General features: G+C 71.8%; 50 protein-coding genes. 27 read left to right on the plus strand and 23 right to left on the minus strand.

The window, feature by feature from the left end:
• Positions 1 to 84: 84 nt before the first annotated feature.
• Positions 85 to 237, minus strand: coding sequence for a hypothetical protein (locus AB0L34_RS11780; protein ID WP_363704122.1), 153 nt, complete (start codon positions 235 to 237; stop codon positions 85 to 87).
• Positions 238 to 988: 751 nt separating this feature from the next.
• On the opposite strand from AB0L34_RS11780, the gene AB0L34_RS11785 reads away from it, so the two are divergent.
• Positions 989 to 1,510: a hypothetical protein gene (locus tag AB0L34_RS11785; RefSeq protein WP_363704124.1), complete on the plus strand. Its 522-nt coding sequence runs from the start codon at positions 989 to 991 to the stop codon at positions 1,508 to 1,510.
• Between the two features lie 222 nt (positions 1,511 to 1,732).
• Here AB0L34_RS11785 and AB0L34_RS11790 read toward each other — a convergent pair whose 3' ends face one another.
• Positions 1,733 to 2,575 carry a hypothetical protein gene (locus tag AB0L34_RS11790; protein ID WP_363704126.1) on the minus strand — a complete coding sequence of 281 codons (843 nt, stop codon included), beginning with the start codon at positions 2,573 to 2,575 and terminating at the stop codon, positions 1,733 to 1,735.
• A 438-nt stretch (positions 2,576 to 3,013) separates the two neighbouring features.
• Here AB0L34_RS11790 and AB0L34_RS11795 point away from each other — a divergent pair, with 438 nt between their 5' ends.
• A complete protein-coding gene (locus AB0L34_RS11795; protein ID WP_363704128.1) occupies positions 3,014 to 3,382 on the plus strand; it encodes a hypothetical protein in 369 nt (122 codons plus the stop codon).
• Between the two features lie 834 nt (positions 3,383 to 4,216).
• On the opposite strand, the gene AB0L34_RS11800 is transcribed toward AB0L34_RS11795, so the two are convergent.
• Entirely contained in the window at positions 4,217 to 4,798 is a 582-nt protein-coding gene (locus AB0L34_RS11800) for an HD domain-containing protein (RefSeq protein ID WP_363704130.1), read from the minus strand.
• On the minus strand, positions 4,795 to 5,925 hold the full coding sequence (locus AB0L34_RS11805; protein ID WP_363704132.1) for a helix-turn-helix transcriptional regulator: 1,131 nt from the start codon (positions 5,923 to 5,925) through the stop codon (positions 4,795 to 4,797). The genes AB0L34_RS11800 and AB0L34_RS11805 overlap by 4 nt, the downstream gene beginning before the upstream one ends.
• A gap of 497 nt (positions 5,926 to 6,422) precedes the next feature.
• Here AB0L34_RS11805 and AB0L34_RS11810 point away from each other — a divergent pair, with 497 nt between their 5' ends.
• The 3 genes from AB0L34_RS11810 to AB0L34_RS11820 all read left to right on the plus strand — a co-directional run bounded on the left by AB0L34_RS11810 (position 6,423) and on the right by AB0L34_RS11820 (position 8,511).
• Positions 6,423 to 6,758, plus strand: coding sequence for a hypothetical protein (locus AB0L34_RS11810; RefSeq protein ID WP_363704134.1), 336 nt, complete (start codon positions 6,423 to 6,425; stop codon positions 6,756 to 6,758).
• Positions 6,755 to 6,928 (plus strand): hypothetical protein, encoded by a 174-nt coding sequence (locus AB0L34_RS11815; protein WP_363704136.1) that lies wholly within the window; start codon positions 6,755 to 6,757, stop codon positions 6,926 to 6,928. The genes AB0L34_RS11810 and AB0L34_RS11815 overlap by 4 nt, the downstream gene beginning before the upstream one ends.
• A gap of 272 nt (positions 6,929 to 7,200) precedes the next feature.
• The gene (locus tag AB0L34_RS11820) at positions 7,201 to 8,511 is read left to right on the plus strand and encodes a low temperature requirement protein A (RefSeq protein ID WP_363704138.1); all 1,311 of its coding nucleotides are present in this window, start codon (positions 7,201 to 7,203) and stop codon (positions 8,509 to 8,511) included.
• A 79-nt stretch (positions 8,512 to 8,590) separates the two neighbouring features.
• Here the strand turns inward: AB0L34_RS11820 and AB0L34_RS11825 are convergent, their stop codons facing one another.
• Together AB0L34_RS11825 and AB0L34_RS11830 are read right to left on the minus strand one after the other, a co-directional pair.
• A complete protein-coding gene (locus AB0L34_RS11825; protein ID WP_363704140.1) occupies positions 8,591 to 9,049 on the minus strand; it encodes a DUF1801 domain-containing protein in 459 nt (152 codons plus the stop codon).
• Positions 9,050 to 9,173: 124 nt separating this feature from the next.
• Complete coding sequence (locus tag AB0L34_RS11830; RefSeq protein ID WP_363704142.1) at positions 9,174 to 9,629, minus strand: carboxymuconolactone decarboxylase family protein; 456 nt, start codon at positions 9,627 to 9,629, stop codon at positions 9,174 to 9,176.
• Positions 9,630 to 9,792: 163 nt separating this feature from the next.
• Between AB0L34_RS11830 and AB0L34_RS11835 the strand changes: the two genes are divergently transcribed.
• Positions 9,793 to 12,039: a helix-turn-helix domain-containing protein gene (locus AB0L34_RS11835; RefSeq protein WP_363704144.1), complete on the plus strand. Its 2,247-nt coding sequence runs from the start codon at positions 9,793 to 9,795 to the stop codon at positions 12,037 to 12,039.
• Between the two features lie 97 nt (positions 12,040 to 12,136).
• On the opposite strand, the gene AB0L34_RS11840 is transcribed toward AB0L34_RS11835, so the two are convergent.
• Both AB0L34_RS11840 and AB0L34_RS11845 read right to left on the minus strand, forming a co-directional pair.
• The gene (locus tag AB0L34_RS11840) at positions 12,137 to 12,883 is read right to left on the minus strand and encodes an HNH endonuclease family protein (RefSeq protein ID WP_363704146.1); all 747 of its coding nucleotides are present in this window, start codon (positions 12,881 to 12,883) and stop codon (positions 12,137 to 12,139) included.
• Between the two features lie 59 nt (positions 12,884 to 12,942).
• The gene (locus AB0L34_RS11845; protein ID WP_363704148.1) at positions 12,943 to 13,470 is read right to left on the minus strand and encodes a dihydrofolate reductase family protein; all 528 of its coding nucleotides are present in this window, start codon (positions 13,468 to 13,470) and stop codon (positions 12,943 to 12,945) included.
• A 178-nt stretch (positions 13,471 to 13,648) separates the two neighbouring features.
• On the opposite strand from AB0L34_RS11845, the gene AB0L34_RS11850 reads away from it, so the two are divergent.
• The 6 genes from AB0L34_RS11850 (at position 13,649) to AB0L34_RS11875 (ending at position 18,705) form a co-directional block, all read left to right on the plus strand.
• Positions 13,649 to 14,326, plus strand: a complete 678-nt coding sequence (locus AB0L34_RS11850) for a M23 family metallopeptidase (protein ID WP_363704150.1) — start codon at positions 13,649 to 13,651, stop codon at positions 14,324 to 14,326.
• A gap of 62 nt (positions 14,327 to 14,388) precedes the next feature.
• Complete coding sequence (locus AB0L34_RS11855) at positions 14,389 to 14,865, plus strand: macro domain-containing protein (RefSeq protein ID WP_363704152.1); 477 nt, start codon at positions 14,389 to 14,391, stop codon at positions 14,863 to 14,865.
• Between the two features lie 208 nt (positions 14,866 to 15,073).
• Positions 15,074 to 15,547, plus strand: a complete 474-nt coding sequence (locus tag AB0L34_RS11860) for a molybdenum cofactor biosysynthesis protein (protein WP_363704154.1) — start codon at positions 15,074 to 15,076, stop codon at positions 15,545 to 15,547.
• Positions 15,548 to 15,843: 296 nt separating this feature from the next.
• Complete coding sequence (locus AB0L34_RS11865) at positions 15,844 to 16,476, plus strand: hypothetical protein (RefSeq protein WP_363704156.1); 633 nt, start codon at positions 15,844 to 15,846, stop codon at positions 16,474 to 16,476.
• 118 nt (positions 16,477 to 16,594) lie between these two features.
• Positions 16,595 to 17,626, plus strand: coding sequence for an MBL fold metallo-hydrolase (locus AB0L34_RS11870; RefSeq protein WP_363704158.1), 1,032 nt, complete (start codon positions 16,595 to 16,597; stop codon positions 17,624 to 17,626).
• Between the two features lie 113 nt (positions 17,627 to 17,739).
• Positions 17,740 to 18,705 (plus strand): ion transporter, encoded by a 966-nt coding sequence (locus tag AB0L34_RS11875; protein ID WP_363704160.1) that lies wholly within the window; start codon positions 17,740 to 17,742, stop codon positions 18,703 to 18,705.
• Between the two features lie 29 nt (positions 18,706 to 18,734).
• On the opposite strand, the gene AB0L34_RS11880 is transcribed toward AB0L34_RS11875, so the two are convergent.
• Positions 18,735 to 19,934: an endonuclease gene (locus tag AB0L34_RS11880; RefSeq protein ID WP_363704162.1), complete on the minus strand. Its 1,200-nt coding sequence runs from the start codon at positions 19,932 to 19,934 to the stop codon at positions 18,735 to 18,737.
• 117 nt (positions 19,935 to 20,051) lie between these two features.
• Between AB0L34_RS11880 and AB0L34_RS11885 the strand changes: the two genes are divergently transcribed.
• The 5 genes from AB0L34_RS11885 (at position 20,052) to AB0L34_RS11905 (ending at position 25,019) form a co-directional block, all read left to right on the plus strand.
• A complete protein-coding gene (locus AB0L34_RS11885) occupies positions 20,052 to 20,393 on the plus strand; it encodes an MmcQ/YjbR family DNA-binding protein (RefSeq protein WP_363704164.1) in 342 nt (113 codons plus the stop codon).
• Between the two features lie 111 nt (positions 20,394 to 20,504).
• Positions 20,505 to 21,587 (plus strand): PIN domain-containing protein, encoded by a 1,083-nt coding sequence (locus tag AB0L34_RS11890; protein WP_363704166.1) that lies wholly within the window; start codon positions 20,505 to 20,507, stop codon positions 21,585 to 21,587.
• Positions 21,588 to 21,728: 141 nt separating this feature from the next.
• Positions 21,729 to 23,081 (plus strand): extracellular solute-binding protein, encoded by a 1,353-nt coding sequence (locus tag AB0L34_RS11895; RefSeq protein ID WP_363704167.1) that lies wholly within the window; start codon positions 21,729 to 21,731, stop codon positions 23,079 to 23,081.
• An 8-nt stretch (positions 23,082 to 23,089) separates the two neighbouring features.
• Complete coding sequence (locus AB0L34_RS11900; RefSeq protein WP_363704168.1) at positions 23,090 to 24,040, plus strand: sugar ABC transporter permease; 951 nt, start codon at positions 23,090 to 23,092, stop codon at positions 24,038 to 24,040.
• Between the two features lie 58 nt (positions 24,041 to 24,098).
• Entirely contained in the window at positions 24,099 to 25,019 is a 921-nt protein-coding gene (locus AB0L34_RS11905; protein ID WP_363704169.1) for a carbohydrate ABC transporter permease, read from the plus strand.
• Positions 25,020 to 25,124: 105 nt separating this feature from the next.
• On the opposite strand, the gene AB0L34_RS11910 is transcribed toward AB0L34_RS11905, so the two are convergent.
• The 7 genes from AB0L34_RS11910 to AB0L34_RS11940 all read right to left on the minus strand — a co-directional run bounded on the left by AB0L34_RS11910 (position 25,125) and on the right by AB0L34_RS11940 (position 30,907).
• Complete coding sequence (locus AB0L34_RS11910) at positions 25,125 to 25,976, minus strand: S1 family peptidase (RefSeq protein ID WP_363704170.1); 852 nt, start codon at positions 25,974 to 25,976, stop codon at positions 25,125 to 25,127.
• A gap of 116 nt (positions 25,977 to 26,092) precedes the next feature.
• Positions 26,093 to 26,575 (minus strand): hypothetical protein, encoded by a 483-nt coding sequence (locus tag AB0L34_RS11915; RefSeq protein ID WP_363704171.1) that lies wholly within the window; start codon positions 26,573 to 26,575, stop codon positions 26,093 to 26,095.
• Between the two features lie 61 nt (positions 26,576 to 26,636).
• Complete coding sequence (locus tag AB0L34_RS11920) at positions 26,637 to 27,152, minus strand: 2'-5' RNA ligase family protein (RefSeq protein WP_363704172.1); 516 nt, start codon at positions 27,150 to 27,152, stop codon at positions 26,637 to 26,639.
• Between the two features lie 23 nt (positions 27,153 to 27,175).
• Complete coding sequence (locus AB0L34_RS11925) at positions 27,176 to 28,222, minus strand: NAD(P)-dependent alcohol dehydrogenase (RefSeq protein WP_363704173.1); 1,047 nt, start codon at positions 28,220 to 28,222, stop codon at positions 27,176 to 27,178.
• A gap of 301 nt (positions 28,223 to 28,523) precedes the next feature.
• Positions 28,524 to 29,282, minus strand: a complete 759-nt coding sequence (locus tag AB0L34_RS11930; RefSeq protein ID WP_363704175.1) for a Pr6Pr family membrane protein — start codon at positions 29,280 to 29,282, stop codon at positions 28,524 to 28,526.
• Between the two features lie 193 nt (positions 29,283 to 29,475).
• Positions 29,476 to 30,279, minus strand: coding sequence for a hypothetical protein (locus tag AB0L34_RS11935; protein ID WP_363704177.1), 804 nt, complete (start codon positions 30,277 to 30,279; stop codon positions 29,476 to 29,478).
• A 124-nt stretch (positions 30,280 to 30,403) separates the two neighbouring features.
• Positions 30,404 to 30,907, minus strand: coding sequence for a DinB family protein (locus AB0L34_RS11940; RefSeq protein WP_363704179.1), 504 nt, complete (start codon positions 30,905 to 30,907; stop codon positions 30,404 to 30,406).
• Between the two features lie 130 nt (positions 30,908 to 31,037).
• Here AB0L34_RS11940 and AB0L34_RS11945 point away from each other — a divergent pair, with 130 nt between their 5' ends.
• Both AB0L34_RS11945 and AB0L34_RS11950 read left to right on the plus strand, forming a co-directional pair.
• Positions 31,038 to 31,958, plus strand: a complete 921-nt coding sequence (locus tag AB0L34_RS11945) for a DUF72 domain-containing protein (RefSeq protein WP_363704180.1) — start codon at positions 31,038 to 31,040, stop codon at positions 31,956 to 31,958.
• 83 nt (positions 31,959 to 32,041) lie between these two features.
• On the plus strand, positions 32,042 to 32,572 hold the full coding sequence (locus AB0L34_RS11950; protein ID WP_363704182.1) for a DinB family protein: 531 nt from the start codon (positions 32,042 to 32,044) through the stop codon (positions 32,570 to 32,572).
• 59 nt (positions 32,573 to 32,631) lie between these two features.
• Here AB0L34_RS11950 and AB0L34_RS11955 read toward each other — a convergent pair whose 3' ends face one another.
• Together AB0L34_RS11955 and AB0L34_RS11960 are read right to left on the minus strand one after the other, a co-directional pair.
• Positions 32,632 to 32,997: a hypothetical protein gene (locus tag AB0L34_RS11955; protein ID WP_363704184.1), complete on the minus strand. Its 366-nt coding sequence runs from the start codon at positions 32,995 to 32,997 to the stop codon at positions 32,632 to 32,634.
• Positions 32,998 to 33,176: 179 nt separating this feature from the next.
• Complete coding sequence (locus tag AB0L34_RS11960; protein ID WP_363704186.1) at positions 33,177 to 33,803, minus strand: hypothetical protein; 627 nt, start codon at positions 33,801 to 33,803, stop codon at positions 33,177 to 33,179.
• Positions 33,804 to 34,073: 270 nt separating this feature from the next.
• Here AB0L34_RS11960 and AB0L34_RS11965 point away from each other — a divergent pair, with 270 nt between their 5' ends.
• Entirely contained in the window at positions 34,074 to 34,244 is a 171-nt protein-coding gene (locus tag AB0L34_RS11965; protein WP_350706584.1) for a hypothetical protein, read from the plus strand.
• Positions 34,245 to 34,533: 289 nt separating this feature from the next.
• Here AB0L34_RS11965 and AB0L34_RS11970 read toward each other — a convergent pair whose 3' ends face one another.
• Positions 34,534 to 36,648 carry an MMPL family transporter gene (locus AB0L34_RS11970; protein WP_363704188.1) on the minus strand — a complete coding sequence of 705 codons (2,115 nt, stop codon included), beginning with the start codon at positions 36,646 to 36,648 and terminating at the stop codon, positions 34,534 to 34,536.
• A 149-nt stretch (positions 36,649 to 36,797) separates the two neighbouring features.
• On the opposite strand from AB0L34_RS11970, the gene AB0L34_RS11975 reads away from it, so the two are divergent.
• Complete coding sequence (locus AB0L34_RS11975) at positions 36,798 to 37,424, plus strand: TetR family transcriptional regulator (protein ID WP_363704190.1); 627 nt, start codon at positions 36,798 to 36,800, stop codon at positions 37,422 to 37,424.
• 34 nt (positions 37,425 to 37,458) lie between these two features.
• On the opposite strand, the gene AB0L34_RS11980 is transcribed toward AB0L34_RS11975, so the two are convergent.
• Complete coding sequence (locus AB0L34_RS11980) at positions 37,459 to 37,683, minus strand: hypothetical protein (protein ID WP_363704192.1); 225 nt, start codon at positions 37,681 to 37,683, stop codon at positions 37,459 to 37,461.
• A gap of 112 nt (positions 37,684 to 37,795) precedes the next feature.
• Between AB0L34_RS11980 and AB0L34_RS11985 the strand changes: the two genes are divergently transcribed.
• The gene (locus tag AB0L34_RS11985) at positions 37,796 to 38,197 is read left to right on the plus strand and encodes a hypothetical protein (protein WP_363704194.1); all 402 of its coding nucleotides are present in this window, start codon (positions 37,796 to 37,798) and stop codon (positions 38,195 to 38,197) included.
• Positions 38,194 to 39,123, plus strand: coding sequence for an NAD(P)-dependent oxidoreductase (locus AB0L34_RS11990; RefSeq protein ID WP_363704196.1), 930 nt, complete (start codon positions 38,194 to 38,196; stop codon positions 39,121 to 39,123). The genes AB0L34_RS11985 and AB0L34_RS11990 overlap by 4 nt, the downstream gene beginning before the upstream one ends.
• Before the next feature lie 85 nt (positions 39,124 to 39,208).
• Here the strand turns inward: AB0L34_RS11990 and AB0L34_RS11995 are convergent, their stop codons facing one another.
• Positions 39,209 to 40,420, minus strand: coding sequence for a glycosyltransferase (locus tag AB0L34_RS11995; RefSeq protein ID WP_363704198.1), 1,212 nt, complete (start codon positions 40,418 to 40,420; stop codon positions 39,209 to 39,211).
• 221 nt (positions 40,421 to 40,641) lie between these two features.
• Complete coding sequence (locus AB0L34_RS12000; protein ID WP_363704200.1) at positions 40,642 to 41,898, minus strand: globin domain-containing protein; 1,257 nt, start codon at positions 41,896 to 41,898, stop codon at positions 40,642 to 40,644.
• Positions 41,899 to 42,023: 125 nt separating this feature from the next.
• Here AB0L34_RS12000 and AB0L34_RS12005 point away from each other — a divergent pair, with 125 nt between their 5' ends.
• Positions 42,024 to 42,476 carry an Rrf2 family transcriptional regulator gene (locus AB0L34_RS12005; protein ID WP_363704202.1) on the plus strand — a complete coding sequence of 151 codons (453 nt, stop codon included), beginning with the start codon at positions 42,024 to 42,026 and terminating at the stop codon, positions 42,474 to 42,476.
• Positions 42,477 to 42,539: 63 nt separating this feature from the next.
• On the opposite strand, the gene AB0L34_RS12010 is transcribed toward AB0L34_RS12005, so the two are convergent.
• Entirely contained in the window at positions 42,540 to 43,799 is a 1,260-nt protein-coding gene (locus tag AB0L34_RS12010) for a hypothetical protein (RefSeq protein WP_363704204.1), read from the minus strand.
• Positions 43,800 to 44,171: 372 nt separating this feature from the next.
• Between AB0L34_RS12010 and AB0L34_RS12015 the strand changes: the two genes are divergently transcribed.
• The 3 genes from AB0L34_RS12015 to AB0L34_RS12025 all read left to right on the plus strand — a co-directional run bounded on the left by AB0L34_RS12015 (position 44,172) and on the right by AB0L34_RS12025 (position 51,064).
• Complete coding sequence (locus AB0L34_RS12015) at positions 44,172 to 46,268, plus strand: hypothetical protein (protein ID WP_363704206.1); 2,097 nt, start codon at positions 44,172 to 44,174, stop codon at positions 46,266 to 46,268.
• Between the two features lie 210 nt (positions 46,269 to 46,478).
• Positions 46,479 to 48,536 carry a DNA topoisomerase IV subunit B gene (locus AB0L34_RS12020; protein ID WP_350706572.1) on the plus strand — a complete coding sequence of 686 codons (2,058 nt, stop codon included), beginning with the start codon at positions 46,479 to 46,481 and terminating at the stop codon, positions 48,534 to 48,536.
• A 38-nt stretch (positions 48,537 to 48,574) separates the two neighbouring features.
• On the plus strand, positions 48,575 to 51,064 hold the full coding sequence (locus AB0L34_RS12025; protein WP_363704208.1) for a DNA topoisomerase IV subunit A: 2,490 nt from the start codon (positions 48,575 to 48,577) through the stop codon (positions 51,062 to 51,064).
• Positions 51,065 to 51,104 lie beyond the last annotated feature (40 nt).

The following is a 51,104-nucleotide window of genomic DNA, read 5'->3' on the forward strand; positions in this document are numbered from 1 at the left end:
CCCGAAGGTGAGCGGGGCCGCTTCCACGTTGGTCGGTACCGGACCGGGACGTCACCGGCGGCACCGCGCCGCCGATGATACCGGTCAGGACCGACCGAGGTCCGGCCGCGAGGTGTGCTTCGCCCAGAAGCCGGCCGCGAACGCACACCCGGCCGTCACGACCAGGCCGACGAGACCGACCAGCGGCAGCGGCACGTCCGGCGCTGCCGCGCCGTTGAACCACAGCTCGTGAGTCACCTGTGAGTCATGATCTTGATATGGCATGTTGAAAGCGCCTACATCTGCCTACGTTCCGTCGAGCGTCCGCGCAGGTCACAGCGCATTTGCGCAGGTCAGGCCGCAGGCCCGGCATTCATTCACACCGAAGAGGTCACTGGTTCGATCCCAGTATCGCCCACGCAGGTCAAAGGCCACTTCCCGGAAACGGGAGGTGGCCTTCTGCTGTCGTACAGCAGGGGCGCCAGTGGCCGAGGGAGCCTCCGAGGCGCTTGAGGGCCTCCCGCGTCGCTTTGGACGAGACCTGGGTGTAGAGCACCCCTGCCGTCGGGATGACTCCCCCGGCCCGCTGTCGGCGAGGAAGCGCCGACTCGTGTCAAGATCGTCCGGCCCGTTGTCGGCCCAACTAGCGTTGATCGACTGGCGGCGAGCTACGAGGCCCACGCGGTTCAGGGTGGCGGCGGCTGAAGTCATGCGCTGGTAGGCTGACGCGTCTCGCGCAAGAGGTGGAGTCCGCCCGGTGCTCAGGATGGTGCTACGTAGGTCAGTCGCGGTGGTGGCCGTCTGCATGGTGACCGCGTGCGGCTCTTCGACGGCTCATACAGCGGATCGATCAGCGGGCGAGACGATCCCCTCCGCGGCGCAGGCAACGGACTCGGTCACCGCCACGAAGCCAGCTTCCCCAACGGTTCCGGCGACCGGCGGATCCGGCTACTCCGCGACGCTCTCCGCGCGCCTGGTTACCACGGACTCGGTGCCGCCCGGATTCACTGTGGAGATCGCGACAGTCATGCCGCCGGATGCTGGAGATCAACCCTCAGGCGTCGACGTCTCCTGTTCGGATAGCATGATCCCGCTGCTGTCGGCCACGCGGCTAACCGGGACTCCGTCAGCGATGGCCGCAGCCACCCTCAGCTATGACGCGGGTCCCGATGACCTCTGGGTGGGGACCGAAGTCCTCAGGACCTACGCCGATGACGGTGCACAACGAGCAATGACCGACCTGCGAACCCTCATCGGCCGTTGTCCCACCGTCGTCATGTCGTCCGGCCTTGGCGTCGGCGACAGGTACCGCTTCGCAGTGGCACCAGGGCCGCAGTTCGGTGATGACAGTATTCACGTCAGCTGCAGCTCGACGTCCGATTCCGGCACGTTGGAATGCGACAGTGTTCTCGTTCGAATCGGAACCACCCTGGTGGCCGTCAAGGAGCAGGGCAACAAACCGGGCGGCAATAAATACCTCACCCAGCTCGCCGAAGCTGCGCTCCGCAGATTCCAGGCGACCGGATCCTGAATGACCTTACGCGCGTCCCCGAGGCCAGGGCCGTTTGCGACCCGAGCTGCCCGGGGTACACGCGCCGCATCCCTACCACGGCCTCGTCGCGCAGCAAGCCGACTCGCCAGCGTCCGACCGTTGTGTCAAGGTCCGCTTGACGTGGCGGGCCGGGCCGCGCCTGCTCCCCAGGAGGGCGGGTCAGCGGCATCGGGAGGGCGAGACGTCCCTGTCAGTAGTGCGTCAGATCTCCTGAAGCGCGAACTTGCTTACAAGGCCGTTAACTAGTGAGTTTCCGACGCGGTCAAGGTGGCGGATGCTCTCCTTCAATTCCTCATCTTCGAGAAGGATTCGCTCACCCGGGATGCGCATGTTGTCATGCTTTTGGACGTAAGATGTGCTAGCTATCCCGTTGTTGTGGACAAAGAGGTTGCGCTGTTCGGTGACTTTTGCGATATCGCCAAGTCTGACGCCTGCTAACCCAAGCACATCAACATGGTGTGCTGTCGAGAAGTAGACGATCTGCTTCTCGATGCTCTGCCTTGTAACCTCAAGCATCTCTCGTTGCGCCAGCTCGGCAATCAGATCCTGCCTGCCATCGAACGCCAGAGCTTCTTCGTAGGTCAACCTTCGACCGGACTGTAGCTGTGCCGGAACGTGAACAAACATCGTCTGGAGCGTGTCGGCAATGAGTCCATCGAACAGGGCGCATGAGTAAATTAGCGCCATTTCGCGCAGGATTTGTGGCTGCAAATCGAAAATGCCGTGCGATTTTCGCATTACCTTCACTAGTGCCGCCAACTCCTCTGCGGTCAGCTCTAGTTTCTTGGTTTTCGCCGAGTTTCCTGTCGTTGAAGCATCCAGCTTCAGGGTTTGGTTGCCCAGGGTCCCCGCGCTAATAGGCTTTTCAAGCTTGAGGAGTATCTCCCCTGTCGTTTTCTGCTGTTCTTTAATCGCATCAAATGCGAAGTTGAGGAATAGACTCAAAGCCGAATTCGCCTGGTTGAAGCTATCTTGCTTCGCCTTCAGTGCATCAACGAGGCTCCTGCGCCGTGCCGGCGTCAAAGCCTTCCAGTCCTCAGCCACCCTGGCATTGTGTCCCAACTGGAGCGTACAGGCGAGATGGGTGGATGACTGCGCGACGCTGACAACGCGGAGGCCTGGGGTACGGGCAACGTGAAACGTCGGCAGCCAACCACCGGTAACGCGAGCCCAAGGCGGAGCGCGACCGCTACGGCGACCAGGTTGCCGCAGGTCACGGAGCCCATCTAAGTTCCGCTTCAACGTCGGAGCCTCGGGCTGGGTGACCACTTGGGTGACGACCGGGGCGGCCGACATCGGACGCCCACGGACGATGGAGGACTGTTCAGGCAGCTCACACCGGCTACTCGCCTAGCCCATCGACGACTGATCATTCCTTCACACCGAAGAGATCACCGCTCGTGTACCCCGTGGTCGATCGAGGACCCGTCGCACGTGGGTCACACTTGGGGCGTGCGGAGGTCTTTGGGCGATGGTTGGTCGATGGAGCTTTCCGATACCTGGATGCGGGAGGCCGCCAAATACGGTGTTACAACGTGGCGCGCACCCGGCCGTACGATGCGGGTCGGGCCAGGAGGTTCATGGCGGTGTGCCAATGGGCCCGACATCATCGCCTCGCTCGATGCCGAGCTGCCGCCGAACCCAACAGGCAAGGTGGGTGAGGGTGGCCGAGACGGGGTCGGTCATCGTGCCGCCTGGCTCTACCGCCAAGACGGAGACGTCAAGTTCACCCTCTACGGCTTCAACTTTATCGACGGAACGTACCTGGAAACGATCTTCATCAGCGCGGACACGGTCGACCCCAGTTGGGCCTTCGACGCCTGGCGTTCGGTGAGTCGATCGGGCGATTAGTGATCAAACGACGTGTCCGCCGGGTGACTAACTGAGTGACGATCGGTACGGACGCCAGCGGACAGGCGCGGACGACAGCGGACCGTGCTCCCAGATAAAGGGCCGAAAGCAGCAGCTCACGTGGTGGTGTTGGTTGCCTGGGAGTCAAGGGGTCGACACCGCCAGGTCCAAGCCGTCGCCAGCCTTTCAGGCATCGTGAACGGTGCCTATGCGGGCCTCACGGTGTCAACCAAGGTCGTACGGATCCCGAGCAGCTAGTGCCTCAGCCTCCGACAACCCAAGGCGGCTGGCGAGCCGCCGTCGCACCCGGACTTGGGCGCGCGTTCGCGGCCGGAACTTCGGCTCCCGCGAGCACCCGCAGACCTGGAAACCCTCGTAGCGCAGTCCCGCCCCGAGAACTGCCGCAACCGCAGCCCACCCGGAGTCATTCCGCCGACGGGGGCCGCGAAGTCGTGGCCAGCAAAGACCATCGGTTGTCGGCACGAGGTGCACGGGCGCTTCGCGTCGTCCCAGGCGTACTTGTGACTACGGCGACACGATACGCACACGTAGTGGACCTTGTAAGTGGTCTCGGCGTATCGGCACATGTCCGCATGTTAGCGGCTTGCCAAGGCCCGGGAGAGAAGCTGTCGACAGCAACCGGCTGGGACGAGGGCATCCGCCAGCCGCTAAGCGAGGACAGTCGCCCGAGGCCCCGAACGCGGACGGCCCCGCCGGATGAAAGCACGCAAAACCATTCAATTCCTCGTGTTTGCGCAGCTTCGCGCCGAGTTGACCAACTTCGCCGGACAAGCCGATCGCCCGGAGCCAGTTCAACGCCAAGTGAGGCCTGGTCTACGCCGGCTGCGGCGGTGGATTGAGCCAGGCGAGGGGTTGCCCGGCCAGCGCGGCGTCGGCGAGGCGGTGAGCGGATGCAGTCTTGAGGGCCGCGCGTGAGCTGTCGATCCAGCGTTGGACGTTGTCGATGCCTTGGTGGCGATACTCGACGGCTTGGACGAGGCATTCGAGCTTGTCGGCGTCGCGGGCGACGACGGCTTCCAGGGTTTCGCCGGTTTCGTATTCGGTGACGGCGGCGGTGATGACGTCGGCGACGGCCGGTGGGCAGGCGGCGACTTGGTCGGCCGTGACGGTGGTGTTGGGTGCGGCGGCAAGGTAGCGCTTGGCGATGTGGGGGATATCGGTGACCCGGGTCTCCTGGGTGTCGTGCAGGACGCAGAGCATGGAGACCCGGGCGGGGTCGGCGCCCTCCATGGCGGCGAGCATCATGCCGATGAGTGCAGTCCGGAAGGAGTGCTCGGCGATGGACTCGGGGTGCTTGACGCCAGCGAACCACCACCCGGTGCGGGCCGCCCGCTTGAGTACGCCCGCTTCGAAGATGAAGCTCATCGCTCCGGCGGCGTCGTGGTCGTCGCTCATCTGCCCGTCCCTGTGCCGGTGAGTCCGTCTGTTCGAAGGCTGTAGACGATAGACGTTAGTTCCCGTCGGGACTGCGCGGAGATCCGGTCGCTGTCCAGGAGCGCGGTACTGCGTTCGATGAGCGCCCGTCCGGTGTTCGGGTCATCGAGGGCGAGGCTGCGTCGTGCGGTGAGCAGGGCCCAGACGTTGTGGATGTTGAGGTCTACGAACGGGTGGCCGACGTCGAGGCGCAGAACCAGGTGCCGGAGCAGATGAGAGCCTCGCCAGTCGGTGAGGGCAGCGGGCATGAAGAAGTCGTCGCGTTGGCGATAGGGGATTTCGCCGACCCAGTAGGCCGAGTAGTTGAGGGCCGCCCGTTCGCAGGCGTCGTCCGGGTGCGCACGGGCGATGAAGTCCCGCAGCGGCTCCGGGTCGCCCTGGTTTGCCAGCGACGTGACGACGGAGCGGGCGTTGGGCCACAGCGGCGACCAGGTGTGGAAGGTGGTTGCCCAGTGTGCCTTTCTGGCGCTGCTCTGTGCGAGCCATGCGGCGGTGGTCCGGGTGGGGTCCATGCCGGCAAGGAAGCAGGCTTGCCGGTGTAGCAGGACGTTCGGGTGACGTCCGGCGGCGCTGCGCTCGGCGAGCACGTGAAGGTGTGCGAAGAAGGCGCGTTGCTGGTCGGCGGGCAGGAGCGGCCCAGAGGCCACGGGACCGCGCCGACGGTGGGCTGTCGAGACGGCTCTGACGAAGGTGGGTGCCTGCCCCAGGACTGCCCAGAGGACCAGGTCGGTCAGGCGGTGGGTGAGCACTGACCAGCCGAGGGGCTGCTCGGCCAGGTCCGTGCGCTCGACCTGTTCGTCGAGTACCGCGGAGAGGATGAAGTCTGCTTCGGCGGCGTCGTCGAGGGCAGCGAGCAGGGTGGGGTCGGCTCCGATTCTTCCGAGCCTCTGGCGGGTCGCGATTGCTTGTCCGAACGGTACTGCCGTGAAGGGGCGGCGCCCGGACTCCCAGCTCTGCACGGTCGTGCGGTCGACGCCCAGCTCGACAGCTAGTTGCTCCTGCGTCATGGGGATGGATTCGCGGATCAACTTCAGCAGGTACCCGGTCACGCTGCCGCCCTGAACCGCTGGTCGGCCGAGATTTGCCATCTGACATCCCTACGTTGACCGGTGGTCGACGTTTCCCCGCCGGCAGCACCCTCATGGCTCGATATGGCCTGCTTACTCGTACTCCTGGTGAGTCCACCGAGCGTCGTCGTGATCGTAGCGTCGCAGTTACCGAACGTTCCGGATCCGGTCCCGTGGTTCGGGGTCGGCCATGTCGCGCTGCCCAGCGAAGGGAGAAACGATGGAGGACAGCACACCCTTCGGGGCCGGCCGTTCGCCTGGGGCCGGCGCACCACGATGGCGACGAGTCTCGTACGAGGAGTACCTCAGCGCCGCCGCGATGACCCTGGCTCGGCGGCATCGTCCGGCGTGGTCGTGGCGCCGGTGGAGATGGGTCTGCCGATGCGGAGCCGACCTGCCCTGCCGCAACCAGCACCGTATCCCGATCAAGCGTGATCACTGGCCGGAGCGGGAGGGGCAGTGAGCAACGAGCTGGAGCAGCGTGTCCTGGAGGCGCACCTGCGGGACGAGGACGGCACGTGCGTTGGTTGTCGGGCGTGGTGGGGGCGGATGGTGCCGTACCCGTGTTGGCAGGCGGATTGGGCGACCAGCCGGCAGGCACGGACGAGCATGGCGCGCTTTCTGGGAATTCAGGCATGACGACGCACGGGCCGGTGTTGCCGATCTGGAGCTGCGGCGGGTGCGGCGCGCCCTGGCCGTGCCGGACCCGCCGAACGGAGTTGCAAGCGGAGTTCGCGGACGCGCCGATGTCGCTGGCGCTCTATATGGGGTCGCAATTCGTCCGCGCGGCGGAGGATCTGACATGGGCGCCCGCCGGCACCCTGCACCGGCGCTTCCTCGGCTGGCTGCGGTGAGCATCCTTCGTCGCGGCGACGAGAAGTTCCACTACAGCGACGGCTCCCACAGGTGGATCCCGCCGGACCCGGACTACGACCAGGAGGTCTGGGACGAGCAGGGCCGCCAGCACAAGCAGGGCCACCTGAGGAACGAGCAGCCCACGGTGCGCATCCAGCGCCTCGTCTGATGCCAGCAGTGCAGCAGCGAAGTACAGCAACCGTGCCAGCCGAACCGGCACGAGACGAGTTTCAGCAGGCCGGATGAACTCGTATGAAGCCCGCTCCGACCGTCTTGCCGAGAGTTCACACCGGAAGAGGTCACTGGATCGATCCGAGTAACGCCCACACAGGTCGACGGCCACTTCCCGGAAACGGGAGTGGCCTTCTGCTGTCGTACAGCAGCGGTGCCGACCCGGCATAACCGCAGCTCGTCCCCGGCTCGGCTGCAAGACTCGCAAGGATGAGCAGGGACGGGGAGCGTTCAGGAAGGCGGCGACTGGAGCCGGCCGCGCCGGGGAGCAAGGTGACCCCGCTGGAGCTCTTCTACGACCTGGTTTTCGTCTTCGCCTTTCTCAACGTGACGGCGACGAACGCCAAATACCTCACCCCGACCGCGTTGGTGAAGAGCCTTCTGATCCTGGCCCTGCTCTGGTTCGCCTGGACCACCTTCGTCGCGCTGGGCAACGTCGTACGCGTCGACCAGGGTGTCATGCCCCTGGTCGGGTTCGCGACCATGATCGTCGTCTTCGTGCTGGCGGTGACGATCCCGGACGCCTTCTCGGACGCGCCGCACGGGCTGCCGGGAGACCTGGTCTTCGCCACGTGCTATTTCCTGCTACGGGCGCTCCAGGTGCTGGCTCTCTGGCACGCCGTGCGTGGCGACCGGCAGTTGCGCCGCCGGTGGTCGGGGCTCGTCGCGCCGGCGCTGATCAGCACGGCGCTGCTGCTCGTCGCCGCACTCGTGCCGCAGCGGCTCTTCACCGGCACCGCCGAGTTCGGCGCCCGGGCCGGCCTGTGGCTGCTGGCCATCGCCGTCGAGTACACCGTCAGCGCGGTCGTCCGGACCGAGGACCTGACCATCGTCTCGGCCGGGCACTGGGCGGAACGTCATGCCCAGATCGTCCTGATCGCGCTCGGCGAGTCGGTCATCTCCCTCGGGACAGCCTCCAACCTCGCGGTGGGATGGCCGCCCACCTGGCCCATCATTCTCGCCTCCGCGCTCGGCATCGTCCTGATCTCGGCGCTCTGGTGGGTCTACTTCGACGTCCGCGCCATCGCCGCCGAACACATGCTGCACAGCGCCCGGGGCCGTACGCGGGCCGCGCTCGCGCGGGACGCCTACACCTACCTGCACCTGCCGATGATCGCCGGGATCATTCTGTTCGCCCTCGGGCTCAAGCGGGTCCTCACCAACATCGCCGAGCCCACGGTGCCCAGTTTCGAGGATGCGCTCAGCGGAGCCGAGGTCTACGTCCTGTACGGCGGAGTCATCCTCTACCTCCTGGGGGTGCAGGGCTTCGAGCGCCGCGCCGTCCGCCGGTCCGACTGGTTCCAGGTGGCCAGGATCGTGCTCCTGACGGCGCTGATTCCGGTGGCTGACCGGCTGTCCGCCATCGCCGCACTGACCCTCCTGGTGCTGGTCGCCACCGCCCTGATCGTCGCGCAGAGCATCCGCACCAGGCAGCTCCGTCGGCGCGTACGCACATCCAGGCTTGCCGAACAGCGGGAACTGGAGGCCGAGGAGACGACGTGGCGTCGCCGGCACCGATGACCGCGCACGCTGTGACCGGAACAGGCGGCGTGCGGTCGGGTGCCGGCGACGGCCTCGGCGCGTCTGAAGCGCCCGCTTCTCAGCTCACCGCCTGCTTCACGAGTGCACCGATCCTGGCCTCGACGTCGGCGGTCAGCTCGGTCAGCGCGAAATAGGTCGGCCACATGGCGCCCTCGTCGAGGTTCGCCTCGTCACTGAAGCCGAGCACCGCGTACCGCGTCTTGAACTTCGCCGCGCTCTGGAAGAAGCAGACCACCTTGCCGTCGCGGGCGTACGCGGGCATCCCGTACCACAGCTTGGATGTGAGGACGGGCGCGTTGGCCTTGATCAGGGTGTGCAGGCGCTCGGCGATCACGCGGTCGGACTCCGACATCTCGGCGATCTTCGCGAGCACCTCGCTTTCCGTGTCGGCCTTGGCGCCCCGCCGAGCGCCCCTCTTCAGCTCCTTGGCGCGCTCCTTCATCGCGCCGCGCTCCTCGTCGGTGAAACCGTCGTACTTCTCGCCGTTCGCGGTGGTGGTCTTCGTCGTGCTCGACATGACAACGTCCTCTCTGTGCCGTGTGGGCTTCGGGCGGTACTGGTCGGTGGAGCCCTCTCCGGGGCCGACTTCCACCGGTTTGTTCAGCGTTGACCGGTCTCTTCGGCCTTGATCAGCAACAACGTCACCACGTGCCGGCCTGCTGGCGGGTCGGCACGTTGAGCCGGTTGAAGGCGTTGGTGATCGCGATGTTGAGCAGCAGCGCGGCCAACTCCTTCTGGTCGAAGTGCGTGGCGGCCACGTCCCACACCCGGTCCGGCACCGGGTCCGGCTGGTCGGCGAGCCGGGTCACCGCCTCGGTCAGGGCCAGCGCGGCGCGCTCCTCGTCGCTGAACCAGGGCGTCTCCCGCCACGCGGCGACGGCGTGCACCTGGTCTGCGCTCGCGCCGTGCTGGCGGGCCTGGTGGACGCCCCCGGCCACACACGGGCCGCAGCCGTTGATCTGGCTGGCCCGCAGGTGGCTCAGCGCCAGCAGCCTGCCGTCGACCCCGGCGCCCGCGACGGCTCTGTTGACCGCCATCAGGGCCTCCATCGCCTCGGGGATCAGAACCGCCGGGTTCGGCATGCGCTCGGTCGACATCGCTTCTCCTTCGTCGTGGGTGTCTCTGACAGGAGTCATCCGACCATCGGCGCGCCGGGGCCGGCGCGGTCCGTGGGACACCGTGGGACACGGAGAACGTGGTCCAGCAGCGCAAACGCGTCGCCGATCCGGGTCCGTGGTCCGGGACGGTACGGTGTTGCGCGTGTCCAGCCCCCAGGAGCGACTGGTGGCTCAGCTCGCCCGGCTCAAGGAGCTGAGCGGGCTCAGCCTGCGCGCGCTCGCCCGCCAGGCTGGTCTGAGCAGCTCGTCGCTGTCGCGGTACCTGACCGGTCAGCTCGTGCCGCCGTGGGAGGCCGTCGTCGCGCTGTGCCGGGCGGTGGGCCGCGACCCCCGGCCACTGCGCGCGGTGTGGGCCGAGGCGGCCAGGGCCGGCGCGGCGCCCGCCCCGCGCCGCAACGATCTGCCGGCCGACCTGTTCGACTTCACCGGCCGGGAAGCGGAGTCCGCCCTGGTCGAAGAGCTGCTGCACACCACCGGCGCGGTCGCGATCGACGGCATGGCGGGCGTGGGCAAGACCAGCCTGGCCGTGCATGTGGCCCATCGGCTCGCCCCCACGTATCCGGACGGCGGGCTCTACCTCGACCTGCACGGCTTCACCCCCGGCCAGGAGCCGCTGGAGCCGCAGGCCGCGCTGGGCCGGCTCCTGGGCGCGTTGGACGTGACGCACCTCCCGGCCGGCGCCACCGAACGCGCGGCGCTCTGGCGGTCGGAGTTGTCCCGCCGGCGGGCTCTCGTCGTGCTCGACAACGCGGTCGACGCGGAGCAGGTGCGCCCGCTGCTGCCCGGCGCGGGGAAGTCCGCGGTCCTGGTCACCAGCCGCCACCGGCTGGTCAGCCTGGACGGGGTGCCGCCGGTGTCCCTGGAGCCGCTGACCAACGACGACGCGGCGCACCTGTTCGGCCGGGCGGCCGGGCTCGCGCTCGCCGAAGAGGAAGCGGTCAGCCAGGTGCTGCGGCAGTGCGGCGGGCTCCCCCTGGCGCTACGGATGGCGGGCGCCCGGCTTCGCCACCGCCCGGGCTGGACCGTGGCGGTGCTGGCCGAGCGGCTGCGCGACACCGCCAACCGCTTCGACTCCGTGTTCGGCATGTCACTCCGGCAGCTCGACGCCGTCCAGCGCCGCGTGTTCCGGCTGCTGGGCGTCCTGCCGGGCGCCGACTTCGACGCGGCGGTGGTGGGCGCGCTCACCGACATGCCGCCCGCCCGGATCGGCGCGGCGCTGGAGGAGTTGGTCGACGCCCACCTGGTCCAGGAGCCTGCGCCCGGCCGGTACCGGATGCACGACCTGATCCGGCAGTACGCGGCGGACATCGCCGCCGAGGAGGAGCCACAGGCCGACGCCGCCCTGCGCCGGGTCCTCAGGCACTATCTGGCGCAGGCGGTCGCCCACGATCAGACCCTGCCCTCCCCGTACCGCAAGGAACCTTCGCCGGGAGATCCGGCGAAGGCCATGGCCTGGTTCGACCTCGAGTACGTCAACCTGGTGGCCTGCTTCGACGCCGCCGTGCGGCTCGGCGTGGACGAGGTGGTGGCCGAACTGCCGCAGGCCATGCGGGTGTGGTTCTTCCGGCACCGCGGAACCGACGACCAGGCGCGCCTGCTCGAAGCGGCCGCAGCCGCCGCGGCACGTCTCGGCCGCGACCAGCAGCGGGCTTCGCTGCTCGCGGACCTCGGCTACGCCTGCGCCGCCGCCGGCCGCCTCACCGAGGCGCTCTCCGCCTATGAGCTGGCGGAGCGGTCAGGGCCGGACGACGACATCGCGGCTGCCCTGGCGCTGCGTACCGGCCTCGTGCGCCGGGATCTCGGTGAACTCGAAGCGGCACAGGCGCACTTCCGGCGGGCACGCGAGCTGTTCGAGAAGATCGGGCGCCGTGCCGGGCAATCCCAGGCGTTGGCCTTCGACGGATGGGTGACCCTTCACCTCGGGCGGCACCGTGAAGCCGTCGAACTCGCCCGGGCATCCGTCGCCCTGGCGGACGGGCCCGCACAGATCACCGGGCTGGTCACCCTCGGTGTCGCACTGGCACCCGACGACCCGACGGAGTCGCTGCGCACGCTGCACGACGCGTTGCGGCTCTCCGAGCAGAACAATCTTCAGCACAACCAGGCGTGGTGCCACAACTATCTCGGTGTCGCGCTGCGGGTCATGGGTTCACCCGAGAAGGCGCTCGAACACCACCGGCGGGCCTTCGAGCTGCTGGAGCCGCTGGCCGAGGTACAGCTGGAGATCGACTTCCTGCACACCTACGCCGAGACGTGCCGCGCGGCGGGTCGCTACGACGAGGCGCTGGCGCTGCTGGACCGGACCGTCGAGTTCGCGCGTGCCCTGGGCCGGCCGTACGACGAGAAGCGCGCCCGTGCGGCGTGGGAGATCGTGCGCACCGCCTGCTGAGCCATCGCCACCGTCCGTACGCCAACGGCCGGCGACCCGCAGTGGTGTCCGGCCGGCCGGCCCGGAGAATGGCGGACCGGCCGGGTGGGTCGCGCTGTCAGTAGGCGTAGGTGACGGAGATGGTGACGTCGGGGCAGTTGTCGGCCCAGGCGGTCAGGGCGCTCTTCTCGGCGCTGTCGACGGTGAGCCGCCAGCGGATCTTCATTGCGACCCACTCGTTGATGTAGCGGCAGCGGGCGGAGGGGTAGGGCGGCATCCAGGTGGCGGGGTCCTGGTCCCCCTTGGCCTGGTTGACGTTGTCGGTGACGGCGACCAGGGCCCGGCTGTCGCCCAGGTCGTTGGCGAAGGCCTGGCGGCGGCTGCTCGTCCAGTTGCGGGCTCCGGAGTCCCAGGCTTCGGCGAGGGCGACCATGTGGTCGATGTCGAGGTCGCTGGTGAGGGTCCAGTAGGCGTCGTCGTAGTAGGAGTACCAGCGGCCACCGGACAGGGTGCAGGTGCCGCTGATGCTCGGCTTGGTGGTGGCCTCGGCGATGAGGACCTCGTTGCGGGTGTGGCAGCCGTCCCCGTCGGCGTCGACCCAGTGGCGGAACAGGTCGCGGCTGTAGCCGGTGCGTACCTCGGTGGCGACGGGGAGATCGGCGACGGCGGTGGTGAGGGAGGCGGAGTAGCTGGCGGCCCAGGCAGGCTGGGTGAGGCCGAGGGTGGCGGCCAGGATCGCGGCGAGGCTGACGGCCGTTGCGCGCAGGGTGCGTGTCATGGTGCTCCGTCCGGGTGAGAGCAGGTGGTCGTTGCACTCATATAGACAGAGTTGAAAGTGATCGTCCAGATCGATATCCGTGAACATCCGGTGACCGTTGCCCGATCCAGGGACACGGCGCGTGGCTGTAGGGGCCGCACCACCGCTCAGTGGACGACGCTGTACCAGTGCGCGGTCTCGCCGGGAATCGGCGCCAACCGCACCTCGGCGCCGCCGGGGTGGTCGAACATGCGTACCCCGTCGCCGAGCAGCACCGGGGCGAAGAACATCAGGACCTCGTCGAGCAGCCCGGCCTCGATGCACTGCTTGGCGACGTTCGCGCCGAGGATGTTCACGTACTTGTCGCCGGCGGCCTCCTTGGCCTGCGCGACGGCGCTGTGCAGGTCACCGACGAACGTGACACCCGGGTGTGGTGCGGCCGGCGGCCGGTGGGTGAGCACGAACACCGGCCCGTGGTACCGGCCGCCGAACGCGCCCTCGCTGTCGGTGCCGCGGTTCGGGTCGTCGCCGCCGAAGGTGCAGTTGCCGGCCAGGATCGCGCCGACGTCGGCCAGCAGGCGCTCCGCCGTCGGGTTCCCGCCGGCAAGGTGCGCGGTCAGCCAGGACATGTCGCCACCCGGGCCGGCGATGTAGCCGTCGAGCGACGCCGTCGCCGAGTACAGCAGCTTGGCCATGAGGGCTCCTTTCGCAGTGGTCACTGAATAGACGGCCGGCGGCCGGAAAAGTCGTCGCCACGCCGAGGGCGGGGACACCGCCCTCGTCCTCCGCCAGGTCAAGCCCCTCACTACCGGCCCCGCTGATCCGGCCGGACTCGGCGTCGACGCCTTGCCGCCGTCTGCCATGCTCTGGACGGTGACCACCGGCCACCCGACCAGTCCCCGCAGCCGCAGCCGCAAGGGCAGCCGCCGCCGCGTCCGGAGCCGCACCGCCCGCCGGGCCATCCTGCTCGGCGCGGTCGCTGCCGTCGCCGCCGTCGTCGTCCTCGCCGTGGTCGTCGTGCCGTTGCTGCGGCCGCCCGGTCCGCGCCCGCTCTTCCAGCTCCCCGTCGCCTGCGGCGAGACCTGGCAGCTCGGCACCTACCCCGGCCACGACGACTACGACGTCGACCTGTTCCCGATTGAGGGCGAGGCGTGGGGGCGGCCCGTGCTCGCGTCCTACGCCGGCACGGTCACGGTGGCCGGGATCAACGGGTCGCTGGGCGGTCGCACCCCCGACAACCCGAACGGCCCGCGCGGTCGCGGCGGCGGTTACTGGGTGAAGATCGACCACGGCGGCAGGTGGGAGACGCAGTACCTGCACCTGCTCGAACCGCCCCTGGTGCGGGCCGGTCAGCGGGTCGCCCAGGGCGAGCAGATCGGGCGGATCGGCAGCACCGGCAACTCGGGTGCGCCGCACCTGCACTACGAGCAGCGCCGGGGCTGGGAGAAGGTCGAGAGCCACTTCGACGGCGCGCCCTCCGGCATCACCCACGACGACACCGAATACACCGTCAGGCGTACGAGCAACAACTGCGCCCCCGGGCAGCGGTAGCCGCTGCGCCGGTGCGGCAATTCGCTGCCGGAACGTCGTACGCGGCTGGCATGCTGGCCGGCGTGACCCCGTTGAGGATCATCAAGGGTGATGCGACCAGCCCCCAGGCCAAGGGCCCGAAGGTGATCGCGCACATCTGCAACGACCTCGGCGGCTGGGGCAAGGGCTTCGTGGTGGCGATCTCCCGTCGCTGGCCCCAGCCCGAACGCGACTACCGCGACTGGCACCGGCACCGCGCGGGCAACGACTTCGCCCTCGGCGCGACCCGCCTGGTGCGGGTCACGCCGGACGTGTGGGTGGCGAACATGGTCGGCCAGCGCGGCATCAGGACCGGCAGCGGCGGCCCGCCCATCCGCTACGACGCCGTCGAACGCTGCCTGACGTCGCTCGCCGACCAGGCGCAGGCGTTGGGGGCGTCGGTGCACATGCCCCGGATCGGTTGCGGCCTCGCCGGCGGCACCTGGAACCGGATGGAACCCGTCATCGAGCGCACCCTCTGCGCGCGCGACATCGCCGTGACGGTGTACGACCACGGGTGACGGCCCCCCGGACCGGGAGCCGGTCGCGCTGGGACGCCGCGCCCGGCGGCAGGAGCCGGTCCCACCCGCAACGGAGGCGAGCGACGCTCAGGGCCACCGCACCTGATGTTGCCCTGCGGCCAGCAGCGTGGCGCCGGTGCTCGACTGGCCCGTCCGGGCCCTGCGTGCCCGGCCGCCGACGTGGCGTGACCGCTCGTAGACTCCGGTCATGCCGCGGATCGTCCAGTTGCTGGCCTCGCCGGTGCACCGCTACGTGGGCCGGCCCGCGGACGGCCCGGCGCCGGCGCCGCCCGGCGAGCTGGTCGAGGAGGTCCGGATCCGGGCGGGCCTGGGCATCGTCGGCGACCGGTACTTCGGCAAGCCAGCGCACCGGGAGGCGAGCGTCACCGTGATCGCGCAGGAATCGTTGCCGCCCGGTGCCGACCTGGTGCAGGTCCGGCGGAACGTCCTCACCGCCGGCATCGCCGTGGACGAGCTGGTCGGGTCGGTGTTGACCCTGGACTCGGGGGAGGGCCCGGTCAGGCTGCGGGTCAACCGGCCGGCGCACCCCTGCGCCTGGATGGACGTCACCGTCGGGCCCGGCGCGTGGAAGGCGCTGCGCGGCAGGGGCGGCGTCCGCTGCACGCCCCTGAACGACGGTGTCCTGCGCGTCGGCCCGGTCGACGTCACGGTCGAGGGGTAGCCGGGCCGGGCCTCGGTCCGCCCCGTCCCGGCGGGGCGACAGCCACGCCGCCGGCACCGCCCGCTCCGACCACCGTCGACCTGCCCCACCGGGTGGGGCACCGGGCACCGCGAGGCCCAGCGCACCGGTTGTCGACCGCCCGGGACCGGCGGCTTCGACTCCGCACAAGGCCGGGCGGGTGGCGCGGTCCGGCCTCTGTCTCGCCGGTCGGCCCGGGGAGCGGAGACGTCCCGGGGAGCGCAGACGTCCCGGCGGCGGTGAGCGCGGGTCGCGAGGATGCCTCTACGATTCGGCGTATGGCGCTGCTGCACCGGGCGGAACTGCACCCGTCGAAACTGGAACTCCTGGCGGCGTGGCTGCCCGGCCGGCCGTGGTACCAGGGGCCCGACGACGCCGACGTCGTCCGCGTGGCGGCCTACCGGTTCGACGACCCGGCCGGCGAGGTCGGCATCGAGACGATGCTCGTCCGGGCCGGGGACGGGCCGGTCCACCAGGTCCCGCTCACGTACCGGGGCGCTCCCCTGGACGGCGGCGACGAGTGGCTGGTCGGCACCACGGAGCACTCGGTGCTCGGCCGCCGCTGGGTGTACGACGCCTGCGGCGACCCCGTCTACGCCGCGGCGCTGGCGGGCGCCGTGCTCGCCGGCACCGGTCAGGCGGAGGAGTTCATCGAGATCGACGGCCGGCTGGAACGCCGTGAGCCCAGCATGACGATCACCGGTGGCGGCACTCCCGGTGCCGACGCCCCGACGGTGGGCGCGCTGCGTGAGGTGGTGCCGGACGACCCGACGCTCATCGTCACGGATGCCGTCGACCTGGTCGTCGTGCGTCGCCTCGACGGCGGGAGCCGGCCCGAGGGCGCCACGCTGACCGGCGCCTGGGCGGGTCAGCCGACTCCGCTGCCGTTGGCGTACGCCCGGCCGCGCTGACGCCCACCGGCGCACCCGCCGCCCCGGCTCCCGGCGCCGAGCGCGTCGGGCGTCGGCGTGACGGAGGCCACCGGCCGCGCCGCCCGGACCGGCCCGGACGGGAACTATGGTCGGGGCCATGACCTTGGACGACGGCAGCCCCGACGACTGGACCACGCCCGGCGCGTTCGAGGTCGCCCCCGGGGTCTGGCGCGTGCCGCTGCCGCTGCCCGATGACGGCCTGCGGGCGGTGAACGTGTACGTCCTGCGCCACGACGACGGTCTGGTGCTGGTCGACTCGGGGTGGGCGGTCGCCGGGGCGCGGGCCACCCTCGACGCGGCGCTGGAGGAGCTGGACTCGACGGTCAAGGACGTCCGCCGCTTCCTCGTGACGCACATGCACCGCGACCACTACACGCAGGCCGTGCACCTGCGCCGCGAGTTCGGCACGCGCGTGAGCCTCGGCGCCGGCGAGCGCCCGAGCCTCGAGGTCACCATGTCGCCGGAGCGGGACCCGCTCGCCGAGCAGCTCGACCGCCTACGGCTGCTCGGCGCGGGCGAGCTGGCCGACACCCTGGCGAGGATCACCCGGGGGCGCGCCCCCGAAGAGGACTGGGAGTTGCCGGACGACTGGTTCCGCGACGGAGACGAGGTCAGGCACGGCGACCGCACCCTGCACGTCGTCGAGACCCCGGGGCACACCCGCGGCCACGTCGTCTTCCACGACACCGGGTCGCGGCTGCTGTTCGCCGGCGACCACGTGCTGCCCACCATCACGCCGTCGATCGGGTTCGAGCCCGTGCTCTCCGCGAATCCCCTCGGCGACTTCCTCGGCTCGCTCGCGCTGGTGCGGCAGCGGCCCGACGCGCGGCTGCTCCCGGCGCACGGGCCGGTGACCCCGAGCGTGCACGCACGTGTCGACGAGTTGGTCGCGCACCACGGGGCGCGGCTCGACGAGACGGAGGTCGCCGTCGCCCGGGGCGCGCAGTCGGCGTACGAGGTCGCGGCGCGGCTGCGCTGGACCAGGCGGGAACGCGAGCTGGGCGACCTGGACGTCTTCAACCGCATGCTCGCCGTCACCGAGACGGCGGCGCACCTCGAGCTGCTGGTCGCGCAGGGGCGCCTGACCCGGGCCGACGTCGACGGGTTGCGCTGCTACGCGAGCGCCTGAACGCGGCGCGAAACCCCGTCCCCGGCGCGCCTCTAGGCTGTTCGCATGCGTACCCCGCTCCTGCCCGACGACCAGTCCGTGGCCGCACGGAGCGGCACGGGGGTGTGGCGGCGGTGAGCCGCCCGTCCGTGCCCACCCAGCGGGGTGGCGGGTCGACGGCTGCGCCCGGGGGCCTGCCGGGCGTGGCGGAACGGTGCGCCCGGATCGCCCGGTCGCGGCCGTTCGACGTGCTCATCGTCGTGGTCATCATGGCGAACGGGGTGGTGCTCGGCGTCGAGACGTACCCGGACCTCGGTGCCGCGGGACGGGCCCTGCGCTGGTGCGAGTGGCTGTTCCGGCTGGTCTTCGTCGTCGAGATCGCCATCCGGGTGCTGGCGTACGGCCGCCGGCCGCAGGACTTCTTCCGGCACGGCTGGAACGTCTTCGACTTCCTGGTGACGGCGGCGATCTTCATCCCCGGCCTGCACGGCGACTCGGCGCTGCTGCGCTTCGTGCGGGTCGCCCGGGTGCTGCGGCTGGTGCGGTTCTCGCCGGGGCTGCGCACGATCGTGGCGGCGCTGTGGCGCAGCATCCCCGGCGTGGCCGGCTTCCTCGCGCTGGCCGCCGTGACCCTCTACGTCTACGGCATGGCCGGCTGGCTGATCTTCGGGGAGCGCTATCCGGAGCAGTACGGCGACATCGGTCGTTCCCTGCTGACCCTGTTCGTGCTGTTGTCGCTGGAGACCCTGCCGGACCTCATCGCGCAGGGCATGGCGGTGTCGCCGTGGACGCTGCTCTACTACGTCAGCTACGTGATGATCACGGTGAACCTGCTGCTGAACATCCTGATCGCCGTCATCGTGAACTCGATGGAGGAGGCCCGTCGGCTGGAGATGACCGAACGGTTGTCGCCCGACTACGACGAGGACGGCGACGGCGTGCCGGACGAGGTGGACCGGATCGCACTGACCCAGCGGCTGGACGACCTGCGGGCGGTCATCGCCGAGCTGGAACGGGAGCTGCGCATCGACCGGGAGGACGGCCACGGCCCGGCACGCCACCACCACGGCGAACGCACGGGCGGCCGGCCCCCCGGGTAGGGGACCGGCCGCGGTGTCGGTACGGCGGGTCAGCCCCAGATGGCCGTCGCCCACTCCGGATGGTCGACGAACGGGTTCCGGTTGCCCTGCCAGCGCTCGTAGATCCGCTGGTTGCGGCGCTTCTCGAAGGCGTCCGGCGGGTCGAGCTGGTTCCACTGCAGCAGCACCGACATCCGGCCGTGGTACGGGGCGGTGCCGTTGTTGACCGACTGGTTCATCTCCAGGTTGGGCCAGCCGTCGGTGCCCTCGTACCGGATCGCCATGTACATGATCATGCGGGCCACGTCGCCCTTCACCGCGTTGCGCGGCTCCCACGAGTCGGCGTCGGTGTAGCAGCCGGGCGCCTCGGCGACGGGGCTGCCGCCGTTGTCGAAGTCCTTGTTGCCCCGGGTGGAGTTGACCGAGACGTCGGTCGGCCGCAGGTGGTGGACGTCGGTCCCGGGGCCGGTCGCGGTGCCGAAGTCGCCGTGCGACTTGGCCCAGACGTGCTCGCGGTTCCAGTCGTCGACACCGCCGCCGTTGCTGGTCTTGCTCTGCGACCGGCCGGTGTAGAGCAGGATCACGTTGTTGGTGTTCGCCGGGTCCTGGTCGGTGTCCCGCAGGGCCTCCCACACCTGGTCGTAGGAGAGCTTGGTGTGCACCTTGATGATCGAGTGCAGCGAGCTGCGCAGCGCCGGGCCGGTCTTGCCGATCGCGCTGGCGTAGTAGGTGGAGTCGTACCCGCCGCCGGGCGAGGTCGGGGTCGGGCCCGGCGTCGGCGACTGGGTCGGCGACGGCGTGCCGCCACCGCCGTCGAGGGTCATCGCCGTCGGGTTCTTCAGGCCGCCGTGGCTGAAGTAGGCGGTCAGCGTGCCGGTGGCGGTGACGCGCTGGCCCCGCAGGCCCGGGTTGGTGAGCAGCCCGAAGGTGCTCCGGTACGCGGCGGTGACCTGGACGTAGAGCATCCTGCTCGCGCTGGTCTCGGCCGCCGTGTCGGCGATCGCGATCGCGGTGTCGGACGTGAAACCCGACCGCAGCACGGTCGTGTTGCTGGTCGGTTGACCGATCACGTAGCCGGTCACGGTCGCCGTCCGGCCGTCCTGGGTGGCGAGCGCCTGGGACACGGTCAGGGTGGTGGCGGCCGAGGCCACCGCCGTCGTCACCACCACGGGCGCCACCAGCACGGCGGCCAGCGCGAACGCCGTCGCGAGCCTTCTGGGCCGCGAGCGGGTACTGCTCTTCGTATTCATGGACAGCGATGCTATCGGTGCGGGCGTGAACGCCGGGAGAGCGGGAGCGCAACATTTCGGGCGCGAGCCGCCGGCGGCGCGACCCTCCTCGGCCCGGCGGGCCACTACCGTCGGGGCATGGTCACCGTCGCCGACGTCCGCGCACTGGCACTGACCCTGCCACGGACCACCGAGCACCTCGTCCGGGACCGCGTGAAGTTCCGCGTCGGCGCCCTCGTCTACGTCGCGTTCTCCCGGGACGAGACGACGATGGGGTTCGCGTACCCGAAGGAGGAACGCGCCGGGCTCGTCGCCGGCGACCCGGACCTGTTCTTCCTGCCCGACGCGGCCGACCTGCGCTTCAACTGGGTGTGCTGTCGCCTTGACCGGCTCGACCGGGACCACATGGCGGAGCTGGTGACGGATGCCTGGCGGATGGTCGTGCCCACGTTCCTCGCGCGCCAGCGACTGGGCAACTGAGGGAAGCGCCCCGCCGACCAGCGGCCCACCGCCCGGCCGGCAGGAGATTCGCGGCGGCGCGGTCCGCCACGTCGCCGGCCGTCGGAGCGTCGGCGGCGTAGGGTGGTTCGCGTGGATCAAGAGGACCGCATCGCCCTGTTCCTCGACTACGAGAACCTCGCGCTGGGGGCGCGCGACCACCTCGGCGGGGCGGCCTTCGACCTCCGCCCCATCGCCGACGCCCTCGCCGAGCGCGGTCGGGTGGTGGTGCGCCGGGCGTACGCCGACTGGTCGTACTTCGACGAGGACCGCCGGATGCTCACCCGCTCCCACGTCGAACTCATCGAGATACCCCAGCGCATGGGCGCCTCCCGCAAGAACGCCGCCGACATCAAGATGGCCGTCGACGCGGTGGAGCTGGCCTTCGAGCGCGGCTACATCTCGACGTTCGTGATCTGCACCGGCGACAGCGACTTCACCCCCCTCGTACACAAGCTGCGCGAGCTGAACAAGCGCGTCATCGGGGTCGGCGTGGAGAAGTCGACCTCGGCGCTGCTGCCGCCCGCGTGCGACGAGTTCCTCTACTACGACCGCCTGGAGGGCGTCGACGTTCCCCCGGCGCGGGGCCGGCGAGCCCGCCCGGCGCGGCTGCCCGGCCCGGAGGCGCAGCAGGCCGAGCCGGAGCGGGAGCCCGAGCCGCAGCCGGTGGGCGAGGAGGCCGCCCGCGACGTCGACACGCTCGCCGTGCTGGTGGCGCAGACCGTGGCCGGCCTGCAGGGCAGCTCCAGCGGCGAGGTGACCGCCTCGACGCTGAAGCGGACCCTGCTCAGGAAGGACCCGACGTTCAGCGAGTCCGACTACGGGTTCCGCACCTTCGGCGAGCTGCTGCGACACCTCGCCCAGCACAACGTCGTCGAGCTGGGGGAGGGCCCCGCCAAGGGCGACCCCGAGGTGTCCCTGCCCGAGCACGGGGACCGGGAGGTGGCGTTCGGGCTGCTCCGCTCGGTGGTGTCCGACCTGGCCGGCGACGAGGGGGCGGTGGCGCTGTCCGGCCTGAAGAACCAGCTCCGCCGGGCGCGGCCCGACTTCAGCGAGAAGAAGCTCGGCTACCGCAGCTTCCTCCAGTTCTGCAAGGCGGCAGCCACCAGCGGCATCGTCGACCTGCGGTGGAGCCAGGAGGCCGACGACTACCTGCTCACCCCGCAGTCCTCCTGACCAGACCGGCGGCCGTGCCGGCGGGCGGCGCCGGCCCTCCCACGGACGCCAGTTCCTCCGGTGACGTTTGAAGATCCCGAGGATCGGAGAAGGTGCGCTGGCACGGGCACTGCCGCCCGCCGGCTCTCGGGAGGAACTGTCATGACACGGATGGTGCGGGCGGCTGCGCTCGTCGGGATGTTCGCCCTGGCGCTGAGCGGCTGCGGAGGCGTCGGCGGTGGCGACGGGGGCGGTGGCGGTGGCACGGCCACCAAGGGTGCCCTGAGCACGATGGGCTTCGGCCTGTCCGACGAGATCGCCAAGACGCGCGTGGACGCGTTCACGCGCGGCCACCCGAACGTCGACCTGAAGATCACCGAGGGAGCCTTCGACGAGCAGCAGTTCCTCTCCGCGGTCGCCTCCGGCAACCCGCCCGACCTGGTCTACATGGACCGCAAGCTGATCGGCACCTACGCCGAGCGCGGCTCCATCCAACCGCTGACGGACTGCGTCGAGAAGCAGGACATCGACATGGGGCAGTACCGGCCCGCCGCCAGGGAACAGGTCACCCTCGACGGCACCGTCTACGGCATCCCCGAGTTCTCCAGCGTCCGGGTGGTCTACCTCAACGAGGCGCTGCTCAGGCAGGCGGGCCTGACCCCCGACGACGTCGACCTCGCGAACTGGGCGGGGCTGCCGGCGCTCAACGCCAAGCTGGCCACCGTCTCCGGGGGCCGGCTCTCCCGCATCGGCATCGACCCGAAGATCCCCGAGTTCCTGCCCATGTGGGCCAAGGCCAACGGGGCCGACCTGCTCTCCGCCGACGGGACGAAGGCGAACCTCGACGACCCCAGGGTGGTCGAGGCCCTCACCGCCGGCGTCAAGCTGATCCAGGACCAGGGTGGCTGGGGGAAGTTCAAGTCCTTCCGGGACACCTTCGACTTCTTCGGCGCGCAGAACCCCCTGGCCAAGAACCAGATCGTCGCGTGGCCGATGGAGGAGTGGTTCCTCAACCAGGCCGCCAAGAACAGCCCGAAGGCCGAGCTGGTGGTCAGGCCCTTCGTCGATCGGCAGGGCAAGCCGGTCACCCTGTCCTCCGGGCAGGCCTGGGTGGTCCCCAAGGGAGCCAGGAACCCGGACGCGGCGTGCGCCTTCGCCAAGACGGTGACCGCCACCGACACCTGGGTCGCCGCGGCCAAGGCCCGCGCCGACGCGCGCAAGGCCGCGGGCCAGCCGTTCACCGGCGTTTACACGGGCAACGTCGCCGCCGACAAGCGGATCTTCGACGAGCTGTACCAGCCCACCGGCAACAAGCGGTTCGACGACGCGGTGGCCACCATCCGCTCGGTGCAGGACAGCGCGTTCGCCATGCCCGCCTCGCCCGCCGGCGCCGAGTTCGACAAGGCCTGGACGGACGCCGTCAACCGGGTGCTCTCCGGCCAGGCGCAGCCGGCGCAGGCGCTGGCCCGCGCCCAGCAGGAGGCGACCGCCGCGCTGGACAAGGCGTCGAAGTAGGCCCGGGGATGGCCACCACCACCGTCCCCGCCCCCGCCGGCCGGCGGCGTCGTACGCCGCTGGCCCGGCGGGAGGCGCGGTGGGCGTACGTCTTCCTGGCGCCCTGGATCGTCGGGTTCCTGGTCTTCAACGCCGGGCCGATGATCGCCAGCGCCTGGCTCAGCCTCACCGAGTACGACGTGATCAACGCGCCCCGGTACACCGGCCTGGACAACTACCGGGAGCTGATGGCCGACCCGATGGTGGCCCGCAGCCTGGGCAACACCGTCTACTACACGGCCCTGCACGTGCCGCTGGTGATGGCCATCTCGCTGGGGCTGGCGCTGCTGCTCAAGCGGGTGGGACGGTTGCAGGGCTTCTTCCGTACCGTCTTCTACCTGCCGGTGATGACCCCGGCGGTGGCGGTCGGCATCCTGTTCCTGCTCCTGCTCAACACCCAGGACGGCCTGATCAACCGTGGCCTCGCCCTGGTCGGGATCGAGGGTCCGAGCTGGACCACCGACCCCGACTGGGTGATGCCCGGCATCGTCCTGATGAGCCTGTGGAGCCTCGGCTCCACAGTGGTCATCTACCTGGCCGCCCTGCAGAACGTGCCGCGCGACCTGTACGAGGCGGCGAGCATCGACGGCGCCGGCGGCTGGGCCCGGTTCCGGCACGTGACGCTGCCGATGATCTCCGGTGCGCTCTTCTTCACCCTGGTCGTCAACACCATCGCGTCCCTGCAGATGTTCACCGAGGTCTACACCATGTACTTCGGCAACCGGCAGACGCAGGGCTCGTTCAACAGCGACGCCGCGTCGTTCTACGTCATCCACCTGTTCCAGGAGGCGTTCCAGTTCCTGCACATGGGCTTCGCCTCCGCGATGGCCTGGCTGCTCTTCGCGATCATCCTGATCATCACGCTGGTGCAGGTGAAGCTGAGCAACCGCTTCGTGTACTACGAGGGAGACCGGCCGTGACGGGGCACCGGGGGCGGCGCGGCGTGGCCCGTGCGCGCCGGGCCGAGGGAGGCCGGTCGTGACGGCCGCGATCGAGCGGACGGCCGCCGCCCCCGTGGCCGCCGCCGCGCCGTCGGCCGTCGAGCGCCGGCCGGCGGCCGAGGACGCCGGGCGGCCGGTCTGGCGGCGGGTGCTGCTCGTGCTCGCGCTCGTCGTCGCCGCCGTGGTGTTCACGGCGCCTTTCGTCTGGCTGATCAGCGCCTCGCTGCGGCCCCGTGAGTACGTCTTCTCCACCGGGTTCCTGCCCACCCCGTTCGCGCCGGGGAACTACGCCGAGGCGTGGCAGGCCGTGCCGATGGTCACCTGGCTGCTCAACAGCCTGGTGGTCGGCGTCGCGGCGGCGGTCGCGGTGACGCTCTCCAGCGCGTGGGTGGCGTTCGGGTTCGCGTACTTCCGGTTCCCCGGGCGGGACATCCTGTTCGGGCTGGTGCTCGCGACGATGATGCTGCCGTTCGCGGTCACCATGATCCCGACGTACCTGATCTGGTCGGAGCTGCGGCTGACCGGTACCCAGGTGCCGTTGTGGGCGGGCAACCTGTTCGGCTCGGCGTTCTACGTCTTCCTGCTGCGGCAGTTCCTGCTCTCGCTGCCCCGCGAGTACTTCGAGGCGGCCCGGGTCGACGGGGCGAGCTACCCGCAGTTGTTCTGGAAGCTGGCCTTTCCGCTGATCCGTCCCGCCCTGCTGGTGGCTTTCGTCTTCGAGTTCAAGGCGAGCTGGACGGACCTGATGAAGCCGCTGATCTACCTGCGCGACGAGGAGCTGTACACCCTGCCGCGCGGGCTGAAGGTGGTGCTGGACCGCTTCGGCTACGGCGGCGAGCAGCAGTGGGAGATCGTGCTCGCGGGCAGCGTCATCGCGACCGTGCCGATGCTGGTGCTGTTCTTCCTCGCCCAGCGCCACTTCGTCGAGGGCATTGCCACGACCGGCCGCAAGGGCTGACGCACGGACCGGCCCGACCCGCCGTTCGGGTCGGGCCGGTCCGGTGCGCGGAAGTCGACCCGCGCCTCCGCGGCCGAGCGGCCGGCGGCGCGCAAGGCCGGTCGGTCAGGGAATCGTCAGCCCGTACGCGGCCAGGATCTCGGTGATCGGCTGGTAGTAGGTGGTGCCGCCGGTGGTGCAGTTGCCGCTGCCTCCGGAGAGGATGCCGAGGATGGTGCCGGTGGCGGCCACGTAGAGGGGCCCGCCGCTGTCGCCGGGCTCGGCGCAGATGTTGGTCCGGATCAGGCCGGTCACGGTGCCCTGGGCGTAGTTGACGGTCGCGTTGAGCCCGGTGACGCTGCCGCAGCGTACGCCCGTGGTGGCGCCGCTGCGGCAGACCGCCTGGCCGATGTACGCGTTGCCGGCGCCGTAGACGGTGAGCAGCCCGGGGTGGGTGTAGACCGCGCTGGGGTGGGCGATCCCGCCGGTGTAGCGGACCAGACCGTAGTCGTTGCCGGGGAAGCTGGTGCCGGTCCGGGTGCCGAGGACGGTGGTCTGCGCGCTGTCGGCGTACCAGGTCGAGGCGGCGACGGTGCAGTGGCCGGCGGTGACGAAGTAGGCGGTGGTGCCGCTGCGCACGTTGGCGCCCAGCGAGCACCGTCCGCCGCCGCCGTAGACGGACTGCCCGCCGGCGATGAGGACGCGCAGGTGGCCCGGCTCCCGGCGCAGCAGCGCCCCGGCACGGGCGGCGGTCGCCCGGAGCGCCGCCACGTCCCGGGCCGAGACGGTGTCGTCGACGGTCAGCGTCATCCGCCCGGTGGCCGGGTCGAGCCCCCAGGCGGTGCCGGGGGTGCGGACCGCCGCGAGCGTGGCCGTGGCGCGGGCGGCGTCGGCGTGGTCGGGGGCGGCGTGGGCGGGCGCCGGCAGGCCGAGCAGCAGCGCGGCGAGCAGGAGTAGGGCGAGCGGGAGACGACGCATCCGAACCTCCGATAGATCCGTCTCTGTCGATTCCCTACAGGATCCACCGTGGCCCTGACGCGGACAAGCGGCGGACGCCGTCCGCCCGCCTGCCGCGCCGGGAACCGGCCCGTCACCTACCGGTCGAGGAGCGCGGACAGCCGTCGTGCCTCGCCGACCAGGCGGCTCGACCCGCCCCGGGCGACCACGTCCGCCAAACCCGGCACCTCGATCCGCAGGCCGGTCGCGCCGGCCGTCTCCGCGGCTAGGCCGAGCACGTCCGGGGTGCCGCGCGGCGCGGGCGACGTGGCGAGCACCGCGGGCAGGGCCGCGGCGAGGAGACGCCAGACGGTCAGCGCGGCGCCGGCCCCCGCCGCGTCCCGCAGTGGCCGCAGCACCCGGGAGAGGCGGAACGCGCCGTCGGCGGCCAGGGTGCCGAGGCGCGCGCCGACGGCGGGTGCGTCGAGGTCACCGGTGGCGGCGAGCATGAGCAGGGCGTCCAGGGCGGCGACCAGGCCCCGGTAGCCCGGCATCGCCGCCACCCAGTCGCCGTGCCACGTGTCGGCCAGCGGCGGCACGGTGAGCAGGCCGACGTCCCACGGATCGCTCATCGTGCTCACGGCCGCCGACCGTACGTGGCACCACCGACATCGTCGGCGTTCGCCCACGGGTGCGGTCCGGCTACGGCAGCGGGACCGAGATGCCCCGGGCGTGGTCGGTGAGGGCCGCGCCGACCACGGTCGCCTCCAGCGGCAGCACCTCCAGGCAGCGGCGCACGGCGGCGGCCATCAGCGCGTTCGGCACCCGCATCGACAGCGTGCAGTGGGGCACCCAGCGCCCCGGCTGGTAGTGCTCGACCAGCCCGATGCCGGCCTCGGCCAGCCGGCCGTGCACCTCGGCGTGGTGCGCGAGCAGCTCGGTGGTGGGGGTCGGGCCCAGCCAGAGCACCCGCCCGACGAACTGACCGGCGTGCTGGAAGCTCAGCCGCAGCGGCGCGGCCACCACCGTGCCGCGCAGCGCCGCCGCGACCCGCTCCGGGTCGAAGCGCGGCGCGACGGCGAGCGAGACGTGCGGCCGGTGGCGCTGCTCCAGCAGCGACCGCATGCTCTGCACGCCCTCGGTCTCCAGCGCGTCCCAGAGCACCCGGATCCGCCGGGTGGCGTCGGTGTCCAGGTAGAGCTCCAGCGCCGCGACCACATGATCACTTTAGGACGCGGTGGTCACGGAACGACGACGGCCCGGCCCTCCAGCGTGCCGTCGGTCATCTTCCGGTACGCGACGACCGCCTCGTCGAGCCGGAAGGTGGTGGCCTTCGGCTTCACCATTCCCCGGGCGCCCAGTTCGAGCACCTCGATGAGCTCCGGCCGGCTGCCCCAGTACGTGGTCTGGATGCTCACCTCGTACGGCACGCCGAAGTAGCTCACCGGCAGCGTGCCGCCGCCGATGCCGACGATGGTGAGGTCGCCGACAGTGCGGGCGGCGGCGGCGCCGAGCGCGAGGGTGGGGCTGGCCCCGACGAAGTCCAGCACCACGTCGGCGCCCCGGCCGCCGGTGGCCCGGCGGATCTCCTGGGCGGTGCCCTCGCCGGAGAGCATGGTGAGGTCCGCGCCGCACTCCTCGCCGAGCTTCAGCGCCTCTTCGCGGGTGTCCACCGCGATCACCCGGGCCGCGGTGGTGGCCTTGAGGATCTGCACGCCGACGTGGCCGAGCCCACCGACGCCGATCACCACGGCGGTGCTGGTCGGTCCGAGCTTCTGCCAGGAGCGGCGGATCGCGTGGTACGGGGTGAGGCCCGCGTCGGTCAGCGGCGCCGCCAGCACCGGATCGAGCCCCTCGGGCAGTGGCACCACGTGCCGGGCGTGCGGCACCAGCATGTACTCGGCCATGCCGCCGTCCAGGCCGAGACCGCCGCCACCGCCGGGCACCGGCGCCTCGGCGATGTTCTCGCAGTACGGGTCGATGCCCACCCGGCAGCGCGCACAGGTGCCGCAGCCCCACGGGCCGTAGACGGCCACCGGCTGGCCCACCGTCAGCCCGGTGACCCCGTCGCCGAGGGCGTGCACCCAGCCGGCGTTCTCGTGGCCGAGGGTGAACGGCGGGTTCCACGGCACGGCGCCGGCCTCGAAGTCGTGCATGAGGTGGAGGTCGGAGTGGCACGCGCCGGCGGCCCCGATCTTCACCACCACCTGCCCGGGGCCCGGGGTCGGCTCGTCGACCTCGACCAACTCGGGTTCCGACTTCCAGTTCGGCAACCGCAGCGCGCGCATCAACGTCTCCTGTCGTCCGGTTTCCGGCTCCGCCCGCCGCCTGCCCGCTCAGCGCCCGGTCAAACGACCCGCCTTCCGGCGGCCGCAGCGCCTGCGCCACGTCGAGCGGCGGGGGTGCCGGCCGCCTCCGCGTCTCACCCCGTCCGGGTGAGTCGGGCTCACCCCCGCCGGTGGGAGCCCGCTCCGAACCGTCGGTCGCCCACACCGGCAGGTACGGCCCGATGTCGAGCCCGCACCGCTGGCCGTGGGTGCCGGCCGGAGACCGCGTACCGCTCTGCGACAGCCGCCGGGAGCGCGGTCGTCACGGCACGGCCGGCGCGTCGGGCCGGCCGCCCGGGGTGGCGCCCGACGCCGGAGCGGAATCGACGGCCGCCGGCCGCTGCGCCGGGGCGGCCGTCCCGGACGGGGCCGTGGCGGGGGCGGCCGGTGGTCCGGCACGGCGGGCCAGGCCCCGGTTGACGCCCACGAAGAGCAGGCCGAGCAGCCAGAACGCGACGGCGAAGAAGACCGCGCTGACGCCCACCCCGTCGTAGCCCAGCTCCCCTGCGTCGAGGAACGGGTACGGGTACCGCTCGACCAGCAGCCCACGGACCAACGCGAAACCGAGGTAGCCCAGTGGGAACGCCAGCCACCACGCCGCGTACCGCGGGCGGAGCCGGCCCCGCCGGTCGAACAGCGCCCAGTCCGCCACCGCGAGCAGCGGCACGACGGTGTGCAGGAACTGGTTGCCCAGCGCCTCGCCGAGCGCGCGGTCGGGCTGCGGCATCGCGAACGGACTGGCGGGGTTGGCGAGCACCAGGTGGTAGACCACGCCGGTGATGGTGATGTAGAGGGTGACCGCGCCCTTGAGCGGCGACGGCGGTTCGGGACGGTCCCGCCAGGCCACCCAGGCGGCGTATCCGGCGAGGAGGCCGACGGCGACGTTGCTCTGGATGGTGAAGTACGGCAGCAGGCCGGTGACGGTGGCGGGACCCCTCGCGGTGAGCACGATCCCGGCCAGCACGCTGATCACGATCACCACGCGGAAGACCGTCGCCACGCGTCGACGCCGCAGACTCATCGGGGCAAGCTATCAGCCAGGCCGAGCCGGGTCACCGGGCGAGCGCCGGCCGGTGCGCGTCGGCGTCCCACCGGTTGGCCGAGCCGCCCGCGCGGCGCGTTCGTCACGTGCGCCCCTTCCCGACGATGCCCCCGGGCACGTGGCACCGGCAGACGTTGGTCCGCCGTGTCCCGCGGAGCGATGGCGTGGGGGGTCAGCGGCTGCCGCCGCTGCCCGGTGCGGGGCGACCGTGGTCGGGCGAGATCTGGTCGTTGCCGGGCGAGATCCGGATGTTGCCGGGCGAGACCTGGACGTTGCCGGGTGCCGAGGGCCGGCCGGCCGGGACGGAGGGCGATGTCGTGGGTCGCCCGGGCTGCTCGGGGGTCGGGGTGCCGTCGGGCCGGTCGACCGGTGTGCCCGATGACCCGGGGCTCGCCGACTCGGCGGGCAGCAGGCGGTCGCAGTAGCCGGCCACCTTGCCGCGGCCGCCGGCCGCGCGGACGAGGTCGTCGAAGGCCGGCTTGTCCAGGGCGCGGCCCGGGCCGTCGCCGTCCGTCCGGTAGGCCCGGCACAGCGCTGCCACGGACGCGCTCGGGTCGGGCCGACCCTCGGTCGTGGTGGGCGGCGCGGACGGCCGGCCGGGACCCGCGGTGGGGGAGACGGCCGGGGGCGGCGCGGGTGCGGCGGTGGTGGGGGCGGGGCCACGCAGCGGTCCGGGCAGGGTGCCCCCGGCCGCGGCGAAGGCCACCCCGCCGGTGACGGCGAGGGCGACACCGGCCAGCGCGGCGCGGGCGCCGAAGCCGGCGAGGGCCCGGCCCCGACGACTCCGCTCGGGACTGCCGACGGGGGTGCCGGCCCGCGCCAGCCGGTACGCCCGTACCGCGGCGTCCTCGCCGGCGAGCTCAGCGGCGCGGGGTGCGGCACGGACCGCCGTCAGGAGCGACGCGACAGGTTGCGGAGCGTCCCGCGGGTCGACGACCGGACCGCCGAGCAGTCGCTCGACAGTCTCCTGGTCCATCCGGTGTGCTTTCATCTCGTGTCCCTCAGCGCCGCCGGATGCCGGGACGTCACACGGGGTGGAGTGTGACGTCCGACAATCACCGGGCCGGGAAGCGGGGCGGGGCGGCGCCCGCGCGGGGGCGTCAACCCATGGTCTTGGCGCCGTCGATGGCCTCGCGGAGGATGTCGGCGTGCCCCGCGTGCTGGGCGGTCTCGGCGATCAGGTGCAGCAGGACGCGGCGGACCGTCCAGCTCGCGCCGGGCTCGAACCAGGGAGCCTGCGGCAGCGGGTGGGCGGCGTCGAGGTCGTGCGTGGCGACCAGCTCGTCCGTCGCGGCGGCCACCCGGTCGTAGTCGGCGAGCAGCCCGGCGAGGGTCTCGCCGTCGAGCATGCGGAACTGGCCGGCCCAGTCGACGGGATCACTGTTCATCGCCTCGGCGCCGCCGACGGCGAACCGCATCCACCGGTGCTCGACCTGCGTCACGTGCTTGATCAGGCCGCCCGGGCACAGCTCGCTGACCGTGCTGCGGGTCGCGGCCTGCTCGTCGGTGAGCCCCGCGACGGTCTGCCGGAGGAAGCCGCGGTGCAGGCGCAGCGTCTCCACCAGGTCGGCCCGCTCGCCGGTCAGCTGCTCAGTCGTGGTCATCCCGCCACCTCTCTTCACGGACGTCCGAACGGGCTCACGATAGGGCCGGCCACCGACAGAACCGCGTCCCGCCGTGCCGGTTTTCCGCCAGCGGTTGCCGATTCGTCCGATCCGCGATCCACTGAATCACATGGGTGTCATCAAGGTGGGCACGTCGTCCTGGGCGGACCAGGAGCTGCTGCGCTCGGGGTGGTACCCGCGCGCGGCGAACACCCCGGCCGGCCGGCTCGGCTTCTACGCCGGGCGGTTTCCCCTGGTCGAGGTCGACACCTCCTACTACGCCGTGCCCGTGCCCGAGACGACGCAGGGGTGGGTCGACGCCACACCGGAGGGCTTCACCTTCGACGTCAAGGCGTTCAGCCTCTTCACGGGCCACCCGACCCCGGTGGCGGCGCTGCCCCGCGACCTGCGCCCGGCCGGCGGCCCGAGCCGGATCCGGCGCCGGGACCTGCCGGCGACCGCGTACGACGAGCTGTGGGACCGGTTCCGGGCGGCGCTCGACCCGATCGCGGCGGCCGACCGGCTCGGCGCGGTCCTGCTCCAGTTCCCGCCGTGGCTGGCCCGCGGCGCCGCCCCCGAGCGGCGCATCGCCGAGCTGGCCGAGCGCTGCCGGCCGTGGCGGGTCGCCGTCGAGCTGCGCCACGGGTCCTGGTTCGACGGCACGGCGGCGCTGGACACGCTCGGTTTCCTGCGGGAGCGCGACCTGTCGTTCGTCTGCGTGGACATGCCGCAGGGGCACCCCTCGTCGGTGCCGCCCATCCTGTTCGCCACGGCGGAGCTGGCGGTCGTCCGCTTCCACGGGCACAGCAGCGCCTGGGGGACGGGGGACAAGCAGGAGAAGTTCCGCTACGCGTACGGCGACGAGGAACTGCGCCGCTGGTCGGAGCTGCTGACCGAGCTGGCCGGGCAGGCCGGCGAGCTGCACGTGCTGTTCAACAACTGCTGCGGCGACCAGGCCCAGCGCGACGCGGACCGGCTGGCCGAACTGCTGGGTGTCGAACCGGTGGGGCGGGGCCGTCCGGCGCGGGCGGGAGCGGTGTCGCCCTCCTGACGGCGGGCGTGCGGCCCGTGTGGGCCGGCCCCGCCGGACCAATTCCGTCGACCGGGCCGCGTGGGCTCCGGCATGATCGCCGGGTGGCGGCATCCTCTCGCGCGCTCTTGCGCTGGCAGTTCGACCTGACGTGGTCGCTGTTCGAATACCACCTCGAGCGCCTCGACCCGGCGGACTTCCTCTGGGAGCCGGCCGGGCAGTGCTGGACGGTGCGTCGCGGCCCCGACGGCGGCTGGACGCCCGACTGGGCCGACACCGAACCCGACCCGATTCCGGTCCCGACGATCGGCTGGCTGACCTGGCACATCGGCTGGTGGTGGACGGTCGCCGCGGACCACCTCCGGGGGCAGCCGCCACGACAGCGCGCCGACGTGGAGTGGCCGGGCGCGGGCGAGCCGACCGTCGCGTGGCTGCGCGGCCTGCGTACCGAGTGGCTCGGTGTCCTCGACCGCCTCACCGACGCCGACCTCGACCGTACGGCGCCGTTCCCCTGGCAGGACGACGCCGAGCACACGGTGACGCACATGCTCGGCTGGGTCAACGCCGAGTTGATGAAGAACGCCGCCGAGATCGGTCAGCTCCGGCTGCTGCGCGCGGCGGGACCCGGGGCCTGACCGGGCCGCGCCCCGAGGCCGGGGACGGCCGGGACGTACCGCGCCGCCGCCCACGTCGCTCAGGAGCGCCGGCCCCGGGTCCGTAGCGCGTCCTCCGTCCGCTCCTCGACGTCGGCGGCGTCGGGGAAGGTCCGCCGGGACGGCGCCGGGTCCGGGGGCGCGCCGGGTCCGGCCGGCAGCGTACGGGTCGGCTCGGTCGGCCCGAATCCGTGCCGGCCCCCCTTCCCGGCCGGCCCCGCCGGCTCGCCGGCGCGGCGGTCCCCGCGCCGGCCCTCCGGCACGGCGGTCTCCTCGCTGCCCTCGTCCATCGGGTCGTGCTCGCCGGTGCCCCAGGGCGGTTCCGCGTCGAAGCCGTCCCTGGTCACCCACGGGGTGATCGACTCCGGTGTGCGCCTGCCCCCGCTGCGTCCGTCTCCTGCCGCCATGGTCACCTCGCTGGTCGGGTCCGCCGCTACCGGCCCCGATTGCCCGTCCCGGGGCCGGTCATGCCTGCGCCGGCGCCCCGTCGGGTCGTGCCGGGCGGGCTCGCCCCGCCCGACTCCGGACGCGGAGCGGCGTCCCGCCGCCGAGGAGTCGGCGGGACGCCGGTGGGCACGTCGCCCGGTCAGCGACCGGACATCGCCATCCGCTTCTTCTTGGCCGCCGCGCCCATCGCCATCACCGCGCCCATCCCCTTCGGCAGCCCGCCCGCGCGTCCGAGCATCCCCCGGAACACCTCGCCGGGCTTCTGCTGCTCGCCCATGTACGCGGTCACCACGATGAGCGCCCCCGTCAGCGCGGGCACCGCCCACTGGAGCATCCGCATCTTCCGCTGGCAGGACGCCACGTTCGACGGCGTCTGCGAATTGGGTTCGGTGACCCCCTCGACCGACGGGCCGCCGGCCTTCTCCAGCTTCATGCCGAGCAACCGGCTGTAGCCGGTCACCGCCAGCGCGCTGACCGTCAGCGCGGTCTTCAGGGTGCTGACCCGGGCGACTCCCGATTGCGCCGCCACCCGGGGGCTCTCCGTCACCAGTTCCCCGACGGCGCCCGCGAGGTGGGCCCCGATCGCGGCGGCGTTCACCGGCGTCCACCGGGCCCAGCCGGCCGAGGCCATCGGCAACCGCTGGGTCGAGTCGTTCATCTGTGCCGCCGCGCCGTTGACGCCGAATGCTCCCATCAGGGAGCCCCCGAACCAGGCCGCCAGGCCCAGATCGTGCATCGAGCGCAGTGCGGTGTGCCGTTCGGACATCTGATCCCCTTCCACCGTGTCGGGCGCTGCGGCATACCCGCCGCCCGGTCGGCTATGCCCGTCCGTCACCCACCGATAGGGCGCGGTCACGCGGATACCGGGGAAGACCGGGAACCGGTGGCGACGGGTACGCCCCGCGCCGCCCCGCGACCCGTCGTCGTCGGCGGCGGGTACGGCGGTCGCGCCGGCGACGGGGCGCGGCCGGGAGGAGTCGGCGGGGCCGGTGCGGGTAGATCGCGGGACGGACGATCCGAGCGAGAGGGGAAGAGGATGTCGCAGCCCGACGAGAGCCGGGAGAAGACCGCCTCCACCGACGCGGTGCTGATGCACCCGGGCAACGATCCGCGCAAGACGACGTCCCAGGTGCCGCCGCCGCCCGAGCGCGGCGAGACCCGCGTCGAGCGGGACGGCGAGATGGTGCCCGTCGAGACCGACGAGTGACCGGGCCCCGGGCGGCGGGGTACGCCGCCCGGGGGAAGTGTAGGGGCGACGGCGTGGCGTCAGCGGGACACCCGTGAGCTGAAGGTGCCTCAGCGGGGCCGGCAGGCCGTGGCGAAGCGGGCCACCGGGCCGCCAGCGGTGCGCGCTGGCGCGTACCCAGGTGAAGTGCTCTGGGCGCGGTGAGGTGACCGCCGCTCCGCGGCGGCGGTGGTTCGGGCTCAAGAGCCGACTGGACCGGGTGGTGCGCTGCGCCACCCGGTCTCGTCGCTTGCGAGGAGCGGGACTCGCGCTACACGCGCTGACTCTCGGGGTCCTGCTCGCCCTCGACCGTCCCTGGAGTGTCGGCCGGACCGTCGATCGCCGCCGGTCGTGGCGCCGGCTTGCGGCCGGGCCGCCACCAGGCCGCGTTGCCGAGCAGGCTCATGACCGCAGGAACCAGCACCATCCGGATGACGGTGGCGTCCATGATGACCGCCGTGGCAAGGCCGATGCCGATCATCTGGATGAGCGTCTCTGGCACCGAGACGAAGCTCAGGAAGACGCACGCCATGATGATCGCGGCTGCGGAGATGACACGTGCGGTGGTGCCGATGCCGACAACGACGGCGCGGTGCGGGTCGCGATCCTTGTCATAGGACTCGCGGACTGCGGACAGCAGGAAGACTTCGTAGTCCATCGACAGGCCGAACAGCACCGCAAAAAGGATCATGGGGACTGCCGACATGACCGGCACGGACTTGTCGATGCCGAGCAGATCCAGACCCCAGCCCCACTGGAACATCGCGATGATCACGCCGAACGAGACGCCGATGGACAGCAGCGTCATCACCGCCGCCTTGAGTGCGACCACCGGTGCCCGGAACATGAAGAGCAGCAGGACCATGCCGGCGCCGACCACGGCCAGGATCACCCACGGCAGCCGCTTGCCGACGACGTCGGCCATGTCGATGACGACGGCTGTCGCGCCGCCGACGAGTGCGGTGCCACCAGTGGACGCCAGGGAATCCGGCCCGATCGTGTCGCGGATTCGATGGACGAGGTCGGAGACTTCCTGGTCCTGCGGCGCGTACCGGGGGATGGCAGTGATCAGCGTGATCTCGCCGTCCTCGCTCGTCGTCGGCGGGGTGACCAGTTCGACGTCCGGGTCGGTGGCGAGGGCGCCCGCAAAGGCGTTGACGCCCATCTCGCTCGTGTCGGTAACGGTGATGACGAGCGGCGCGTTCCAGCCCGGGCCGTAGTGCTCGGCGATCATGTCGTAGGCCTGGCGCTGCGTGTTCCTCGTGGGCTGGATTCCGTCGTCGGGCGTGCCGAGCCGCAGCGAGAGCACCGGTGCCGTCAGTGCGAGCAGGAGCGCCGTCGAGAGCAGGGCATAGAGCACGCGGTGGCGTTGGACGTGCCGGCCCCAGCGGTAGGTCGGGCCGCTCTCGTCCTCGGGCTTTCCGGCGGAGGCACGCGCCCTCTTGGTCAGCTTGGGAACGGGCAGCGCGTTCACCCGATGCCCGACCAGGCCGAGCAGTGCGGGCAACAGGGTTATCGCGGCGACGACCATCACCGCCACCGTCACCGCGCCGGCGACTCCCATCGCCCCCACGAACGGAATGCCCGCGAAGCTGAGGCCGAGGATGGCGACGACGACCGTGCCGCCCGCGAAGACCACCGCATGCCCAGCGGCCGCCGTGGCGTGCCCGGCGGCGCGCACCTTGTCCTCACCGTGCGCGAGAATCGATCTGAATCGACTCAGGACGAACAGCGCATAGTCGATGCCGGCGCCCAGGCCGAGCATGACCGCGATGATCGGCGCCGACGTCGGAATGTCCACGATCAGGCCGATGAGTAGGACGATCGCGGTGCCGACCACGATGCCGACGCCGGCCACGAGCAGCGGCATGCCCGCGGCCACCAGTGAACCGAAGGCGATGATCAGCACCAGTAGCGCGGCGCCGACCCCGACGAGTTCCGCTGCGGACGTGGTGGGCTCTGTGCCCAGGTCGACGACGGCACCGCGGAACTCCACCCGCAGGCCGGCGTCCTGAGCGGGCTCGGCCGCCTCACGCAGCCGTTCGTAGTGGGTGCCGTCGAGTTCGCCCAACTCCTTCTCGTAGTCGACGTTGACCATCGCCGCCCGACCGTCCGGGCTTGGGAACGGATCGTCGACCGCCGCGACGTCGGGTTGCCCGCGCATCGCCTCGATCATCTGCCGGACGGCGGCCTGCCGCGCCGGATCCTGGAGGCTCCCCTCTTCGGCGCTCCAGACGACTGTCGCGCTGACCACGCCGAACGTGGGGAAGTGGTCACGGGCCACATCCGTGGCCTCTTGGGATTCGGTGCCGGGCACCCGGAAGTCATTGACGAATGTGCTCCCGGCCGCTTGCCCGACGCCGAGGAGCACGCCGGCGGCGAGCAACCAGAGGACGAGAGTGCGCCAAGGCCGTCGTGCGCAGAGACGGCCGAGTCGGTCCAGGGGAGGTTCCATCGCTGCAGTAAACCGCATTCAGTGCAATTATGCAACGAGTGCATGAATGCAGTGTGTGCGTAAGCGGTAGCATCACTTGCATGACACATCCGATTGGTCTGCGCGAGCGCAAGAAGCAACGCACCCGCGCGGCGCTGATCACCGCTGCGATCGAACTCATCACCACCAAGGGTTACGACGAGACGACGATCGCCGAGATCGCCGCGGCCGCCGATATCGCACCACGCACCTTCTTCGCCTACTTCCCCGGCAAGGAGGACGTTCTCTTCGCCGACTCGCAGGCGCGGGTCGACGAGATCGTCGCGATGGTCGCCACGCGTCACCCGGGGGAGACCGTCGCCGACGTCTTGCTCCGTGCGGTGCGGTCGGCGGTGACATCCGGCGCGGCGGCCCGCGACCTGACCAGCGACTTGGCGACCCGGCGCGTGCGCGTGGTGCTGTCCACGCCTGCTCTGCAGGCCGGCGCGCTGCGCCGGATCGTCTCCGCCCAGCAACAACTCACGGCTGCGTTGCTCGACGCGTTCCCCGGCGAGTTGGAGGAGGGCGACGCGGCGGCGGCGGTCGGCGCACTCGTCGGGTCGATGGTCACCGTCGCCTATGCCACGCTGCCCCACGACCCCGCACCCGAGGAACTGCTGCGAGCGCTGCTCCGCGCCACCCACGTGGCACTTGCCGGCATTCGCTCGCTCGGCCCCGCGCAGGAGTGAGCGACGGGACGGGGCCCGCGAGACCTGAGGCTCGTCACCCCGATGGCGATGGCCATCCGCCGGTGGCGAAGAGGCTGACCGGATCGGCGGAAGGAAGCAGCGGCTCGGGCAGCCAAGGCCCCACGTACTCCTCTCTGGCACTCGGCCTCTGGCACAGCCGGGCCAGGGCCTGCCGCACGGCGATGCGCACCAGATAGGCCCGAGGGTGTTCCAGGTGCTCAGCGTCCACACCGGCCCAGGCCAGCCAGGTCTCCTCCATGAAATGCAGTTCGACTCCGGATGTGACGTGCGTCGCGTCACACCGCGACCGCGTCACAGGGCGGCCCGGTTGCTCCTTCTATGGGCGAACACCGTTGGAAGGAGTGACGAGAATGCCGAAGGGTGTGTTCGCCAAAGCCTCGGTCGTGCTGGCGGCGGCGTCGATGTTGGGCACGGGCTCGTGGGCCCGGCTGGATCCGGAAAGCTTCGCCCGATACGCCAACTGGCCCAACCACGTGCACTTCCTGCATGACGCGGGTGTCTTCCAGATCGGCATCGGGATGATGATGCTGTGCGCCCTGAGATGGCGCGACGCGCTGGCGGTCGTCCTGGCCGGATTCACGTTCACCAGCGGCCTCCACGCTGTCAACCACGCCGTCGATCTGGACCTGGGCGGCAACACCTCCGACCCGTGGCTCCTGCTGGCGATGTCGGCGGTGGGACTGGCCGCGTGGGCGGCGCGGGTCCGGCAACTCCGGCGGTGCGCCGACGACCGGCTGGAGGTTCCGGCATGAGGATCCTGCTCGCCGGGGCGACCGGCACCCTCGGCACCGCTTTGCTGCCCATGCTGGTGGCCGCTGGACACGAACTGCTCGGTGTCACCAGGACGGCCGCAGGCGCCGCCCGGCTGACGTCGATGGGCGTGCTGCCAGTGCAAGCCGACGTCATGGACGTCGAGGATCTGCTCGCCGCGCTCGACGGCCGGCAAGTCGACGCCGTGATCCATCAGGCGACCGCGATCACCGGGGTGCCGCTCTTCCACCGCAATCTGTACGCCACGGACGCGCTACGCGATCATGGCACGGCCAACCTCCTCCGCGCGGCAGCCGCAGTCGGCGCACGTCGATTCGTCACCCAGTCGTTCTTCCTCGGGTACGGCTACCGCGACCACGGTACGGAGCCACTCGGCGAGGATCATCCCTTCGCCGAACTCACCGGGCATCCTGGAATCGACCGACACATGCGCGCGATGCGGTCGAACGAGGATCAGGTTCTCCATGCGCCCGGCATCGAAGGCATCGCCCTGCGCTACGGCATGTTCTACGGCCCGGAACCGGCCACCAGACGGTTGATGCACCTGGCGAAGCGGCGGCTCTTGCCCGCTCTCCGCCCCAGCGGCACCACCTCGGTCATCCACATCCACGACGCCGCCGCGGCCACCATGGCCGCGCTCGATTCCGGCCGGCCCGGTCAGCCGTACAACATCGTCGACGACCAGCCGGTCACCTTCACCGACTACTTCCGGGCGGTCGCGGACGTCGTCGGCGCGTCCCCGCCCCGAACGGTCCCCGGTCACCTGCTGGCCGTCCTGCCGTACCTTCACGCCCTCATGGTCCGAACACACATCCGCCTGTCCAATCACCGAGCAAAACGAGAACTCGGCTGGACGCCCGACTTCCCTACTCATCGAGCAGGCCTGGCGGCAGTCGCCAACGGCTGACACCTCGAACCGTGGCGATGCGGTGGAGCGGCATCGAGCTGCCGGTTGCCGGTTGCCGGTGCGGGGCTGCCGGTGCCGCCGGCCTTCAGGCCAGGGCCGGGGCGGTTCGGGCGGCCGTGCTGACCGAGGCGTAGACGGCGCTCAACTGCTCGGCGCAGCGCTTCCACGAGTACCGGCTGCGGACCCGGTCCAGCGCCGCCGTGGCGTACGCGAAGCGGCGGACCCTGTCGGCGAGCAGCCGGCGGATCGCGGTGCCCAACGCCCGGGGGTCCCGGGGCGGCACGAGGTCGCCGGTGAGGCCGTGGACGACCGTGTCGGCGATGCCGCCGACATTCGAGCCGACGACGGGCACGCCGCAGGCCATGCCCTCGAGCGGGGCCAGCCCGACCGGCTCGTACCAGGGGGCGGCCACCAGGAGGTCCGCCGAGCGGTACCAGCCGGCCAACTCCGTGCGGGGCACCGCGCCGATCAGCTTCACCCGGTCGGCCACCCCGCAGGACTCGGCGAGCGCCCGGAGCCGGCGGGCGAAGCCGTCCGTGGGGAGCAACCGCGCCGGCGGGCCGCCGACCACCACGCACTCCGCGTCGGGCACGGCAGGCAGGGCCCGGATGACGTCCTGGAAGCCCTTGCGTTCCACCATCCGGCCGACGGTGACGATCCGCGGGCGGGTCGGGTCGCGCGGGGCGACGGGCCCGTCGGGACGGAAGACCTGCTGGTCGACCCCGCAGGGGACCAGCACCATCCGGGACCGGGGCACGCCGAGGCGGACCAGCTCGCCGATCTCGTCCTGGCACTGCACGACGATCCGGTCGGCGGCCCGGCCCAGGGCCCGCTCGTAGCCGATCCGGCCTGGTGGACTGGTGTCCCGGGCGCCCTGCTGCCGCCGCTCGACGGTGCCGAGCGAGTGGTACGTCAGCACCACCGGGACCCCGGTGCGCCGGCCGGCGTGCAGGGTGGCCAGGCCGCTCATCCAGTGATGGGCGTGCGCCACGTCCGGCATCCAGTCGCCGTCGCGCCACTGACCGGCCAGCCAGCGCCCGAACTCACCCAGGTGCGGCATCAGCTCACTGCCGGGCAACCGCAGCGCCGGCCCGGCCGGCACGTGGCACACCTGGTAGCCGTCCGGAGTGGACACGGTGTCGGGCTGGGCGGTGGACTCCCGGCGGGTGTAGACGCGGACGTCGTGCCCCTCGCGCACCAGCGCGGCGGCCTGCTCCGCCACCCGCGTGTGCCGCCCGCCGGCCTCCCCGAGGACGGCGAGCGGGCTGGCGTGCTCCGAGATCATCGCGATGCGCATGTCTTCCTCCATCGGCCGGCCCGGTCGTCGGGGAACGGGTCGCGCCGCGGACGGTGCCGCCCCGCGAGCCCGTCGCACCCGCATGCGGAGTCCCCTACCCCCGGCCCTGTCGCCTAACCGCCGGCCCGCCGAGTTCTCGGCGGGACGCCCGGCCGGCGGCGCGGACCTGGCCGGTGGTGGGGCGAACGCCTCACCACCGGTGTCCGGTCGGCCGCGGAGGATCAGTTCCGGTCGTCGCGGAGCATGCCCGGGCCGAACACCTCGTAGGCGATCCGCTCCGCCGGCACCCCCCGCCGCAGCAGGCCACCCCGGACGGTGTTCATGAACGGCAGCGGCCCGCAGAGGTGCACGTGGGCGTCGGGGGAGAGCGGGATCAACGCGGGGTCGACCCGGCCGCCGGCCACCTCGGCGGCCAGCCCGGCCAGCTCGACGTCGGTGACGTCCTCGTACCACAGGGCGGTGCGCAGGTTGGGCAGCGCGGCGTGCAGGCGGGGCAGTTCGCCGCGGAACGCGTGCGCCGCGCCGGCCCGGTCGGCGTGCACCAGCACCACCGGGCGCTGCGGCTCGGTGGCCGCCAGGTGCTCCAGGGCGGACATCGCCGGGGTCAGCCCGATGCCGGCGCTGACCAGCAGCAGCGGGCCCTCCCCGGCCACCGCGCTGACCTCGCCGAAGGGCGGGCTGAGCCGGAGGGTGTCGCCCTCGGCCACGTGCTCGTGCAGGAAGGTGGAGACCATGCCGTCGGGGCCGGCGTCGGTGCCGCGTACCCGCTTGACGGTGATCCGCCAGTGGTCGGCCCCCGGCCGGCCGGAGAGGCTGTACTGGCGGATCTGCTGCCCGCGACCCTCGTCGAGGTCGACGGCGACCGAGGTGTACTGGCCCGGGACGAAGGCGGGCGCCGGGCCGCCGTCGGTCGGGACCAGGGTGAACGAGACGACGTCCACCGCCTCGGTGACCCGACCGGTGACCCGCCAGTCCCGCCAGACCGACGCGCCCTCGGCGAGCCCCGCCCCGGCGTAGAGGCGGGCCTCCCGGGCGACCAGCTCGCAGGCCAGCAGCCAGTACACCTCGTCCCAGGCCGCTGCGACCTCCGGGGTGACCGCGTCGCCGAGCACCTCGCCGACGGCGGCGAGCAGGTGCCGGCCGACGATCGTGTACTGGCCGGGGGTGATGCCGAGCGAGGCGTGCTTGTGCGCGATCCGGTCCAGGATCGGGCCCCACGGCGCGTCGCTGCCGCCGGTCAGGTGTTCCGCGTACGCGACCACGGAGGCCGCGAGCGCGGCCTTCTGCGCCCCGGTCGCCTGGTTGCCGCGGTTGAAGATGTCGAGCAGCTCCGGGTGGGCGTCGAACATCCGCTGGTAGAACCGGCCGGTGATCGCCTCGCCGTGCGCCTGCACGGCGGGCAGGGTCGCCGTCACCACTGCTGTTGAGGACTCCGAGAGCACGACTTGTCTCCTTCTGCGCTGAACCGCTCGGACCACGCCAGCAAAACAGGCATTCCAGATACCTCTTTAGGGTCGAAGGTCCCGGGTCGGGGGTCGGGTGGATCACAGATCGCGTCCGTCGGCCCGTGGTGGGGCGTGCCGGCGCTGGCTAGGGTCGGGACGTGAAGCTCAACCGGTCCACCGACATGGCACTGCGGATCGCCATGCTCACCGCCGCGAACCCACGGCGGATGACCGTGGACGAGCTGGCCGACCAGCTGGCGCTGCCCCGCAACCACGTGGCGAAGGTGGTGCAGCGGTTGCAGCGGCTCGGCGTGCTGGTCACGATCCGGGGCCGCTCCGGCGGGGTCGCCTTCGCCGAGGGCGGCCACGAGACCACGGTCGGGCGGGTGGTCCGGGCGTTCGAGGGCGACGACGAGGTGGTGTCCTGCGACGAGCCGGCGTGCTCGCTGCGCGCGGCCTGCCGGCTCCGGGGCGAGCTGCGCCGGGCCCGTGACGCCTTTCTCGCCGTGCTGGACGGGGTGACCCTCGGCGGCCTCGTCGACGGGCCGACCGGTCCGGTGCTGCTCGCCCTCGGCCTGCCCCGCGCCCGCCCCGCCCAGGGACGTGACTGATCCGGCCGTGGACGCGGCGGAACCCCGCGCCGGGCGGCACGGGGTTCCGGGACGCGGTCGGGGTCAGGACACGGTGACGGAGCCGTCGGCGGCGCGGACGCAGGCCACGGAGCGGGCGCCGGTGGCGGCCGCGCCGGTCAGGCACTGCCCGAGCACCTGGTGGCCGGCGGCGTTCGGGTGCCACGACTCCTGGCAGGTCTGGAAGTAGCTCACGCAGGTGTTCGCGATCCGCTGGATGGCGATCTTGTCCTTGCCGGCGAGGCTGGTGACGAAGACGCCGTTCGGCGGGCTGTCCTGGAGGCGGATCGGGGTGGCCAGCGCCCCGGTCGGGCTGGCCCCCGACTCGCAGAGCCGGGCGCCGTCGAAGGCCCGCTGCACGTTGAGGTGGACCAGGTCGGCGTCGGGGAACTCGGCGGCCAGGGCGTCGCGGGTGGACCTCACCAGGGCGCCCAGGCCCTGCGAGAAGCGGTGCCCGGGCAGCAGGCTGGCCCGGTGGATCGGGCAGCCGGCCGCGTACCGCTCGGCACCCAGCGCGCGGAACTTGTCCCGGGTGTCGTCCCGGCTGTCCTCGCTGTGGAAACTCGGCTCCAGGTCGAACGGCAGCGGGTTGGTGTAGTCCTGGAAGACGATCCGGTGCTGGCCGTCGGCGTCGATCTCGCGCAGCGTGGTGAGCAGTTGGCGTACGGCCGAGGTGGTCTCCGCGGTCGCGGCGCTCCACTGGGCGGCGGTGGCCAGGTCGGCGTCCGTGCAGGGCTCCTGCTCGACCGGCCCGCCCAGGTAGGCCCAGAATTCCCACCAGCCGGTCCAGGCGTCGGCGATGAACCGGTTGGCGCACTTCTCGGCGACGTCGCCGAAGGTGAACGAGCTGTTGTTCGAGCCGAGGCCGAGCAGCACCAGGTCGATGTCGTGGGTCCGGCCGACCGCGCGGAGCTGGTCGAGCTGGGCGGCCACCTGCCGGCCGCCGGCCCGGGCGGACGAGGCGGTGGCGATGTCGTGCGGCTGGCCGCCGGAACACGCGAGGTTGAACCGGTCCTGGATGCCCGGCAGGCTCGCCCGGTGCAGCGAGGCGTTCGCCGAGCGGTGACAGAAGAACGCGTTGCTGTTGGGCGCGGTCCATCCCGGGAAGCCCTGGGCGACCCCGGTGACGTCGACGACGGGGGTGTACGCGCCGGCGCCCTCGCCGCTGATGAAGCTGTCGCCGAGGGCGACCGCGGCGGTGGGTGGCGCCGCCGCGGCCGGGGCGGGCAGCCCGACGGCGGTCGACAGTGCGGCGGCGGCGACGGCGAGCGCCGCCGCGAGAGTCGTACGACGGAACCTGGACATGACGTCCTCCATCTGTACATCGAAATGTGAAAGATCCTCTCGGCCGCGATCCCATCACCTCAGCGCGACGGACGTCAATGGCTTGGCGCGGAATGGTCCGCTGCGGACGCGCCCGCCCCGGTGCACCGGTCCGTTTCCACCTGGCGGCGGCCCTGCCGGCGTCGACCACACCGTGTGCCGGCGGCCACCGGGCATCGGGGTGCCCATGACGGAACGTCGATCATCGGGCGGCCCGGGGCCTGTCCTGGCTGTCTATGTCCCGCTTGTGCTCACAGGATGTGACAGCTATGGACACCGGTCGAAGCGCGTCTCTACAGTTCCGGCGTCCGGCTTTCTACTTCCACGGGGGTTGCGGTGGCCGTCGGCCGCTCGATGCACGCTGTCCAGGTCCAGAAACGATCCGTACGCCGCCTGATGGCCGGCGGGCTCGCGGCGGCGCTCGGCGCCACCGTGCTGGCCCCGCCCGCGTCGGCCGCGTCGCCGGCCGCCGCCGGTACGGGCGCCACCACCGAGGCCGCGCGGGCCGCCGCGGCGGCCGAGCGGACCGGCCAGCGGGTGGAGGTCCTCTCCGCCCGCACCGAGTTGACCCAGGTCTTCGCCAAGCCCTCCGGCGGCTTCGTCGCCGAGACCGCTGCCGTCCCGCAGCGGGTGCGTCAGACCGACGGGTCCTGGGCCGACGTCGACCTCACCCTGCGCCACGACGGCGCGGGCGGGTTCCGTCCGGCGGTCTCCCCGGCCGACGTGCGGTTCTCGGCCGGCGGTCGCGGCCCGGCCACCACGCTGACCAGCGGCGGCAAGTCCCTGACCCTCGCCTGGCCGGGGGAGCTGCCCGCGCCGGTGGTCAGCGGGGACGCCGCCACCTACCCGGAGGTGCTGCCCGGCGTGGACCTGGTGCTCCGGGCCACCCGCACCGGCTTCACCCACGTGCTCGCGGTGAAGACCCCGCAGGCGGCCGCGAACCCGGCCCTGCGGGAGATCCGCTTCGACCTCGGCGGCGACGTGCGGGTCCGGCGCGACGCCGACGGCTCGCTGCGGGCGCTCGCCGGGGCGGCCGAGGTGGCACGCAGCGCGCCGGCCGAGATGTGGGACTCGACCACGACCTCCGCCACCGGCCGGTCGGCCGCGGGGAAGTCCTCCGCCGCCGGCCCCGGCGCGGGGGCCCGGACGGCTCCGGTCGCCACCGCGATCGACGCCGCGGGTGACCTGGTGCTGCGCCCCACGCCGGGCCTGCTCGACCCGGCCAACGCCAGCTTCCCGGTCTACATCGACCCGGCCTGGTCCGCGGGCGCGTCCCGCTGGGCGTACGCCACGAACAACAACTCCACCAACAGCGACCTCACCGCCGCCCGGGTCGGCAAGGACTCGGGGACCGGCGTCATCTACCGCTCCTACTTCGAGTTCCCCATCTCCGCCCTCCGGGGCAAGCACATCGAGTCCGCCTACGTGCAGATGAGGCTGGACCACTCCTTCTCCTGCGGCGACACGCCGACCTACATGTACCGGTCGGCCGGGATCGCCAGCACCCCCCGCACGGCGTGGGCGCCGACGCTGAGCACCCTGCAGGCGTCCGCCAGTTCGCACGCCAACGAGAGCGGCGGCTGCATCGACGGGCCCCAGCCGGACATGACGGTCAACTTCACCGGCAGCGGCGTCACCGCCGGGCTCAGCAGCGCCCTCACCAGCGGCATGACGGCAATCACCTACGGTTTCTGCGCGTGCAGCGACTCGTCCGGGACCGGTGAGAGCACGCTGGACCGTTGGAAGAAGTTCATCCCCGCCAACGCGAAACTGGTGGTCGACTACGACTCCCTGCCCGGCCAGCCGACCGGCCTCCAGGTCGGCGGGCAGGCCTGCGTCACCGGCGACCGGGTCGCCCTCGCGACCCCGCCGACCCTGTCGGCCGTCTTCCCCGACGCGGACGCCGGCCAGATCCTGCAGACCGCGTACGAGCTGCTGGAGATCCCGGCCTCGGGCAGCTACGACAGCAGCACGCCGCGGCTGACCCCGCCGGCCGGCTCGGCGGTGACCGCCGGCGCCCGCTCCACCACGGCGCCCGTGACTGGCGTCCTCGGCGGCAGGGCGTACGCGTGGCGTGCCCGCAGCACCGACCCCGCGCCGTACGGCCTGCTGAGCCCCTGGTCGGCGTGGTGCGAGTTCACCGTCGACGACACCCCGCCGACGGTGACGGTCGACCCGGTGACCACCCCCGCCCCGCCCGGCCAGTTCTACACCTACAAGCTCCGCTCGCCCGACCCCGACGTGGTGATGTTCCGCTACGGGTGGACCAGCCCGCCCACCGAGGAGGCGGAGGCGGGCACCACCCTCGGCTACCCCGGGAAGACCGTCTCCGTGACGCTGACCACCCCGGCGTACGGCACGAACACCCTGTACGTGGCGGCCGTGGACAGCGCCGGGAACGTCGGGTACGGCTCCCTTGTTGTCCAGGTGGACCCGCCCGCGGCCGGCTGACCCGCGAACCGGTCACGGCGCCGCCGGGCGCCGGATCCGGACAGACCACGCGACGACGCCGCCAAGGCCCGCACCACACGACGTGGTGCGGGCCTTGCTGCGGGGCGCCGTCGTCCTGTCGCATCTCCCGGTTAGGCTCGCTGCGGCGCGCCGGCCGACCGCCGATGTCGGACGCGGCACCACACCGCCGAGACCTGGGAGTACGACCAGTTGACCGCAGAGCCTGAGACCCTGTACGGGGCCGACGACCTCACGCACCTCGAGGGGCTGGACGCCGTCCGCAAGCGGCCCGGCATGTACATCGGCTCCACCGACAGCCGTGGCGTGGGTCACCTCGTCAACGAGATCCTCGACAACTCCACCGACGAGGGCGTCGCCGGCCACGCCTCGAAGGTCGAGGTGACGCTGCACGCCGACGGCTCTGTCCAGGTCGACGACGACGGGCGGGGCATCCCCACCGACGTGCACGCCAAGTCCGGCATCTCCGGCGTCGAGCTGGTGCTGACGCGGCTGCACGCCGGCGGCAAGTTCGGCGGCTCCGGCTACAAGACCTCCGGCGGTCTGCACGGCGTGGGCGCCTCGGCGGTCAACGCCCTGTCCCGCCGGTTCGACGTCACGGTCCGCCGGGGCGGCAAGATCCACGCGATGTCGTTCCGGCACGGCGTGCCGGGGATCTTCGACGGCGACGGCCCCGAGGCGGCCTTCACCCCGGGCCCCGGGCTCCAGATCGTCGGCGCGATGAAGCGCGGCCAGCGCACCGGCACCTCGATCCGCTGGTGGCACGACGCGCGCTACTTCGAGACCGGCGCCGCGCTGGACGCGGATGCCGTCCGGATGAAGCTGCGCAACACGGCCTTCCTGGTCCCCGGCGTGAGCTACACGCTGCGCGACCACACCGGCGAGGAGCCGACCGAGGAGCGCTTCCACTACCCCAACGGCCTGACCGACATGGTGGAGTTCCTCGCCCCGGCCGGCGACCGGCCGGTCTCCGGCACGCTGCTGGTCACCGGCGAGGGCACCTACCGGGAGAACGCCGCCGACGCCAACGGCGTCATGCAGTCCAACGTGCAGCGGCGGGCCGAGGTCGAGGTGGCCTTCCGCTGGGGCACCGGCTACGAGCGCACCGTCGAGTGCTTCACCAACACCATCCGCAACGCCCACGGCGGCACCCACCGCAAGGGCTTCGAGCGGGCCCTGGCGCGCACCCTCGCCGACGCGGTCCGCAACACCCGTGGCCTGCTGAAGGCCAAGGAGGATCCGCCCACCCTGGACGACGTCCTGGAGGGCATGACGGCGGTCGTCCACGTCCGGATCCCGGAGCCGCAGTTCACCTCGCAGACCAAGGACGAGCTCTCCACGGCCGGCATCACCAAGGTGATGCAGTCGCTGGTCGAGCAGCACCTGAAGTCCTGGCTGGAGGACCGGAGGACCAAGGCCGAGGCGCGCACGGTCCTGCAGAAGATCGTCGACGCGGCCCGGGTGCGGCTGACGCAGAAGCAGCAGAAGGACGCCGCCCGGCGCAAGACCGCCCTGGAGGGCGCGTCGATGCCGGCCAAGCTGGTCGACTGTCGCGCGGCGGGCATCGAGCGCAGCGAGCTGTTCATCGTGGAGGGCGACAGCGCCCTCGGGACAGGTCGACTTGCCCGGTCTGCCGAATACCAGGCGCTTCTTCCGATCCGGGGCAAGATCCTCAACGTGCAGAAGGCCAACCTCCAGCAGGTGCTCGACAACGCCGAGTGCGCCGCCATCGTGCAGGTGCTCGGCGCCGGCTCCGGCCGCACCTTCGACCTCTCGGCGATGCGGTACGGCCGGGTGCTGATCATGGCGGACGCCGACGTGGACGGCGCGCACATCCGCACCCTGCTGATCACCCTCTTCGCCCGCTACATGCGGCCGCTGATCGAGGCCGGCCGGCTCTACGCGGCCATGCCGCCCCTGCACAAGATCACCACGAAGGGGCGCAACCCGCAGACGATCTACACCTACACCCAGGCCGAGATGGAGGCGACGGTCCGCAAGCTGGAGAAGGCCGGCAAGCAGATCGTCACCCCGATCCCGCGCTTCAAGGGTCTCGGCGAGATGGACGCCGACGAGCTGTGGGAGACCACGATGAACCCGGCCACCCGGGCGGTCCGCCGGATCACCCTCGACGACGTCGACGCCGCCGAGCGGATCCTCGAGCTGCTGATGGGGGAGAAGGTCGAGCCGCGCCGCAACTGGCTGATCGACTCCGCCGACCGGGTCGACCGCGAGGCGATCGACGCATGACCAGGCCCGCCACCACCCGTCCGGAAGAGAGCTGACCGATGGCACGCCGCAAGGACGACCGCGCCAAGGTGGACCTGTCCGCCTTCGACCAGGCCGGCGCGCGGGTCTTCGACAACCCGCTGGTCACCGAGGTCTCCGACTCCTACCTGGAGTACGCCTTCTCGGTGATCCACTCGAGGGCTCTGCCCGACGCCCGCGACGGCCTCAAGCCGGTGCACCGGCGCATCCTCTGGTCGATGTACGAGCAGGGGCACCGCCCCGACCGGGGGCACGTGAAGTCCGCCCGCATCGTCGGCGACGTGATGGGCAAGTACCACCCGCACGGCGACACCGCGATCTACGACGCGATGGTCCGGCTCGCCCAGGACTTCTCGCTCAACGCTCCGCTCATCGACGGGCACGGCAACTTCGGCAGCCCGGACGACGGGCCGGCGGCGGCGCGCTACACCGAGGCCCGGATGTCGCGGGAGGCGATGCTGCTCGTCGGCGAGCTGGGCGAGGACACGGTCGACGTGGAGCCCAACTACGACGGCTCCCTGACCCAGCCCACCGTGCTGCCGGCGGCCTTCCCCAACCTGCTGGTCAACGGCGCGTCCGGGATCGCGGTCGGCATGGCGACGAACATGATCCCGCACAACCTCGGCGAGGTGGTCTCCGCCGCCCGCTGGCTGATCAACCACCCGGACGCCACGCTGGACAAGCTCATGGAGTTCGTCCCCGGGCCCGATCTGCCCACCGGTGGCCTGCTGCTCGGGCTCGACGAGGTGCGCCGGGCCTACGAGACCGGGCGCGGCGTGGTCCGCATGCGGGGCCGGGTGGAGATCGGCCCGCTGGAGGGCAGCCGGGGCCGGCAGGCGATCACGGTCGTCGAGCTGCCGTACGGCGTCGGCGCGGAGAAGGTCATCGCCGCGATCACCAACGAGGTCAACAAGACCAAGCGGCTCACCGGCATCGCCGACGTCAAGGACCTCACCGACCGGGAGAGCGGCACGCGCCTGGTCATCGAGTGCAAGGTCGGGGTCAACCCGCAGGCCCTGCTCGCCGACCTCTACCGGCTCACCCCGCTGGAGCAGTCGTTCGGCGTCAACAACCTGGTGCTGGTCGACGGGCAGCCGCAGACCCTCGGGCTGAAGGCGCTGCTGGAGGTCTTCCTGGCCCACCGCTACGAGGTGGTGACCCGGCGCAGCTCCTACCGCCGCCGCAAGCGCGAGGAGCGGCTGCACCTGGTCGACGGTCTGCTGATCGCCCTGCTCGACATCGACAAGGTGGTCAAGCTGATCCGGGCCAGCGAGGACGCCCAGGCCGCCAAGGACGGCCTGATGCAGAAGTTCAGGCTCTCCGAGATCCAGGCCACCTACATCCTGGACACTCCGCTGCGCCGGCTGACCAAGTACGACCGGATCGAGTTGGAGGCCGAGCAGGAGAAGCTCCGCACGGAGATCGCCCAGCTCTCCACGATCCTCGACGACCCGAAGGTGCTGAAGAAGGTCGTCTCGGACGAACTGGCCGCGGTGGTGAAGCAGTTCGGTGCCCCGCGCCGCACCACGCTGGTCGACGGCGACCTCAAGGAGGTGCTGGCGGCGTCCGTGCCGGCCGGCCCGCTGGAGGTCGCCGACGACCCGTGCCAGGTGATCCTGTCCGCGACCGGGCTGGTCGCCCGGACCGCGGCGGAGTCGGAGGAGGCGTCCGAGGGGCGCCGGCGGCACGGCCGCGTCAAGCACGACGCCGTACGCGCCATCGTCCACTCCACCGCCCGGGGGCGGGTGCTGCTGGTGACCAGCGCCGGCCGCGCGTTCAAGGTCGACGTGCTGCCGCTGCCGGTGCTGCCCGAGCAGGCCGGGACGGTGTCGCTGCGCGGCGGGATGGCGGCCGCCGAGCTGGTGCCGCTGGAGCCGGGGGAGACGGTGGTCGGGCTGGCGCCGCTGGGGCCGACGGCCGAGGGCTCACCGGGGCTGGCGCTGGGCACCCGGCAGGGCGTGGTCAAGGTCTGCGCGCCGGAGTGGCCTGTCCGCTCCGACGAGTTCGAGGTGATCGGCCTGCGTGAGGGCGACGAGGTGGTCGGGGCGACCTGGCTCACCGACGGGGCGGAGACGCTCACCTTCGTCACCTCGGAGGCGTCGCTGCTGCGCTTCTCCGCCGGGCTGGTCCGTCCCCAGGGTGTCAAGGGCGGCGGCATGGCGGGCGTCAACCTGCCGGCCGGCGCCCGGGTGGTCTTCTTCGGCGCGGTCCGCACCGACGACACGGGGCACGGCGAGCCGATGGTGGTCACCTCCACGGGAGCCACGGTGAAGGTGACGCCGTTCCAGGCGTACCCGGCGAAGGGGCGGGCGACCGGCGGGGTGCGTGCCCATCGCTTCCTCAAGGGTGAGACCGAGGTGGTGGTCGCCTGGGTCGGGTCGCGTCCGGTGGGCGCGACCGCCACCGGCGAGCCGGTGGAACTGCCGGCGGCCGACCCGCGCCGCGACGGCTCCGGCTTCGCCGTCATGCTCGGCCCGACCGTCGTCGGCCACCAGGTCGAACGCGACTGACTCCCGGACCGGTCGAGGGGGACGGCTGCTGACGCACCCG

Origin of the sequence: Micromonospora sp. NPDC052213 (genome assembly GCF_040679695.1) — a bacterium.
In the GTDB taxonomy this organism is placed as follows: domain Bacteria; phylum Actinomycetota; class Actinomycetes; order Mycobacteriales; family Micromonosporaceae; genus Micromonospora.

Excerpts from the sequence above, each read along its gene's own strand:
- AB0L34_RS12015 (WP_363704206.1), top strand. The coding sequence starts at position 44,172 with ATGCACGCTGTCCAGGTCCAGAAACGATCCGTACGCCGCCTGATGGCC.
- AB0L34_RS11820 (WP_363704138.1), top strand. The coding sequence starts at position 7,201 with ATGAGCAGGGACGGGGAGCGTTCAGGAAGGCGGCGACTGGAGCCGGCC.
- AB0L34_RS11940 (WP_363704179.1), bottom strand. The coding sequence starts at position 30,907 with ATGACCACGACTGAGCAGCTGACCGGCGAGCGGGCCGACCTGGTGGAG.
- AB0L34_RS11870 (WP_363704158.1), top strand. The coding sequence starts at position 16,595 with ATGACCTTGGACGACGGCAGCCCCGACGACTGGACCACGCCCGGCGCG.
- AB0L34_RS11900 (WP_363704168.1), top strand. The coding sequence starts at position 23,090 with ATGGCCACCACCACCGTCCCCGCCCCCGCCGGCCGGCGGCGTCGTACG.
- AB0L34_RS12025 (WP_363704208.1), top strand. The coding sequence starts at position 48,575 with ATGGCACGCCGCAAGGACGACCGCGCCAAGGTGGACCTGTCCGCCTTC.
- AB0L34_RS11805 (WP_363704132.1), bottom strand. The coding sequence starts at position 5,925 with ATGGCAAATCTCGGCCGACCAGCGGTTCAGGGCGGCAGCGTGACCGGG.
- AB0L34_RS11795 (WP_363704128.1), top strand. The coding sequence starts at position 3,014 with ATGGAGCTTTCCGATACCTGGATGCGGGAGGCCGCCAAATACGGTGTT.
- AB0L34_RS11985 (WP_363704194.1), top strand. The coding sequence starts at position 37,796 with ATGCCGAAGGGTGTGTTCGCCAAAGCCTCGGTCGTGCTGGCGGCGGCG.
- AB0L34_RS11980 (WP_363704192.1), bottom strand. The coding sequence starts at position 37,683 with ATGGAGGAGACCTGGCTGGCCTGGGCCGGTGTGGACGCTGAGCACCTG.
- AB0L34_RS11845 (WP_363704148.1), bottom strand. The coding sequence starts at position 13,470 with ATGGCCAAGCTGCTGTACTCGGCGACGGCGTCGCTCGACGGCTACATC.
- AB0L34_RS11990 (WP_363704196.1), top strand. The coding sequence starts at position 38,194 with ATGAGGATCCTGCTCGCCGGGGCGACCGGCACCCTCGGCACCGCTTTG.
- AB0L34_RS11945 (WP_363704180.1), top strand. The coding sequence starts at position 31,038 with ATGGGTGTCATCAAGGTGGGCACGTCGTCCTGGGCGGACCAGGAGCTG.
- AB0L34_RS11960 (WP_363704186.1), bottom strand. The coding sequence starts at position 33,803 with ATGTCCGAACGGCACACCGCACTGCGCTCGATGCACGATCTGGGCCTG.
- AB0L34_RS11800 (WP_363704130.1), bottom strand. The coding sequence starts at position 4,798 with ATGAGCGACGACCACGACGCCGCCGGAGCGATGAGCTTCATCTTCGAA.
- AB0L34_RS11840 (WP_363704146.1), bottom strand. The coding sequence starts at position 12,883 with ATGTTCACGGATATCGATCTGGACGATCACTTTCAACTCTGTCTATAT.
- AB0L34_RS11965 (WP_350706584.1), top strand. The coding sequence starts at position 34,074 with ATGTCGCAGCCCGACGAGAGCCGGGAGAAGACCGCCTCCACCGACGCG.
- AB0L34_RS11865 (WP_363704156.1), top strand. The coding sequence starts at position 15,844 with ATGGCGCTGCTGCACCGGGCGGAACTGCACCCGTCGAAACTGGAACTC.
- AB0L34_RS11825 (WP_363704140.1), bottom strand. The coding sequence starts at position 9,049 with ATGTCGAGCACGACGAAGACCACCACCGCGAACGGCGAGAAGTACGAC.
- AB0L34_RS11830 (WP_363704142.1), bottom strand. The coding sequence starts at position 9,629 with ATGTCGACCGAGCGCATGCCGAACCCGGCGGTTCTGATCCCCGAGGCG.
- AB0L34_RS11895 (WP_363704167.1), top strand. The coding sequence starts at position 21,729 with ATGACACGGATGGTGCGGGCGGCTGCGCTCGTCGGGATGTTCGCCCTG.
- AB0L34_RS11975 (WP_363704190.1), top strand. The coding sequence starts at position 36,798 with ATGACACATCCGATTGGTCTGCGCGAGCGCAAGAAGCAACGCACCCGC.
- AB0L34_RS11880 (WP_363704162.1), bottom strand. The coding sequence starts at position 19,934 with ATGAATACGAAGAGCAGTACCCGCTCGCGGCCCAGAAGGCTCGCGACG.
- AB0L34_RS11910 (WP_363704170.1), bottom strand. The coding sequence starts at position 25,976 with ATGCGTCGTCTCCCGCTCGCCCTACTCCTGCTCGCCGCGCTGCTGCTC.
- AB0L34_RS12010 (WP_363704204.1), bottom strand. The coding sequence starts at position 43,799 with ATGTCCAGGTTCCGTCGTACGACTCTCGCGGCGGCGCTCGCCGTCGCC.
- AB0L34_RS11860 (WP_363704154.1), top strand. The coding sequence starts at position 15,074 with ATGCCGCGGATCGTCCAGTTGCTGGCCTCGCCGGTGCACCGCTACGTG.
- AB0L34_RS11955 (WP_363704184.1), bottom strand. The coding sequence starts at position 32,997 with ATGGCGGCAGGAGACGGACGCAGCGGGGGCAGGCGCACACCGGAGTCG.
- AB0L34_RS11925 (WP_363704173.1), bottom strand. The coding sequence starts at position 28,222 with ATGCGCGCGCTGCGGTTGCCGAACTGGAAGTCGGAACCCGAGTTGGTC.
- AB0L34_RS11995 (WP_363704198.1), bottom strand. The coding sequence starts at position 40,420 with ATGCGCATCGCGATGATCTCGGAGCACGCCAGCCCGCTCGCCGTCCTC.
- AB0L34_RS11935 (WP_363704177.1), bottom strand. The coding sequence starts at position 30,279 with ATGGACCAGGAGACTGTCGAGCGACTGCTCGGCGGTCCGGTCGTCGAC.
- AB0L34_RS11885 (WP_363704164.1), top strand. The coding sequence starts at position 20,052 with ATGGTCACCGTCGCCGACGTCCGCGCACTGGCACTGACCCTGCCACGG.
- AB0L34_RS11930 (WP_363704175.1), bottom strand. The coding sequence starts at position 29,282 with ATGAGTCTGCGGCGTCGACGCGTGGCGACGGTCTTCCGCGTGGTGATC.